General features: G+C 72.2%; 45 protein-coding genes and 1 pseudogene. 19 read left to right on the top strand and 27 right to left on the bottom strand.

The window, feature by feature from the left end:
- Nucleotides 1-12: 12 nt before the first annotated feature.
- The 4 genes from F6X53_RS21055 to F6X53_RS21070 form a co-directional block, all read right to left on the bottom strand.
- Nucleotides 13-1,185 carry a phage portal protein gene (locus F6X53_RS21055; protein ID WP_151002267.1) on the bottom strand — a complete coding sequence of 391 codons (1,173 nt, stop codon included), beginning with the start codon at nt 1,183-1,185 and terminating at the stop codon, nt 13-15.
- A 67-nt stretch (nt 1,186-1,252) separates the two neighbouring features.
- Nucleotides 1,253-2,530, bottom strand: coding sequence for a DNA-packaging protein (locus F6X53_RS21060; protein ID WP_151002269.1), 1,278 nt, complete (start codon nt 2,528-2,530; stop codon nt 1,253-1,255).
- Nucleotides 2,475-3,233 carry an RNA polymerase sigma factor sigma-70 region 4 domain-containing protein gene (locus tag F6X53_RS33260; protein WP_238296062.1) on the bottom strand — a complete coding sequence of 253 codons (759 nt, stop codon included), beginning with the start codon at nt 3,231-3,233 and terminating at the stop codon, nt 2,475-2,477. Before F6X53_RS33260 ends, F6X53_RS21060 begins: the two co-directional genes overlap by 56 nt.
- A 219-nt stretch (nt 3,234-3,452) precedes the next feature.
- Nucleotides 3,453-3,740 (bottom strand): hypothetical protein, encoded by a 288-nt coding sequence (locus F6X53_RS21070; protein ID WP_151002271.1) that lies wholly within the window; start codon nt 3,738-3,740, stop codon nt 3,453-3,455.
- Nucleotides 3,741-3,963: 223 nt separating this feature from the next.
- On the opposite strand from F6X53_RS21070, the gene F6X53_RS21075 reads away from it, so the two are divergent.
- Together F6X53_RS21075 and F6X53_RS21080 are read left to right on the top strand one after the other, a co-directional pair.
- Nucleotides 3,964-5,007, top strand: a complete 1,044-nt coding sequence (locus F6X53_RS21075; RefSeq protein ID WP_151002274.1) for a sensor histidine kinase — start codon at nt 3,964-3,966, stop codon at nt 5,005-5,007.
- 90 nt (nt 5,008-5,097) lie between these two features.
- On the top strand, nt 5,098-5,529 hold the full coding sequence (locus F6X53_RS21080; protein ID WP_151002276.1) for a SufE family protein: 432 nt from the start codon (nt 5,098-5,100) through the stop codon (nt 5,527-5,529).
- 35 nt (nt 5,530-5,564) lie between these two features.
- On the opposite strand, the pseudogene F6X53_RS21085 reads toward F6X53_RS21080, so the two are convergent.
- From F6X53_RS21085 to F6X53_RS21095, 3 genes and pseudogenes are all read right to left on the bottom strand, one after another.
- Nucleotides 5,565-6,429: pseudogene (locus F6X53_RS21085) on the bottom strand (DUF6456 domain-containing protein).
- Between the two features lie 103 nt (nt 6,430-6,532).
- Nucleotides 6,533-6,760: a hypothetical protein gene (locus tag F6X53_RS21090; RefSeq protein WP_151002278.1), complete on the bottom strand. Its 228-nt coding sequence runs from the start codon at nt 6,758-6,760 to the stop codon at nt 6,533-6,535.
- A gap of 161 nt (nt 6,761-6,921) precedes the next feature.
- A complete protein-coding gene (locus F6X53_RS21095; RefSeq protein WP_151002280.1) occupies nt 6,922-7,356 on the bottom strand; it encodes a Ros/MucR family transcriptional regulator in 435 nt (144 codons plus the stop codon).
- Between the two features lie 488 nt (nt 7,357-7,844).
- Here F6X53_RS21095 and F6X53_RS21100 point away from each other — a divergent pair, with 488 nt between their 5' ends.
- Nucleotides 7,845-10,007 carry a S9 family peptidase gene (locus F6X53_RS21100; RefSeq protein ID WP_151002282.1) on the top strand — a complete coding sequence of 721 codons (2,163 nt, stop codon included), beginning with the start codon at nt 7,845-7,847 and terminating at the stop codon, nt 10,005-10,007.
- 52 nt (nt 10,008-10,059) lie between these two features.
- Here F6X53_RS21100 and F6X53_RS21105 read toward each other — a convergent pair whose 3' ends face one another.
- Nucleotides 10,060-13,701: an AsmA family protein gene (locus F6X53_RS21105; RefSeq protein ID WP_151002284.1), complete on the bottom strand. Its 3,642-nt coding sequence runs from the start codon at nt 13,699-13,701 to the stop codon at nt 10,060-10,062.
- Between the two features lie 169 nt (nt 13,702-13,870).
- Complete coding sequence (locus tag F6X53_RS21110) at nt 13,871-14,125, bottom strand: hypothetical protein (RefSeq protein WP_151002286.1); 255 nt, start codon at nt 14,123-14,125, stop codon at nt 13,871-13,873.
- A 157-nt stretch (nt 14,126-14,282) separates the two neighbouring features.
- Here F6X53_RS21110 and F6X53_RS21115 point away from each other — a divergent pair, with 157 nt between their 5' ends.
- From F6X53_RS21115 to F6X53_RS21125, 3 genes are all read left to right on the top strand, one after another.
- Entirely contained in the window at nt 14,283-16,652 is a 2,370-nt protein-coding gene (locus F6X53_RS21115) for an ATP-dependent helicase (RefSeq protein ID WP_238298276.1), read from the top strand.
- A 422-nt stretch (nt 16,653-17,074) separates the two neighbouring features.
- The gene (locus tag F6X53_RS21120; RefSeq protein WP_151002290.1) at nt 17,075-17,791 is read left to right on the top strand and encodes a PhoH family protein; all 717 of its coding nucleotides are present in this window, start codon (nt 17,075-17,077) and stop codon (nt 17,789-17,791) included.
- A 133-nt stretch (nt 17,792-17,924) separates the two neighbouring features.
- Nucleotides 17,925-18,173: a hypothetical protein gene (locus F6X53_RS21125; protein WP_151002292.1), complete on the top strand. Its 249-nt coding sequence runs from the start codon at nt 17,925-17,927 to the stop codon at nt 18,171-18,173.
- 79 nt (nt 18,174-18,252) lie between these two features.
- Here F6X53_RS21125 and F6X53_RS21130 read toward each other — a convergent pair whose 3' ends face one another.
- The 3 genes from F6X53_RS21130 to F6X53_RS21140 all read right to left on the bottom strand — a co-directional run bounded on the left by F6X53_RS21130 (nt 18,253) and on the right by F6X53_RS21140 (nt 21,607).
- The gene (locus tag F6X53_RS21130; RefSeq protein ID WP_151002294.1) at nt 18,253-19,725 is read right to left on the bottom strand and encodes a L,D-transpeptidase family protein; all 1,473 of its coding nucleotides are present in this window, start codon (nt 19,723-19,725) and stop codon (nt 18,253-18,255) included.
- Between the two features lie 143 nt (nt 19,726-19,868).
- On the bottom strand, nt 19,869-20,573 hold the full coding sequence (locus F6X53_RS21135) for a DUF1796 family putative cysteine peptidase (RefSeq protein WP_151002296.1): 705 nt from the start codon (nt 20,571-20,573) through the stop codon (nt 19,869-19,871).
- Nucleotides 20,574-20,653: 80 nt separating this feature from the next.
- Nucleotides 20,654-21,607: an acetyl-CoA carboxylase carboxyltransferase subunit alpha gene (locus tag F6X53_RS21140; protein ID WP_151002298.1), complete on the bottom strand. Its 954-nt coding sequence runs from the start codon at nt 21,605-21,607 to the stop codon at nt 20,654-20,656.
- Nucleotides 21,608-21,931: 324 nt separating this feature from the next.
- Between F6X53_RS21140 and F6X53_RS21145 the strand changes: the two genes are divergently transcribed.
- Entirely contained in the window at nt 21,932-22,717 is a 786-nt protein-coding gene (locus tag F6X53_RS21145; RefSeq protein WP_151002299.1) for a 3-hydroxybutyrate dehydrogenase, read from the top strand.
- 46 nt (nt 22,718-22,763) lie between these two features.
- Here F6X53_RS21145 and F6X53_RS21150 read toward each other — a convergent pair whose 3' ends face one another.
- From F6X53_RS21150 to meaB, 3 genes are all read right to left on the bottom strand, one after another.
- Nucleotides 22,764-23,108, bottom strand: coding sequence for a CsbD family protein (locus F6X53_RS21150; RefSeq protein WP_151002301.1), 345 nt, complete (start codon nt 23,106-23,108; stop codon nt 22,764-22,766).
- Between the two features lie 209 nt (nt 23,109-23,317).
- The gene (locus F6X53_RS21155; RefSeq protein WP_280526048.1) at nt 23,318-23,941 is read right to left on the bottom strand and encodes a pyroglutamyl-peptidase I; all 624 of its coding nucleotides are present in this window, start codon (nt 23,939-23,941) and stop codon (nt 23,318-23,320) included.
- Nucleotides 23,938-24,930, bottom strand: a complete 993-nt coding sequence (gene meaB, locus F6X53_RS21160) for a methylmalonyl Co-A mutase-associated GTPase MeaB (protein ID WP_151002303.1) — start codon at nt 24,928-24,930, stop codon at nt 23,938-23,940. The genes F6X53_RS21155 and meaB overlap by 4 nt, the downstream gene beginning before the upstream one ends.
- A gap of 569 nt (nt 24,931-25,499) precedes the next feature.
- Between meaB and F6X53_RS21165 the strand changes: the two genes are divergently transcribed.
- Nucleotides 25,500-26,543, top strand: a complete 1,044-nt coding sequence (locus F6X53_RS21165; RefSeq protein ID WP_151002363.1) for an alpha/beta hydrolase — start codon at nt 25,500-25,502, stop codon at nt 26,541-26,543.
- Between the two features lie 25 nt (nt 26,544-26,568).
- Here F6X53_RS21165 and F6X53_RS21170 read toward each other — a convergent pair whose 3' ends face one another.
- Nucleotides 26,569-27,447 (bottom strand): transglutaminase-like domain-containing protein, encoded by an 879-nt coding sequence (locus F6X53_RS21170; RefSeq protein WP_151002305.1) that lies wholly within the window; start codon nt 27,445-27,447, stop codon nt 26,569-26,571.
- Nucleotides 27,448-27,627: 180 nt separating this feature from the next.
- On the opposite strand from F6X53_RS21170, the gene F6X53_RS21175 reads away from it, so the two are divergent.
- Entirely contained in the window at nt 27,628-27,969 is a 342-nt protein-coding gene (locus tag F6X53_RS21175) for a hypothetical protein (RefSeq protein ID WP_151002307.1), read from the top strand.
- Between the two features lie 4 nt (nt 27,970-27,973).
- Here F6X53_RS21175 and F6X53_RS21180 read toward each other — a convergent pair whose 3' ends face one another.
- From F6X53_RS21180 to mdcA, 7 genes are all read right to left on the bottom strand, one after another.
- A complete protein-coding gene (locus F6X53_RS21180; RefSeq protein ID WP_151002309.1) occupies nt 27,974-28,894 on the bottom strand; it encodes an acyltransferase domain-containing protein in 921 nt (306 codons plus the stop codon).
- On the bottom strand, nt 28,891-29,820 hold the full coding sequence (gene mdcB, locus F6X53_RS21185) for a triphosphoribosyl-dephospho-CoA synthase MdcB (RefSeq protein ID WP_151002311.1): 930 nt from the start codon (nt 29,818-29,820) through the stop codon (nt 28,891-28,893). Before mdcB ends, F6X53_RS21180 begins: the two co-directional genes overlap by 4 nt.
- On the bottom strand, nt 29,817-30,494 hold the full coding sequence (mdcG, locus tag F6X53_RS21190) for a malonate decarboxylase holo-[acyl-carrier-protein] synthase (protein WP_151002325.1): 678 nt from the start codon (nt 30,492-30,494) through the stop codon (nt 29,817-29,819). The genes mdcB and mdcG overlap by 4 nt, the downstream gene beginning before the upstream one ends.
- Nucleotides 30,487-31,203 carry a biotin-independent malonate decarboxylase subunit gamma gene (gene mdcE / locus F6X53_RS21195; RefSeq protein WP_151002327.1) on the bottom strand — a complete coding sequence of 239 codons (717 nt, stop codon included), beginning with the start codon at nt 31,201-31,203 and terminating at the stop codon, nt 30,487-30,489. Before mdcE ends, mdcG begins: the two co-directional genes overlap by 8 nt.
- The gene (locus F6X53_RS21200; RefSeq protein WP_151002330.1) at nt 31,190-32,110 is read right to left on the bottom strand and encodes a biotin-independent malonate decarboxylase subunit beta; all 921 of its coding nucleotides are present in this window, start codon (nt 32,108-32,110) and stop codon (nt 31,190-31,192) included. The genes mdcE and F6X53_RS21200 overlap by 14 nt, the downstream gene beginning before the upstream one ends.
- Before the next feature lies 1 nt (nt 32,111).
- Complete coding sequence (mdcC, locus tag F6X53_RS21205; RefSeq protein ID WP_151002332.1) at nt 32,112-32,420, bottom strand: malonate decarboxylase acyl carrier protein; 309 nt, start codon at nt 32,418-32,420, stop codon at nt 32,112-32,114.
- A 185-nt stretch (nt 32,421-32,605) separates the two neighbouring features.
- Nucleotides 32,606-34,252 (bottom strand): malonate decarboxylase subunit alpha, encoded by a 1,647-nt coding sequence (gene mdcA, locus F6X53_RS21210; RefSeq protein WP_151002334.1) that lies wholly within the window; start codon nt 34,250-34,252, stop codon nt 32,606-32,608.
- A gap of 247 nt (nt 34,253-34,499) precedes the next feature.
- Between mdcA and madL the strand changes: the two genes are divergently transcribed.
- The 3 genes from madL (at nt 34,500) to F6X53_RS21225 (ending at nt 36,506) form a co-directional block, all read left to right on the top strand.
- On the top strand, nt 34,500-34,973 hold the full coding sequence (madL, locus tag F6X53_RS21215) for a malonate transporter subunit MadL (RefSeq protein ID WP_151002336.1): 474 nt from the start codon (nt 34,500-34,502) through the stop codon (nt 34,971-34,973).
- 5 nt (nt 34,974-34,978) lie between these two features.
- Nucleotides 34,979-35,743 (top strand): malonate transporter subunit MadM, encoded by a 765-nt coding sequence (gene madM / locus F6X53_RS21220; RefSeq protein ID WP_151002338.1) that lies wholly within the window; start codon nt 34,979-34,981, stop codon nt 35,741-35,743.
- A 94-nt stretch (nt 35,744-35,837) separates the two neighbouring features.
- Nucleotides 35,838-36,506, top strand: a complete 669-nt coding sequence (locus tag F6X53_RS21225; RefSeq protein WP_151002339.1) for a GntR family transcriptional regulator — start codon at nt 35,838-35,840, stop codon at nt 36,504-36,506.
- Nucleotides 36,507-36,524: 18 nt separating this feature from the next.
- On the opposite strand, the gene F6X53_RS21230 is transcribed toward F6X53_RS21225, so the two are convergent.
- On the bottom strand, nt 36,525-37,013 hold the full coding sequence (locus tag F6X53_RS21230; protein ID WP_151002340.1) for a MarR family winged helix-turn-helix transcriptional regulator: 489 nt from the start codon (nt 37,011-37,013) through the stop codon (nt 36,525-36,527).
- A 216-nt stretch (nt 37,014-37,229) separates the two neighbouring features.
- Between F6X53_RS21230 and F6X53_RS21235 the strand changes: the two genes are divergently transcribed.
- Nucleotides 37,230-39,095 (top strand): chloride channel protein, encoded by a 1,866-nt coding sequence (locus F6X53_RS21235; RefSeq protein ID WP_151002341.1) that lies wholly within the window; start codon nt 37,230-37,232, stop codon nt 39,093-39,095.
- Here F6X53_RS21235 and F6X53_RS21240 read toward each other — a convergent pair.
- Nucleotides 39,050-39,985, bottom strand: a complete 936-nt coding sequence (locus F6X53_RS21240; protein WP_238296773.1) for a L,D-transpeptidase — start codon at nt 39,983-39,985, stop codon at nt 39,050-39,052. The genes F6X53_RS21235 and F6X53_RS21240 overlap by 46 nt on opposite strands.
- A gap of 362 nt (nt 39,986-40,347) precedes the next feature.
- Between F6X53_RS21240 and F6X53_RS21245 the strand changes: the two genes are divergently transcribed.
- From F6X53_RS21245 to F6X53_RS21255, 3 genes are all read left to right on the top strand, one after another.
- On the top strand, nt 40,348-40,611 hold the full coding sequence (locus F6X53_RS21245; RefSeq protein WP_151002342.1) for a hypothetical protein: 264 nt from the start codon (nt 40,348-40,350) through the stop codon (nt 40,609-40,611).
- 351 nt (nt 40,612-40,962) lie between these two features.
- On the top strand, nt 40,963-42,219 hold the full coding sequence (locus F6X53_RS21250; protein ID WP_151002343.1) for a nitrate/nitrite transporter: 1,257 nt from the start codon (nt 40,963-40,965) through the stop codon (nt 42,217-42,219).
- Between the two features lie 139 nt (nt 42,220-42,358).
- Entirely contained in the window at nt 42,359-43,594 is a 1,236-nt protein-coding gene (locus F6X53_RS21255; RefSeq protein ID WP_151002344.1) for a TetR/AcrR family transcriptional regulator, read from the top strand.
- Nucleotides 43,595-43,621: 27 nt separating this feature from the next.
- Here the strand turns inward: F6X53_RS21255 and F6X53_RS21260 are convergent, their stop codons facing one another.
- Entirely contained in the window at nt 43,622-43,804 is a 183-nt protein-coding gene (locus F6X53_RS21260) for a YegP family protein (RefSeq protein WP_151002345.1), read from the bottom strand.
- Between the two features lie 428 nt (nt 43,805-44,232).
- On the opposite strand from F6X53_RS21260, the gene F6X53_RS21265 reads away from it, so the two are divergent.
- From F6X53_RS21265 to F6X53_RS21275, 3 genes are all read left to right on the top strand, one after another.
- Complete coding sequence (locus F6X53_RS21265) at nt 44,233-45,528, top strand: MFS transporter (protein WP_151002346.1); 1,296 nt, start codon at nt 44,233-44,235, stop codon at nt 45,526-45,528.
- Nucleotides 45,529-45,539: 11 nt separating this feature from the next.
- Complete coding sequence (locus tag F6X53_RS21270) at nt 45,540-46,766, top strand: CaiB/BaiF CoA transferase family protein (RefSeq protein ID WP_151002347.1); 1,227 nt, start codon at nt 45,540-45,542, stop codon at nt 46,764-46,766.
- Nucleotides 46,767-46,834: 68 nt separating this feature from the next.
- Complete coding sequence (locus tag F6X53_RS21275) at nt 46,835-47,629, top strand: enoyl-CoA hydratase/isomerase family protein (RefSeq protein ID WP_151002348.1); 795 nt, start codon at nt 46,835-46,837, stop codon at nt 47,627-47,629.
- Between the two features lie 98 nt (nt 47,630-47,727).
- Here F6X53_RS21275 and F6X53_RS21280 read toward each other — a convergent pair.
- Nucleotides 47,728-48,057, bottom strand: a 330-nt coding sequence (locus F6X53_RS21280; RefSeq protein WP_151002349.1) for a TRAP transporter large permease subunit, incomplete at its 5' end; no start/stop codon positions are given.

Raw genomic sequence — 48,057 nt, forward strand, 5'->3', positions numbered from 1 at the left:
CGGCGCCCGCAATCAGGCCTCCGCGCCCGGCCCGTAGCCCACCGCCGCGCGCTTCTCGGCCCGGCTCAGGAAATCCGCCCCCTCCACCCGGCGCCAGAGGGATTCGCGCTCGGGCGCCAGCGCCTCGATGGCGTCGAGGTCGGGTTCGAGGCTCGCCGGCCCGAAGGCGGGTTCGAGCCAGTGGGCGATGGAATCGGCGGTGCGGCGCACCAGGGGGATCACGGTCTGCCGGTAGAAGGCGCGGTTCGCCTCGGCGTAATTGGCGTGGGTGTTGTCGCCGGCGAGGCCGAGCAGCAGGGGCGGCACCCCGAAGGCGAGGGCGATCTCGCGGGCGGAAGCGGCCTTGGCCTCGACGAAATCCATGTCCTTCGGCGAGAGCGCGAGGGGCTTCCAGTCGAGCCCGCCTTCGAGGAGGAGGGGGCGCCCGGCATTGCCGGCCCCCTGGTAATTCGCCTCGAGCTCGCCCTTCAGCCGGCTGAACTGCGCCTCGCTCAGGGAGGCGCCCGCGGCGTTGGCGAAGACGAGGGCGCCCGAGGGGCGGGCGGCGTTGTCGAGGAGCGCCTTGTTCCAGGCGCCGGCCGCGTTGTGGATGTCGAGGGCCACCGCCGCCGCCTCCAGGGGCGGGAGCCCGGAATGGTCGTCGGTGGGGTGGAACAGGCTCAGATGCAGGATCGGCGGCACGCCCTCGCGGGTCTGGTCGAAGCGCAGGCTGCGATCGCCGACATTGTATTCGTAGGCGGCGGGCCAGCCGTCGGGGCCCGGCACCACCCGCATCCGGTCGGGGCGCAGGCCGTAGAGTTCGCGCGGCTGCCCGTCGAGGCTCACCGCCTCCAGATAGGCGTTGCCGGAGACCATCAGGTGCCCGTAGAGCGCCTCCATCAGCCGCATTCCGCCCTCGCGGGGGTTCGGGCGGGCCAGCAGTGCCGCGAGCGGCCGGGCGGCCTCGGCGGTGGGGCCGGTCAGGAACAGCGGCAGGGAGGCGGCGGCCTCGGCGACGAGGCGCACGCAGCGATGCACCACGGCGTTGCGCTGGAACCCCTCGCGGGCGAGCGCCGTCCCGTCCCGCGCCGTCCACACCGCCCGGCCATCGCCGGTGAACACGAAGGCCGGCCCCGCAAGCGGCGCCGCCTTGACGCGCGGCGCGTAGCCCGCCGCCCGCGCCAGCCGGGTGATGAGGTTCGGCATGGGGTGACCTTTCGCGAGTGAAGACGATGGCGCCTCTCCCGGCCGCGGGCGGCCCCGCGCCGGATCCCTAGAGCCGGCGGATCCGCGGCTCGGCGCCAGGGCGCAGCAGCAGGTGCGTCACAGCCCAGACCAGGGCGTCGAGGCGGTCCGGCGAGGCGCCGGAGGAGAGGCCCTCGGGCCCGAAATCGCACATCTCGTCCTCCAGCTCCGGCAGGGGCCCGACATGGTGGACGCGGCCCTGCGCGTAGAGCACCGAGACCGGCTCGGCGCGCAGGTACTTGCCCCGGGTCGCCCGCACCGGCGTGACCGGCACGCCGGCATCGATCTCGGCCAGCACCGCGCTCGCCATCTCGCCGCCCTGGTTCACCTCGACCACGAGGCTGTCGGCCTGGAGCCGGTGGTAGAGGGCGAGCGCCGCCGAGGCCCAGGCCTGCGGGACGGCGCGCCTCAGGGTCGCGTCGGCCAGGACGTAGGCGTGGCTCCCGTCGCTGCCCACCGCCACGATCCCGCAGGCATCCGCCCGCGGCCCCGAACTCGCCGGGGGATCGATCGCCACGACGATCCTGCCGAGATCCGGCGCCCGGTCGCGGCGCCCGGCCTCGAGGCCCGCGCGGGTCCAGAGGGCGTCGGCCCGGTCCTCGATCAGCTCGCCGTCGAGCTCCTGGCGCCCGAGCCGGGTGCCGGCGTAGCGGCCTACCACCGCCTCCAGGAAGGCGGGGGCGAGGTTTCCCGCGTTGTCGGCGGTGCGGGCCCGGCTCACCACCACCGCGGGGTCGGCGAGGAGGCGCCGGATCAGCGGAATCGGCCGCGGCGTCGTGGTCACGAGGTTGCGCGGATGGCGCCCGAGGCGCAGCCCGAATTGCAGCATGTCGTAGGTGGCCTCCGGGGTGCGCCACTTGGCGACCTCGTCCGACCAGGCCGCCCCGAACTGGGGGCCGCGCAGGGAATCGGGCTCCTCCGCCGAGAAGGCCAGCGCGAGGGCGCCGTTCGCCCACTCGACCCGGCGCCGGGAGGGGGACCAGCGCGGGGCTGAGCCCCGCCGCGGCAGTCCGAGGAGGCCGGACGGCCCCTCGATCATCACGTCGCGCACATCCGCGTAGGTCTCGCCCACGAGGGCGATCCGCCCCACCGGCTCGGCCGTGAAGGCGGGATCGCCCTGCGCCAGGGCGCTGACCCACTCGGCCCCGGTCCGGGTCTTGCCGCAGCCGCGCCCCCCGATCACCGCCCAGGTGGTCCAGTCCGCTTGCGGGCAGGGCGGCAGCTGGTCGGCCCGGGCGAGGTGGAGCCAATCATGGGCGAGCGAGGCCAGGAGCGGGGCCGGCAGGCTCGCCAGGAAGGCCGGCATCCGGCCGCTCGCCTGCGAACGCCGCATAGCGCCGCGCGATCTCCGCGCGCAGGGCGGGCAGATCGCCGGCAGCGGGGCCGCCTGGCGCGGATTCGTGCGCATCGCCATGGCCGCCTCCCGCAACATCGCCCGGCAGGAGGCCGCGCCCCTCGGCCAATTCCAGCTCGTCGAGCAGGCGCTTCAGCCCGCCGAGGTCGCGCAGGACCTTGGCCGAATCCGCCAATCCGGGGCTCTGGCCCTGGAGCGCCGCGTCGAGGCCGGCATCGAAGAGCGCGATCTGCCGGGCGACGTGGCCGCGCAGGGCCGCCCGCAGGCTCGGCCCATCCCGGGTGCGGCCGGGATCGGCGGGCGCGGGCGGCAACCCGGCCTTGCGGCGGCGCGGGGGAAGCCCGCAGGCCTTGAACAGGGAGCGCCCGCCGGACCGCGTCCCCCCGAGCGCCGCGGCCAGGTCGGCGAGGTCGATCGCGGGGTTGTGGTAGAGCCGGGCGAGAGCCGCCCGCCGCGTCTCCGGCCAGAGGGCCGGGTCGGCGGAGCGGGGCTTCGCGTAGATGGGCGGGCGCCAGCCGGCGCGGCGGTTCCAGCTGCTCACGGTGTTGGCCGGCACGCCGGTCTCGGCCGCGATCGACGCCATGGTGCGGTCGGTCCCGCACATCAGCCGCGCCACGGCCTCTTGGCGTTCCGGAGGATGGCCCGCCAGCGCCATGACCGCCTCCGCCGCCCGTCTCGTCACACTTCTGGAGCGTGGGTCATTGATAGCGAAGGAGCGTCGCGCTGTCAACCATAAAAACCTATGATCAGCTTTTATTCTGATGTTTCGCCGACCGTTCGTGCCCGGCGCCAGGGGGCCGAAGCGGTGGCCCGGGCAGGGGCCGCGCCGGCCCGCTCCCCTTCGCGAGCCGGCCGGGTGCGCCGCGCCGTGCCCTCAGGCGGAGGGCTCGGCGAGGCGGTTTCGGTGGCGGGCCACGAGTTCGCGGACCGTCGGCGTCAGGGACGAGCGGACGGGCCAGGAATCGAGGGCGCCGGCGAGGTCCGCCGCCGCCTGGGACTGGGCGCTGAGCCCGTCGAAGCCGGCCAGGTAATCCCAGATGGCCCGGTCCGCCGCCTCGAGCCCGACCGGGTCGTCGGCCGCGATCAGGGCGTCGAGAGTCTGCAAGATGGTGTCGAGGGATGTCATGCGGCCGATATGGGGCGGGACGTCCGGGCCTTCCATGGGCGCGCCGCGTCGCGGACCGGACCCGCACGCATCGTCCGCAGGTCGTAACGATGGCGAAAGATACAACCTTGGATTTTTCCCGGGATCCCGGTTTTCGCTGCGCCGCGGCACTCTCATGAGCGGGTGCGGACGGCCCGCCGGAACGGCGTCCCACGCGGCACGTTGACCGGCGCCTGCATTGCGCACATCAGCCAGGGTCAAAGGGCGAATCGGGAGCACCATGGCAGCGGACACACCATCGACCGGGACGACGCCGGGCCGCTTCGAGGTCGGAGATGCCTTCCGGCGCTTCGCCGATTTCGTCCCGCTGATGATGTGGCGTGCCGATCAGAGCGGTCAGGTGGTCCATCACAACGAGTGCTGGCTCGCCTTCACCGGCCGCACCGCCGATGAGGAGATCGGCGAGGGCTGGCGACGGGGCCTGCACCCGGATGATTTCGAGCGCCACGCCGCCCTGGTCGCCGACGCCTACGCGAGCCGCGCGCCCTTCGTGGTCGAGTTCCGCCTGCGTCGCCACGACGGCTCCTATCGCTGGCTCCTCGAGACCGGGCGCCCCCTCGAGGACGAGGGCGCGTTCCAGGGCTATCTCGGATCCTGCTTCGACATCACCGACCGCAAGCACGCCGAGGAGAATATCGAGAAGGCCCTGGTCGAGAAGGAGACCCTGCTCGCCGAGGTCTATCACCGGGTCCGCAACAACCTCCAGGTGATGGTGAGCCTGATCGGCCTCTACGGCCGGGCCGCCCCCGAGCTCTGCCGGGGCAGCTTCGAGGCTTTGGGCCAGCGGGTGCGGGCGATCGCCCTGGTGCAGCAGCACCTGCACGAGGCGCCCCACATCGCCTCGATCGACCTGCGCGACTACCTCCACCGCCTCGCCTCGGGCCTCGGCCAGCTGCGCCGGGCCGGCCGCATCGGCGTCACGGTGGGCGGGCGCGGCACCAGCTTCGTCGAGCCGCGCACCGCCAACGCCCTCGGCATGATCGTGGCCGAGATCGTGGCCGAATGCCTCGACGCCACCGCCGAGAGCGTGGCCTGCACCATCGCGATCGACATCGACGCGACGGCGGGCGGGCCGGTGCGCCTCAGCATCGTGTCGGGCGCGGGCGACGCGCCCGAATCGGGGCGCCCCAACGTGCCCAAGCTCGGGCCGCGTCTCATCGCCGCCTATGCGGCCCAGGCCGAGATCGCGGTGCGGGGCACGGCCACCCATGCCGACCCGCTCGAACTGCAATTGCCCGAGACCCGGGGCGCCGCCGAAGGCTGAGCCGAGCCCGGGCACGCGCGCCGATTCGCATCGCGGCCCGCGCGCCCCTATATCCTGTCCCGACACTCCTTCGATCCTCACCGGCTGCCGATGCTCCCTCCGATCGCGACCATCATCGAGAACTTCGAACTGATCGAGGACTGGGAAGAGCGCTACAGCTACGTGATGGAGCTCGGCCGCGCGATGGCGCCCCTGCCCGCCGACCGGCACAGCGAGGAGAACCGGGTGCATGGCTGCGAGAGCCAGGTCTGGCTCGATTCGCGCTTCGAGACCGGCGGCGAGCGGCCGCGGGTCCGCTTCCTCGGCGACAGCGATTCCAGCATCACCCGCGGCCTCGTGGCGATCATGATCGCGATCTATGACGGGAAGGCCCCGGACGAGATCGTGGCGACCAACGGCCTCGACGTCTTCAAGCAGCTCGATTTCGGCAACCACATCAGCTCCAAGCGGGCGGGCGGCCTGCGCGCCATGAACGAGCGCATCCAGCGCGAGGCGCTGAGGCTCGCCGCCCCGGCGCAGTAGGGGCGGGCGCACCCGCCGCCGGCTTCCGCGCGGCCTCAGGCCCGCACCCGCCACAGCCGCGTGCGGGCGCGCTCCGGCCCCACCGCCTCGCGTTCCAGGCCGTAATGCTCGGCGAGGCGCCCCAGGGCGATGCGGGCCACGACCTTGGCGGAGCGGGCCGGCCAGCGCCGCTCCAGCTCGATCCGCTCCAGCCCCTTGAGGTGGCCGCAGAGGTCGAGGAGCAGGCTCGACAGGTCGCTGCCGACGGCATCGAGGGCGGCGCGCACCCGCTGGCGGGCGGACAGGATCGCGTCCGAGGCCGAGGCCGGATCGCGCGGGCCCGACCCGTCGACCCGCGGCGCCCCCCAATCCGTGCCCATCCGGGGCAGCATCATGGCGCTCGTCATGTCCCGCCGCAGCCGCTCGCCGGCCTCGTAGGCGGCGGCGTCGAGGAGCGGCGCGCCGTCGCGGCCCCGCCGCCGCGCCATCCAGGCGAGCGGGCTCTCGGCGGCGTCGCGCAGGCGCCCCGGGGCGCCGGGCTCCTCCGCATCCGGCACGAGGTCGAGATGCTGGGCCAGGAACGCCGCCTCCGGGCCGAACGCGCGCGCGCCGCAGCCGGGCCTGCCCGGCGGCGCTGAGGGTGAGCCGGCCCCGCGGGCCCGGCTCGCGCAGGGCGAGGTCGGCCGCCACCAGGCTGTCGCCGCAGGAGGCCGGGAAGCGGCCGCCGCCGACCGAGACCCCGCCGCCGCCGCTGCGCAGCAGCAGGGTGTCGCCCTCGATCGGGTCCGGAAAGGCGTAGGCGCCCGAGGCGGCGAGGGCCGCGAGCAGGCGCAGGGCCTCGCGGGGCAAGGTCTCGCGGGGCAAAGTGGTCTCGGCAACCGAGGCGGGGAGGCGGGAACCGGATCTGGACTGTTTGTTCATGATTTGTTCCGCAACGCAGACGCAACGGAGGTTGCGCCACGGAACCTGAGGTACCGGAAATCTATCCTAGATCAAGACTTGACGCCGTTTCCCCAGTGGAGCGTCACGCTGCTGCGGGTTGCGTCGGCGGGTGCTTCAGCACCTCGGAGATCTCCTCCTCCGACTTGCCCCGGACCGCGTAGCCCATGCGCTCCAGCCGGGCGATCAGCGGCGCGCTCTCCACGGCCGACCGCGCCGCCCACTCGGCCAGGATCGCGTTGGTCTCGGCGAGGCCCTGCGTCGGCTCCTGAGGTTGGTTCTCCTGGGACTCGTTCTCCTGGCGTTGCTTCATGGCGGCCTCCGGATCAGCCGGGTTGCCCGCTCCGAGCCGCGGCCCAAAGCGGAGCGGTCACCTCCAGAGCATAATGAGGCAGGGCGCGGCCCGTTCCCCGGCGCAATGCGGCCCGGAGCCCGCCTTGCGGAGGCGCCCCGGGGCGATGCCGTTAGTCGGGATCAGGCGGCTTCGTCGTAATCGCCGCTGCGGGTCTGGCCGAGACCGATCGCCTTGGCGAGGTCCGAGCGCGCCTTGGCGTAGTTCGGGGCGACCATCGGGTAATCCGGCGGCAGGCCCCACTTGGCCCGGTACTGCTCGGGGCTGAGATCGTACTTGGCGCGCAGGTGGCGCTTCAGCGACTTGAAGGTGCGCCCATCCTCGAGGCAGATGATGTGGTCGGCCGTCACCGACTTCTTCACCGGCACCGCGGGCTGCTGCGGGGCGGCCGCGGCCTTGGCCTCCGATTGCCCGCTGGCGATCTGCACGAGGGCCGCGTGGATGCGGCCGATCAGCTGCGCGAGCTCAGACGGGGGGACGGGATTGTTGCTGACATAGGCCGAGACAATGTCAGCCGCGAGTTCGATGTAATCGACCGCTTGGTCCGTATCGTTCATGATTGGAAAGATTCCCTTGGCGCGGCGCAGGCATCGCGTTCCGAGCGTCAGGTACGGATCGTACCGCGGTCACTCTTTGTCCAGCGGACAGCCCCTGTAGCTTCCGCCTGCCTACCCGCAAGTGATATTCGAAGGGTGATGGCCCCTCCCACCACGACATCTCTCTAGGATATTCAGAATGCGCTCGCAAGACAGACCGGCTATGCATGGATACGTGAATTCAACTTTTCTGCACAATATTTCAATTTGACAAAAATGGACGGGCCACGCTTGCGGCCTGATTTGTCCAGTAGAGGCACTCTTAGGTTGTGCCGCCGGGTCGCGCCCTGTCCGCGCCAGGAGGGCCGGCGCGCGGATCTCTCCCGGGCGGGGATCGTCCGCGAAACCTCGGCGATCCGGCCGGGTGCCTTGCTCATTGGCCGCCCGCACGGCACATGCAGCCGACGGCGGCCCCGCGCCGCCCCCCGCTTCTCGAATGGAATCCGGCGATGGCGTCTGACCGCTCCACCTTGACCGCTCGAACCGACGCGCCGGTCGCCGAGGCCCGTCCCCACAGCTACACGGTGCACGGCCGCACGCTCACCGACGATTACGCCTGGCTCAAGGCGGAGAATTGGCGCGACGTCCTGAAGGATCCCGCCGCGCTCCCGGCCGACATCCTGGCCCATCTCGAGGCCGAGAACGCCTACGCGGAGGCGGCCCTCGCGGAGGTCTCGGCGCTGCGCACGCGCCTCGTCGCCGAGATGCGCGGACGCATCCGCGAGGACGAGAGCGGCGTGCCCGAGCCCGACGGGCCCTTCGCGTATTACACGCGCCACCGCGAGGGCGGGCAGCATCCCCTGATCTGCCGGCGCCCCCGCAACCTGATGGTGCTCACGGGCCGCGACACCGAGACCATCGCGGAGGAGGGGGCGGAGGCCGGGGAGACGATCCTCCTCGACGGCGACCAGGAAGGCGAGGGCCGGCCCTTCTTCGAGCTCGCCGCGGCGGTCCATTCCGACGACCATGCCCGGCTCGCCTGGAGCGCGGACACCAAGGGCTCGGAGCTCTACGCGATCTGGGTCCGCGACCTCGCGACGGGCCAGGATCTCGACGATCTCGTCGAGGCGACGTCGGGCGAGGCGGTCTGGAGCGCCGACGCCTCGGCCTTCTACTACGTGGCGGTCGATGCCAATCACCGGCCGGCCCGCGTCATGCGCCACCTGCTCGGCACGCCCCAGGACGCGGACACGACGATCTACGAGGAGGGCGATTCCGGCTTCTTCGTGCATCTCGGCACCACCCAGTCGAAGACCTTCCTGACCATCACGGCGAGCGACCACGAGACCTCGGAGGTCTTCCTCCTCGACCGCACGGCGCCGCGCGCGGAGCTCCAGGTGGTCGAGCCGCGCACGCCGCTGCTGATCTACTCGGTCGAGCATTGGGGCGAGCACCTGTTCATCCTGACGAACGCGGACGGGGCCGAGGATTTCAAGATCGTCACCACGCGGCGCGACGCGCCGGGCCGCGCGCATTGGCGCGACCTGATCCCGCATCGCGCCGGCGTGATGATCCGCCACCAGCACGTCATTGGCGGGCACCTGGTTCGGCTCGAGATCGAGAATGCCCGGCCGCGCATCATCGTCCGCGACATGCAGGGCGAGGAGCACGCGGTGGCCTTCGCGGAGGAGGCCTATTCCCTCGGTCTCCAGCCCGGCCACGAGTTCGAGACGGCGCTGATCCGCTTCACCTACTCGTCGATGACGACGCCGGCCGAGACCTACGATTACGATTGCGTCACCCGCGCCCGGCAGCTGCGCAAGCGCCAGAGCGTGCCGAGCGGGCACGATCCGGCGGCCTACGTCACCCGGCGCCTGTTCGCGACCGCCCCCGACGGCGAGAGCGTGCCGATCTCGCTCCTGCACCGGCGCGACCTGCCGCTGGACGGCTCGGCCCCGCTCCTCCTCTACGGCTACGGGTCCTACGGCACCCTGATGCCGGCCGCCTTCCGGACGAACCTGCTCTCCCTCGTCGATCGCGGCTTCGTCTACGCCATCGCGCATGTCCGCGGCGGCACCGAGAAGGGCTGGCGCTGGTATCTCGACGGCAAGCGCGAGAAGAAGCCCAACACCTTCACGGATTTCGTCGCCTGCGCGCGCGCCCTGATCGACGCGGGCTACACCGGCGAGGGGCGCATCGTGGCCCATGGCGGCAGCGCCGGCGGCATGCTGATGGGGGCGGTCGCCAACCTCGCGCCGGAGCTCTTCGCCGGCATCATCGCGGACGTGCCCTTCGTCGACGTGCTCAACACCATGCTGGACGGCGAGCTGCCCCTGACCCCGCCCGAATGGCCCGAATGGGGCAATCCCGGCGAGAGCCCGCAGGCCTTCGAGACCATCCTGTCCTACTCGCCCTACGACAACGTGGCGGCCAAGGCCTACCCGCCGATCCTGGCGCTCGGCGGCCTCACCGACCCACGGGTGACCTATTGGGAGCCGGCCAAGTGGGTGGCGAAGCTGCGCGCCACCATGACGGGGGGCGGCCCGATCCTGATGCGGATCAACATGGAGGCGGGCCATGGCGGCGCCGCCGGGCGCTTCGACCGCCTGGAGGAAGTCGGGCTGATCTACGCCTTCGCGCTGCTGGCGGTCGGCCGAACGTCGAACAGCTGAGCGTCGCGCCACCCGGCGTCCAGGGGCGTTGCCTCCGGAAGCCGGGCCTGAATCAGGGCTGTGCCGCGGGGGGGCGGATCTCGATCGGCTGGCCCTCCGGCGGGGGCGGGCTCTCGGCATCGCTGCGGGCGCGGCGGGCCGCGTCCTCGGCCTCGCGGGCGCGGCTCTGTTCGGCCTCGCGGGCGCGGCTCTGGCGGGCGTTCTCCTCGGCGGCGGCCTGCTGGGCCCTCTGGCGCGCCTGACGCGCCGCCTCCTCGGCGGCCTTCTCCGCCGCGGCCTTCTCGGCGGCCGCCTTCTCGGCCGCGGCCTTGATCGCGGCGGCGCGGGCCTTGTCCATCTCGACCCGGGCGCGGCGGCGCTGGCGCTCCACCTGATCGGCCTCCAGGATCTCGATCTTCTCCAGCTCCCGCTGGAGCACCAGGGCGGCGAGGCCGTTCGTCAGCGCTCCCGCATCCAGGCTGCGCGCCGGGTGGGCGAGGGGCCCCGCGATGCCGAGCTGCACCGAGGGGGTGCCGCCGCTCCAATCCTTCGGGCCGGCGCCGCCGCTTAAGGTTCCGCGCGCGTCGAGCCGCCCGGTCCGGAAATCGTAGCCGAGGGTGCCGCTCCAGCGCGCAGCCCCGAGATCGAGGTCGAGGGGAGCGGCGCGCAGGGTTCCGCCGACGATCGTGGCGGGGGCCGCGGCCGGCGCCGTGGCCTTGGCGGGGGCCGCCGCGAGTTCCTCTCCGACGATGGCCTGCAGGCGGCCCTCGCGCAGGGGATCGTCCTCCCCGAGAGAGCGGGTCAGGGCCCGGCCGAGGCCCGAGGGATCGGCGCCCGGAACGATCAGGTCCGCGAGCGTGACCTCGCCGCTGCCGGCGAGGTTGCCGATCAGGGCCGCCGGGCTCTCGCCGGTGCTGCCGAAGCGCAGGACAGCGCTCAGGCGCCCCTGGATCGGGCCGCCATCGGCCAGAAGCGGGATCGAGGCGTTCGTGAGCGTGCCCTCGCCCGAGAGGCCCGCGGCGGCGCCCTGGCGCGAGAGGGTGGCGGAGCCCGAGAGCCGCCCCTCCGCGAGATTGCCCACGAGCCCGCGCAGGGCGAGCCCGTCCTCGTCCAGCCCGAGCTTGAACGCCGTCGCGGTCGCGGTGAGCCCGCGCCCGAGCTCGAAGGTGGCGACCCGCAGGTCGAGGTCGAGCCGCGCCCGGCCCGGCGGCGGGGGAGCGAAGCGCGTGCCCGACCAGTTCGCGGCCGCCTCCGGTGCGCGCCCGGCTGCCGGCACCACGAGGGCGGCGGCGAGCTGCGGCAGGGAGAGCCGGTCGAGGCTGCCGGTGCCGGTCACCGCGCCGTCCGGCGCCCGGACGAGCGCGGCCGACAGGCGGCCGCCCGCGACCGTCCCGGAGAGGTCGGCCCGGGCATCCGCCCCGGCGCGCGACAGGTCGAGCGTGAGATCCGCCGGCCAGGGTCCGGGCAGCGGGCCCGCGCCGAGGAGGGGCAGGAAGGGGCCGAGATCCGCGCCCTCCGCCCGCAGCGTGCCGGACAGGGGCGGGCCGGCCTCCGGCGCGAGGGCGAAGGGCCTCGCGGTCGCGAGCGTCACCCCGGCGACGAGGCCCCCGACGGTGAGGTCGAGGCCCGCGCCCGAGGCCGCGCGCTTGCCCGAGAGGACCAGCCGGGCGGGCTGGCGCAGGCCCGCGAGGTCGTCGCGCCCGAACCAGGTCCCGGCCCGCGGCGTCGCGATCGTCAGGTCGAGGCTGTCCACGTGGCCGGCGCGGCTCAGGAGCGAGACGTCGAGGCTGCCCCCCGCCGCCGTGCCGGTGGCGGTGCTGCGCAGGGCCTCCGCCTCGCCCGCGCCCCGCTCCACGCTGATCCCAAGATCGAGGGCGCCCGCCCGCAGGAAGCCCGGGATCAGGCGCGCCTCCGCCACCCAGACCTTGTCGAGGAGGGCCAGAAGCGGCGCCGCGACGGGGGCGGAAACGCGGCCGGTGATCCGCCCGGCGCCGTCCGGGTCGATCCGGCCCGACAACTTGGCGTTGGCGCCCGCGAGATCCGTCACGTCGAGGCTGTCGACGACGAGGCTGCTGCCGTCCGACTGGATGCTCGCCGCGATGGTGCCGTTGCCGGAATTCGCGCCCGAGGGCCCGTAGCGCACGTCCCGCGCCTTGATGGTCAGGCCGATGTCGCGGCCGTGCAGGCTCGCGAGCGCGTTGCTGAAGGAGGGCAGCGCCGCGATGTCGATCCCGCGCGCCGCGATCTGGGCGTCGAAGCGCCCGCGTGCGGCCGCCGTCCCGGTGGCGTAGCGGGCATTGCCCGTGACGCTCGCCTCGCCGAGCCGGAGGCGCAGGTTGCGCAGGGAGAAGTCGGGGGCCGCCGCCGAGAGATCGCTGCTGGCCTCCACGGGGCGCCCGTCGAGCAGGCTCACGAGGGGCCCCTCGAAGCCGAGCTTGCGCAGGTAGCGGCCGATTCCGTCCGAGGCGGGGGGCTTGAGGGAGACCTGGCCGGTGAAGCGCGGGCCGGGCTCCGTGTCGATCTCGCCGCTGCCCGCGAGCGCCGCCGCCCCCGGCGCCAGCGCCTGGAAGCGGCGAAGCAGGAAGCCGCCAGTGCGGTCGAGGGTGCCGGCGAGCTTGAGGGTCTGCCAATCCTCGAGGCCGAGCGCCAGGCTCTCCACCGTGAGGTCGAGGTCGAGCATCATCGGGATCCCGGTGACGCCGCGCGGCATCCCGCGGGCGATCAGGGCCTGGCCGGCGGTCGAGATCAGGAAGGCGTCGAGATCGACCCGGCGCGCCTCCAGGCTCAGCCCGGCGCGCCAGTTGCGCAGGTCGATCTGGCCGGAGCCCGCGAGGCGCATCGCCTGGCCGCCGGGATCGATCTCGGCATTGACGCCCTCGAAGCGGGCGAGCGGCCCCCGCGCCTTGAACTTGCCGCCGAGGGAGAAGGGCAGGTAGGCGCCGGCGGCCTGGGTCGGCGGCCCGACCACGAGGCGGGCCGAGCCCTCGGATTCCGGAACCACGGCGCGGGGCTGGCCCGGACGGGGCTCGGCGGCGGGGTCGAGGGGCACGAGGGTGATGCGGGCATCGGCCTCGAAGCGCGGCTGCGTGTCGCCGCCGCCCGAGACCTTCACGGTGACGCTGCCATCCGGGGCCGGCTCGCCGCTGGCGAGGCGGAACGGTACCCCGCCGCTCGCGCCCTCGACCCGCCAGGGCCCGGCCAGGGACGGGGTCTGCACCCGAAGGTTCTCGGCGCCGACCTGATCGGTGCGCCCGGTGGCGGGCACCAGGGTCGTCAGGAGGAATTGCTGGATGCGCAGGTCCTCGATGGCGAGATCGCGCCCGCGCAGGGCGGCGTCGAGGTCCGGCGGCAGCAGGATCGCGTCGCCCTCGGTCACCGGCAGCTTCACCTCGGCCCGGCCGATCCGGGTCTCGGTGAAGCGGATCTCGCCCTTGAGCAGCGGCGTCAGGGCGATCTCGGCCTTGACGAAGCGGGCGTCCAGCGCGGGCTTGCCCGGCTCGGCCCCGAGATGCAGCCGGTCGAGGCGCAGGCGCGGCGAGGGCAGGAGCCGCACCTCGATGCGGCCCTCGCTGCGGGCCTGCAGGTTGAGGGAGCGGCCGATCGCGCGGTCGACGCTCGCCCGCAATCCCTGCCAGTCGATGACGGGCGGGACGGCGAGCGCCGCGACGAGGATCAGGATGACGGCGCCCGCGAGCGCGGTCAGGATGTCACGCACCGTGTTCGTTCCGCCTCGTGTCCCGCGCCCCAGGGCGGGTTCCATGGGACCACGATGCCGCCTCCGGCGCCCGACAGGGCTGGCCGGCCCCGTGCCCCCGGAGCCGACATAGCATACCGAAGCCGGTCCTCGCGCCCAATCCGCCGCCAGGGTGAACCCGGGGGCGGGATCAGCGCCGCGGCACGATGACCGGGGCGGGGCCTGGGAGCGGCCGGAGCATCTCGTTGCGCTGGATCTGCATTCGCAGCTGGTTCGTCTGCGTGGTCTGCTGCTGGCGCAGCGCCCGCGCCTCGCTCTGCTGGGCGAGCGCGTCGTTGATGCGGTTGAGGTTCCGGCTCGGCAGCCCCTGGGCGAGGGCCGGGGTGCCCGCGAGCCCGGCGAGGGCCGAGAGACCTGAGAGGGCGGCGAGATGCGGCGCGCGCATGGCGTGTCCCGTGATGCGAGGGGTGATCGGACGCGATGTGACGCCGCCGCCCCGCCCGATCAAGGTCCGGCCGCCGGTGTTCCGGGCCCGCCGGACCCTCGACGCCGTTCGCGTTTTGGTCCAGTGAAGGCCGATGCAGAAGCCCCCTGATGCGGCGATGACGCCTCGACCCGACGACGGCGCGCCCCGCGCCCCGACCTCGATCGCCGCCCGCGCCATGGCGGGCCTGAAGCCCGCCGCCGCCGCCTATCTGGAGGGGCTGAACGCCGAGCAGCGCCGGGCCGTGGAGACCACGGACGGGCCCGTCCTCGTCCTCGCGGGCGCGGGCACCGGCAAGACGCGGGTCTTGACGACCCGGATCGCCCATCTCATCGCCACGGCCAGGGCCCGGCCCTTCGATATCCTGGCCGTGACCTTCACCAACAAGGCCGCCCGCGAGATGAAGGCGCGCATCGGCGCGCTGGTGGGTCCGGCCGGCGAGGGCATGCCCTGGCTCGGCACCTTCCACGCCATCGGCACCAAGATCCTGCGCCGCCACGCCGAGCTCGTCGGGCTCAAATCTGATTTCACCATCCTGGGCACCGACGACCAGATCCGGCTGATGAAGCAGGTCCTCGCCGACCAGAACATCGACGAGAAGCGCTGGCCCGCCCGCGCCCTCGGCCACGCCATCGACGGCTGGAAGAACCGGGGCCTCGGCCCCGAGCAGGTGCCGCCCGGCGAGTCCGGGGCCTTCGCGTTCGGCAAGGGCGGCGCCCTTTACACCGCCTACCAGGCCCGGCTCGCGACCCTCAACGCCGTCGATTTCGGCGACCTGCTGCTCCTCTGCCTGAAGCTCTGGCGCGAGAACCCGGACGTCTTGGAGAACTACCAGCAACGCTTCCGCTACATCCTGGTCGACGAGTACCAGGACACCAACGTGGCGCAGTACCTCTGGCTGCGCCTGCTGGCGCAGGGGCACCGCAACGTCGCCTGCGTCGGCGACGACGACCAGTCGATCTATGGCTGGCGCGGGGCCGAGGTCGACAACATCCTGCGCTTCGAGCACGATTTCCCCGGGGCCGCCGTGGTGCGGCTGGAGCGCAATTACCGCTCGACCGGCCATATCCTGGCCGCCGCCTCCGGGCTGATCGCCAAGAACGAGGGCCGCCTCGGCAAGACCCTGCGCACCGAGGACGAGCCGGGCGAGCGCGTGACGATCAGCGGCGCTTGGGATTCGGAGGAGGAGGCGCGGCTGCTCGCCGAATCGATCGAATCCCTCCAGGCCAAGAAGCACCCGCTCTCCGAGATCGCCGTGCTGGTGCGCATCTCCGCCCAGATGCGCGAGATCGAGGATCGCTTCGTCCAGCTGGGATTGCCCTACCGCGTCATCGGCGGCCCGCGCTTCTACGAGCGAGCCGAGATCCGCGACGCGCTGGCCTATCTGCGCATCACCGCCAACCCCGCCGACGACCTCGCCTTCGAGCGCATCATCAACACGCCCAAGCGCGGCCTCGGCGACGCGACGCTGCAGCAGCTCCACGGCTACGCGCGGGCCGAGCGGATCCCGCTGCTGCTGGCCGCCTGCCGGCTCGTCGAGACGGACGAGCTGAAGCCCCGCGTGCGCTCGACCTTGCGCGCCCTCGTGGAGAGCTTCTCCCGCTGGGCCCGGGCCGTCGAGAAGATGCCCCATTCCGAGGTCGCCCAGACGATCCTGGAGGAATCCGGCTACACCGAGATGTGGCAGAAGGACCGGTCGGCGGATGCGGCCGGGCGCCTCGAGAACCTCAAGGAATTCGTGCGCTCGATGGAGGAGTTCCCGGATCTCGCGGGCTTCCTCGAACACGTCGCCCTGGTGATGGATGCGAGCGAGGCGGAGGGGGCCGAGCGCGTCAGCCTGATGACGCTGCACGCCGCCAAGGGCCTGGAATTCGACACCGTGTTCCTGCCCGGCTGGGAGGACGGCCTGTTCCCGAACCAGCGGGCGCTGGACGAGAGCGGGCGCGCCGGGCTCGAGGAGGAGCGCCGCCTCGCCCATGTGGGCCTGACCCGGGCGCGCAAGCGCGCCAAGCTGTCCTTCGCGGTCAACCGGCGCATCCACGGCCTGTGGTCCTCGACGATCCCCTCCCGCTTCATCGACGAATTGCCGGAGGCGAGCGTCGACGTGATCGAGGCGCCCGCTCATTTCTCGGCCGGCGCCTCGCGCTTCGACCGCAACCCGCAGCCCTTCGGCTCGTCCTACGGGACGCCGGGCTGGCAGCGGGCCCAGGCCAACACGAATGCCAGCAACGCGGCCGGGGGCGGCCGGGGCTTCGGCTCCGCGCCCGGCGGGCGGGCGGGCGCCCGCTCCGGCGGCCCGCGCCAGATCGAGGGCGAGCTGATCGCCAAATCGACGGGCAGCGCCTCGGCCTTCTTGGGAGGAATGCGGGTCTTCCACACCAAGTTCGGCCCCGGAACCGTGGCGGGGGTCGACGGCAACAAGCTCACCGTTGACTTCGATAAGGCGGGTCGCAAGATGGTTCTCGACAGCTTCCTCCAGCCGGGGTGAGGCGTCCCGCCGGCCAAGCCCGGACTTCGGGGGCGGCAGGGTCGGCCGGTATCGCCTGAACCAGGCGAGCAAGGGCTGAGGTCGTGTCGGGTGCACCGTCATCCCGCCTGTCCCGCGCGCTCCCTGGGCGCCCGACCCGTCGCTCTCCTGTTTCTCCCTTTGTTGCCGATTTGACGCAGCTTTGCCCGCGCGGAGTCACGCGCCCGTCGTGGCCGGCCGCGCATGGTGCGGGCATTGCATGCGTCGAATCAGCCCGCGCGTCCGGACGGTCGCGCGCTCTCCACAGGCTTTGCGCGGCGCGGTGGAACCTGCGTGCCCGCTTGCGATTGGCTCAGAGTTAGAGGAGCGACGCAGTTAGACAGGTTTCGTGATACGGCGCATTGGCAAGTCCAGGTTGGCAAGTCCAGTTGGAGTGTTGATCGATGAAAAGACGGCGCGCACGACTTGAGCTGGTGGAAGATCGCCCGGTCCGCATGCATCGGACCCGCTTCGACGACGAGCGAAACTTAAACCCCATCCAACCCCTGACGGAACGTCAAGCCGAGTACCTCGACGCCCTCGCCCTCAACGCCCAAGTCATCGTGCTCGGCCCGGCCGGCACTGGAAAGACCTTCATCGCCGGCACCCGCGCGGCGGACCTGCTCCGGCAGCGCCGGATCGCCAAGGTCGTGATCACCCGGCCCAACGTCCCCTCGGGCCGCTCCCTCGGCTTCTTCCCCGGAACCCTCGAGGAGAAGATCGCCCCCTGGGTCGCCCCCCTGACCGAGGCCATGAAGGAGCGGATGGGCCAGGCCGCCTTCGAGATCGCCCTCAAGACCGGCGACATCGAGATCGTGCCCTTCGAGGTGATGCGCGGGCGCACCTTCAAGAACTGCCTCGTCATCCTCGACGAGGCGCAGAATACCACCACGGCCGAGATCAAGATGTTCCTGACCCGCATCGGCGACGATTGCCAGGTCATCATCAACGGCGATGTGTCGCAGACGGACCTGCGCGAGACCTCGGGCCTGCGCACGGTCATCCACCTCATCAAGAGCCGCATGATGCCCGTCCCCGTGGTGGAGTTCACCCGCGACGACATCGTCCGATCCGGCATCTGCGCCGAATGGGTGAAGGCTTTTGAGGAAACGAATCTCTAATCCGAAAGTTGTAGCGGGCGGGCCCCTGCGGAGGCCCGCCGCGCCGCAAAGCGCGAAACCCTTCTCCGGGACCTCGTTCCCGGAGGCACAACCGGGTGCCGCGCTCGGATTTCAGAGACCAGGAGTCTTCCCCGTGAGGAAACTGTCCTTCGCCTTCGCCGTTCTCGCAACCCTTGGTGGCGCAAGCCTCGCGACCTCCGCTTCGGCCGCTCCGGGCGCGCCCATGGGCGTCGCCGCCCCCGACGCGATCACCCATGTCTACATGACCCCGATGGAGCGCCGGATGATGCACCGTCGCATGGAGCGTCGCATGATGCACCGTCACATGGAGCGCCGCATGATGCGCCACGAGATGCGTCGGGACATGCGCCGCGGCATGTAATCGCCCGGTACGCCGGCAACGGAAAAAGGGGTCCCTCACGGGACCCCTTCTTTTTTGGTCTCATCCCCGGGGCCGGCGCTCAGTTCTTCGCTGGCGCCGCCGCGCCCTTCTCCGCTGCCTTGGCGTCGGGCTTGGTCTCGACCTTGGCCTCGACCTTGGCCGACTTCACGACCGAAGCCGGGGCCTTGCGCGCCGGATGGGCTGCCGCGTGAGCGCTCTTCACGGCCTGGACCGGGGCAGGCTCGGCCGGAAGCGCGGCATCGACCGCCGGGGTCGCGGGGGCGGGCGCGGGCGCCTTGCCGAACAGGTTGCCGAAGACCTTGCCGTAGGCGGAGGGATCACTGTCCGCATCCGCCACCGTCACGCGGGCCGGGGCGGCGGGCTTGGCGGGCTCGGCCTGCTTCGCCATCAGGGTCGGGCTTGCGCCCGCCTTGCCGTCCTTGGCCCCGTCCTTCCGGGCGAGCGCGGCAGCCGCGGCCTTGGTGGGGATCGGCGCCTCGGCGGCCGCCAGCGTCACGGGCCGGCCCTTGGCATCGACCTCGACCTCGCGCGGACCCGCGGCCAGGCTCTCGGGCCGGCTGACGTCGCCGAGGGCGTGACGTGCGTAATCCTTGGGCGCGTAGGCCGGGTCCTGCTCGGATTGTGAGCCGAGGCTCGCGAGGGCGCTCGTCGGCTGCTTGCGGAAGACCGGGTTCTGGTCGCCGTCGTCATAGACCACGCGCGTCGCCGCCGTACCCTTGGCGATGAGCGCGGCGATCTCCTGGTTGTCCCGGTCGCGCTTCTCGGCGACCAGCGTCTCGACCTTCGGGTTGCACGAGCCCGCCGCCGCGTCGGCCCCGCCGAAGACGTAGCGGTTGCCGCACAGGCCGACCTTCGGCTCCTCGTGCAGGGCCTCGAAATAATCCGAGCCTTCCTTGAGGTTCTTCCAGAACGGGGCGTTCGGGTCGTTGCGGAATTTCGTGACGTTCTGCGCCGTCATCCGGAACGGGTAGGACTGGAACTGGAAGGCGCGCTGACCGCCCGCGAAGGCCTCCCGGGCGATCGCGTAGATCTCGGCGATCGACTCGTCCGTCATGGCAAAGCACCCGGCCGACGAGCAGGTGCCGTGGACCATGATGTAGTTGCCGGTGCGGCCGTTCGCCCGGTCGAAGGCATTCGGGTAGCCGGTGTCGAAGGACAGGTAATAGGCCGAGTTCGGGTTCATCTGGCCCGGCGCGATCGAGTAGAAGCCCTCCGGCGCCTGGCGGTCGCCCTGCTTGGTCTTGGGGCCGAGCTGGCCCGACCAGCGGCAGATCGGGAAGGTCTTCAGGAGCGCGTACTGGCCGGACGAGCCGCGCTTCCACACCTCCATCTCCGCTTCCTTCTTGTAGGCGCGGATCAGGATGGGATCGCCCTGCGCCATCCCCTTCGTCTGCATCAGCGAGAGGGTCTTGGGCGGAATCGGCGTGAGATGGCGGGTGGACCCGCCGCCGCCGAACGTGCCGTCCTGGCAGGCGCCGAGCGTGAGCGCGAACGCGATGAGACTCGCAGCCGCGAGCGGACGCAAAGCCATGGGGAACCCCGTCCTCGAAACCAACCGTCCGCGGGGGATTCACCCGTCGAACGTCACTCCCCAACCCATTAGCCCCGTTAAACTTACCCAGGCCTTACCGCAATGATCCGGAAGACACGCCGGCGCCTTCCTGTGAAGACCGGTCATGACGCGTCGGCACGTGCGGTTTCACGCTCGACGAGGGCCGCGAGGGCATGGTCGTCGGCCGGATCGGCGAAGCGCAGCCCGATGGAGGGCGAGACGGTCTCCAAGGTCAGCCAGCGCAGGTTCGGGCCCGCCTCGCGCAGGGTCGCGCCCGGCTGCGGCGCCCCGGCCGCGACCTGAATCAGGGTTAAGCGGTTCTTCCCGCCGGCCCGCGCCAAAACGTCGCAGATACCCGCCGGGACGCCGTCCTCGATGGGGAGCGCCGTCATCAACCAGAAATGGTTGCGGGCCGCGGGGTTGCCCAAGGCCGCCCGGAACCGGCGCACGCCCTCCGTCAGGAATGCGTAATCGGCCTCGCTGGAGGCCGGATCGTGATGGTTGAAGACGCAAGGGTGGTGGTAGCGCGCCCGGTAGAGATTGTGCCGGCAACGGCCGATATCGGGCTCCGGCCGCTCGGCCAGCGGGATCGTCTCGAGCTCGGACCGGTCGGTGAGCGCCGCGAAATCGTCCGCCAGACAGTCGCGGACCATGCCGGGCGTCGAGAAAATCCAGTCGAAGGGCCCCGACCAGGTGCGCAGGCCGAGATCCTTGAGCACCTGCGCCATGTGGCAATGGGTGCCGAGCGAGATGTGGTTGGCGAGCCCCGGCTCGCGCTGCGTCCGGCCGCCGAGGCGGCGCAACGAGCGCAGGAGGCCGGCGGCCAAGGGGACGGAAGCGAAGGGAACGGACGCGAAGGGAGCAAGGGAGATGGGGCGGGTCCCGGACGGACCGTCCCCGCTCCGGTTCACAGCTTGCGCCCGATCTCGAGGAACTTGGCGGCCCGCCGGTCGCGGATCTCGGCGGCCCCCATCCCGTCGAACTCCGCGAGCGCCGCCGCGAGTGCACCGCCCGCCGCCGCGATCGCGCCATCCCGGTCGCGATGCGCGCCGCCGGTGGCCTCCGGCACGATTGTGTCGATGATGCCCAGGCGCAGTAGGTCCTGCGCGGTGATCTTCATGGCGGTGGCCGCGTCGTGGGCCCGGCCCTGGTCGCGCCACAGGATCGAGGCGGCGCCCTCGGGGGAGATCACCCCGTAGATCGCGTGTTCCAGCATCAGGACGCGGTTGGCGGTCGCGAGCGCGATGGCGCCGCCCGACCCGCCCTCGCCGATCACGAGGGCGACGTTCGGCACGCCGAGCGCCAGGCAGGCCTCGGTGGAGCGGGCGATGGCCTCGGCCTGGCCGCGCTCCTCGGCCTCGATGCCCGGGAAGGCGCCGGCCGTGTCGACGAAGGCCAGCACCGGCAGGCCGAAACGGTCGGCGAGCTCCATCAGGCGCGCGGCCTTGCGGTAGCCCTCCGGCTTGGCCATGCCGAAATTATGCCGGAGCCGCGTCTCGGTGGTGGAGCCCTTCTCCTGGCCCAGCACGCAGACCGGCCGGCCCTGGAAGCGCCCGAAGCCGCCCACGATCGCCTCGTCCTCGCCGAAGCTGCGGTCGCCGGCGAGCGGGGTGAACTCGGCGATCAGCCCGGCGCAGTAATCGACGAAATGCGGCCGCTGCGGGTGGCGGGCGACCTGCGTCTTCTGCCAGGGGGTGAGGTTGGCGTAGATCTCCGCGAGCGCCTGGGCCGCCTTGACCTCGAGGCGCCCGACCTCCTCGCTGATCGAGACGGCGCCGTCGCGCGCGCCCATGGCGCGCAGCTCCTCGAGCTTCGCCTCCAGCTCCGCGACGGGCTTTTCGAAGTCCAGATAGGAGCGCATCACACCGTCGTCGGAGATCGAATCGGGAAAGAGGGTCCGGCCCACCGCGCGTGTCCGAGCCGAGAAGAGGCCGTCCGGGGGCCGTCTCGCAGGCGCATATGGCAACGATACGGCGCCGCCGCGAGAAGCCCAGCCTTCGAGCGCCGCGGAAACTGGCGAAGCGGGGCCGGCCTGTCAACGGCGCCGGGGCGTCCCGACCGGGGCGGCGACAGCTTCGCGCGAGCGTCACGCCCCGGGCGGGTGACCGGGCCGCCCGCCTGCCGCTACAACACGGGACCGCCGCCGCGGCCGCCTCGCGGCAGGGCCGCCAAGCTTGAGGACACCATGAGTCTCACATCCAAGGCCGCCGTGGTCACCGGCTCCACGAGCGGCATCGGGCTCGCCATCGCCAAGGCGCTCGCGCGCGAGGGCGCCGACGTCATGCTCAACGGCTTCGGCGAGGCCGACGCGATCGAGGCGACCCGCGCCGGCATCGAGGCCGAGTTCGGGGTGCGGGCCCTCTATTCCGGCGCCGACATGACGAAGCCCGCGGAGATCGCCGGGATGATCGCTGAGGCCGAGGGTGCGTTCGGGCGCGTCGACATCCTCGTCAACAATGCCGGCATCCAGTTCGTCTCCCCGGTCGAGGAATTCCCGCCGGAGCGGTGGGATGCCATCATCGCCATCAACCTGTCCTCGGCCTTCCACACCGTGCGGGCGGCGGTGCCGGGCATGAAGGCGCGGGGCTTCGGGCGGATCATCAACGTGGCCTCGGCCCATTCCCTCGTGGCCTCGCCCTTCAAGTCGGCCTATGTCGCGGCCAAGCACGGCATCGCGGGCTTCACGAAGTCGGTGGCCCTCGAGCTCGCCACCCACGGCATCACGGCGAACTGCATCTCGCCGGGCTATGTCTGGACGCCGCTCGTCGAGAGCCAGATCCCCGACACCATGAAGGCGCGCGGGCTGACCAAGGAGCAGGTGATCGAGGACGTGCTCCTCAAGGCGCAGCCGACGAAAGAATTCGTCACGGTCGACCAGGTGGCGGCGATCGCGGTCTTCCTGTGCTCGTCCGCCGCGACCCAGATGACGGGCGCCAACCTCTCGGTCGATGGCGGCTGGACCGCGCAGTAGCGGGGCCCGCCCTCCGGCCGTCGCGGCCGGAGGGCGGGCCGGAGCCTCAGCGGCGCCCGTGCAGCAGCAGGGCGAGGCCGTAGCCGACCGCGCCGGCGATCAGCAGCGCGATGAGGGGATTCTCCTCGACGCGGGAGCCGACGACGCGGCTGCCGTCGCGCAGGTAGGCGCTGCCCCGGTCATAGGCGTCGCCGGCATAGTCGGCGGCGTCGTCGGCGACGTCGCGCAGGGTGTCCTTGGCCTGGCCGTAGGCGTCCTGGGCCTTGCCCTGCGCCTCGCGGAAGCGCCCCTCGACGGAATCGCGCGACGATCCGACGAAGTCGCCCGCGGTGCCCTGAACCTTGCCGCCGAGTTCCTTGGCGGTGCCGGCGATGCGATCCGTATCAACCATGGTTGGTCTCCTCTCTCGGTCTCCGTGCGGCTGCGCGGGGGGCGCGGCCGCCGGTATCCGTCGGTCACCAAACGCCCGAGGAGGCATTTGTGCACCGCCACGCCGCGGTTTTTCCCGAGAAGCCCCGCGTGAGTACGGGCACGTCCCCTCCCACGCCAAGGCAGGGTAAACCCCCGCATGGATCGCCGCGACTCTCCGGCCGGATTCGCTCAGCGGCCGGTGCGGCCCCGCCGCGCCAGCATCGCGGCGATCTCGGCGAGCGCCCACAGGACCCGCTGCGGATCGATCCGGAGGCGCTGATGCTGCGGCCGCCGCGTCCGCCCTCGGGGCGGGATGTGCAGGAACAGCACCGGGCAATCCTCCGCGAGCGCCCGGTAATAGCTCGCGTTGCAGAGATATCGCCCGGCATCCCGCGAGGCGGTGGCCGGCACGCCGTGCCGGCGCAGGATGACGCCCGCCGCCGCCGCCGCCGGGCTGCGCCGTTCCGCCGGGCCGTCGGCCGCGAGGGTCAGGCGCGCGGGCCGGGTGCCGGAGGCGTCCGGGAACAGGCGGCTCGCCCGGTTGCGGCCCCGCATCTCCACCCGCAGCCGCTTGGCGCCGCCGGCGACGCCGAACATCAGCACGGCCGACGGGCCCTCCGCGAGGGCGGGCGCGAAGGTCTCCGGAATGGCGTCGTAGCGGGTGCGCAGCACCAGCACGCGCGGCCGCTGCCCGAGCGCGAGGCGCAGCCGCGGCAGGCTGCCGAGGCGGCGGGCGAGCGCCGCGCTCGGGTTCTCGGGCATCCGCGGGAAAGGGCCGAACCCGGTGATCAGGAGGGGGCCGGCTCTCCTCACAGGCCGATCAGGGTCGCGATGGCCTCCGCGCCCGCGGCCGGGGAATGCGCGCCGCCCGCCACCGCCGCCTCCGCCTCGGCGGTCGCCCGGCGCACCTCGGCGGAGCCGACGAGGCGCTGGTGCAGGCGCTCGTGCACGAGGGCCCACATCCACTTCACATCCTGCTCGCGGCGGCGCTTGGCGATCTCGCCCGTGGCCGTCAGCTTCTCGCGGTGATCGACGACCTTCTGCCACATCGCGTCGAGGCGCGTGTTGTTGAGGCCAGAGATCGTCACCACGGGCGGCGTCCAGGTGGCCGAGGGCGGCGTCAGGATGTGCAGGGCCGCGCGGTATTCCGAGGCCGCCGCGTTGGCGCGGCGCTCGCCCTCGCCCGCGTCGGCCTTGTTGACCGCGATCATGTCGGCGAGTTCGAGGATGCCCTTCTTGATGCCCTGCAGCTCGTCGCCGGCGCCCGGCAGCATCAGGACGAGGAAGAAGTCCGTGAGGTCGGCCACCGCCGTCTCGGACTGGCCGACGCCGACCGTCTCGACGAGGATCACGTCGAACCCCGCCGCCTCGCAGAGCAGCATGGTCTCGCGGGTCTTGGCCGCGACGCCCCCGAGGGTGCCGGAGGAGGGGGAGGGGCGGATGAAGGCGTTCGGGTCCACGGCGAGGCGCGCCATGCGGGTCTTGTCGCCGAGGATCGAGCCGCCGGTCCGCGACGAGGAGGGATCGACGGCGAGCACCGCGACCTTGTGGCCGGCCGCTGTGAGGTTCGCCCCGAGCGCGTCGATCGTGGTGGATTTCCCCACCCCGGGGACGCCCGTGATGCCGACCCGGATCGCCCGGCCGGTCTGGGGAAGCACCGCGTCGATCAGGTCGCGGGCCGCCGCCCGGTGATCCGCGCGCTTCGATTCGGCCAGCGTGATCGCGCGCGCGAGGGCGGCGCGGTTGCCGGCCAGCAGGCGTTCGCGGAGCGTGTCGAGGTCGAGGGCGGGAGGAGGGGCCATGCGCCCTTCATGGCGGGAGCGCGGCCGTTCGTCGAGGGGCGGCGCGAAATTGAAACAGGCCGGGTTTCGGGCTATGTTTCAGCCATCGCCTGAGCCGATGGCGGACGCCGCAAGAGTTGCAGTCTCGCGGCGTCCTGTTCAGGCGACGGATGACGTGATCCCTAGATCAGCGCCAGCGTGATGGTCAGCGACCACGCGCTGGCGTTTCTCGTCACCGTGATGGTGATGATCGGGAATCCGATCACATCGTTCACCCCCTCTCCGATCTGCCCACTCGAACGGCGGCGCCGGGCTAGCTCGCCGCAAGCCCGTCTGCCCACGGGCCGTCGCGATCGGAAAGGAGCCGCCTGAATCCCGGGACTATCCGATCCGCCCGGGCCCGCGGCAAGCAACCCAGGGGTGAGCCGCCAACCCTGTGCCGCCCGCGCAACAGCCCGGGGCCTGCCCGCAATTCACATGCGGCCCCGTCAGGCCCGTGCCCTGTCATGGCCAAGATTGTGAGCCAGGGGCTAGGGAAGACCGGACCGGGCGCATCGGCGTCCGGCCATCCGCGCGGGGCCATCAGCATCATGAAGCGCCAGACAGATCGGCTGACTCGACGGGCCTTCGTCCGCTTCGGCGCCCTGGTGGGGGCGGCGGGCCTCGCGCCGAGCCTCGGGGCCTGCGTGGCGGACGGCCTCGTCACCGGCGCGGTGGTGACGCCCGAGCGCCAATCGGCCCTCGACGTGATGCCGGTCCTGCTCGTCGCCACGACCCGCAAGCCCGTCGGCAGCCCGCCGAGATCGCCCTATTTCAACTCCGAGCGCGGCCGCGGCCTGAGCTTCGCCGAGGTGCGCCTGTCGCCCCCCGACCGCTCGCTCCTCGGCAAGGTCTCGGCCGTCGTCACGGGCGACTGGACCATCGGGGCGGTGCCCAAGGTCGAGTCCGGCGCCTCGGCGGCGGATGCCTTCGCGCAGGCGGCCCTCGGGCGCGACGTGCTGATCTACGTCCATGGCTACCGCGAGAGCTTCGAATCGGCGGCTGTCAGCGCGGCGCGCCTCTCGGACGGCATTCGCTTCCGCGGGGTCTCGGGCCTGTTCACCTGGCCCTCCGCGGCGGCGACCTTCGATTACGGCTATGACCGCGAGAGCGCGCTCTGGTCCCGCGACGCCTTCGAGGATCTGCTCAAGGCCCTGGCCAATTCGCCGAGCGGCGGGCGCATCAACATCGTAGCCCATTCCATGGGCACGCTGCTGACGCTGGAGACCCTGCGCATGCTGCGTGCGGAGGCCGGCGAGGCCGCGATGGCGCGCATCGGCGCGGTCGTGCTCGCGGCTCCCGACATCGACATCGACCTGTTCACCAAGGGGGTCGAGCGCCTCGGGCCCGACGTCCACAAGATCACGGTGATCTCCTCGACGAACGACCGGGCCCTCGAATTGTCGAGCACCATCGCGGGCGGGATCGTCCGGGCCGGCGCCGCCGACCGGGAGCGCCTGGAGGCCCTCGGCGTGCGCGTGGCCGATGCCTCCGATTACGGCGGCGGCCTGATCAACCACGACCTGTTCCTCTCGAATCCCGAGGTCCAGGGCGTGGTCAAGCGCGCGATCGCGCGGGGCGGCGGCGGCGCCTGAGGCGCCGCCCGGACCGGGGCGCGGCTCAGGCCGTGCGGGTCGTCATGGTCTGCGGCGGCTCGACCGCGCCCGGCAGCGCATCGGGAAGCGCCGCGAGCGCCGCGACTTCGTCGGCCCAGACCCGGAAGCCGACCAGGGCGTTCGGCCCGAAGGTGTGGGTGAGCGGCACGTCGGCGGCGTCGCGCCCGAAGGCCACCATCACGCGCCCGATCCGCGGCTGGTTGTTGCGCGGGTCGAAGACGTGCCAGCGCCCCCCGAGGAACACCTCCATCCAGGCCGCGAAATCGCCCGTCGCGTGCGGCTCCGGCTCGCCGATGAAGCTGACATAGCCGGTGCAGTAGCGCGTCGGCACGTTGAGGGCGCGGCAGAACGCGACGGCGAGGTGGGCGAAGTCCCGGCACACCCCGCGCCCGCCCGCATAGGCGTCCATCGCGGTCCGGTCCCGGTGCGAGAACGCGTACCCGAAGGTCACGTGCGCGTGTACGAAGTCGCAGACCGCTTGCACCCGCGACCAGCCGGGCGTGAGATGCCCGAAGAGCCGCCACGCCTCGTTCGAGAGGAGGTCCGATTCGCAGTAGCGGCTCGGCAGCAGGTAGAGCAGCGTCTCGGCCGGCAGGGCCTCGATGGCGTGCTGCTCGGCCTCGGGCTCGCCCGGGTCCGGCAGCCCGCCGTCCCGAATCACCACGTCGGTCCCGATCGTGAAGTTGCCCGCCGGCGCGACGAGGCGGCCGCACAGATTGCCGAAGCTGTCGCGGTAGGTCTCCACCAGGACCGGCGGCTCGGTCCTGAGCGCGTCGTCGCCCTCCAGGGCGGGCACCCGCGACGGATGCACGTTGAGCATGACGATCATCGGCGTCGGGTCGGGGAAGGCATAGCTCAGTTCGCACCCGAGCCTGATCCGCATGGGCTGTGGTCCTTCGTTGGTGAGGGGTGATCGCGCCCGCGGGCTCCTGCAAGGATTCCGCCGTTTCAGACGATGCGGGGATGACGAGCGCGTGACGATATCGGGCGCGGCCCGAGGGTTGGCGGGCCGTGCGTTCACCCCTACAGGGTCAGCGCGACAAACGCAGAGGGATTTCGACCGATGTTCACCCTTGAGATCGACGGCACGGCGGTGGCGGTCATCAACGGGACCGAGGAGGTCGCGCGCGACCTCTTCACCTGCGACGGCTTCAAGGAGGACATCCAGGCGATGACCACCGAGGGCCGTCCGCTCTGGAACGGCACCTCCGAGCTGAAGATCCGCCCGGCCACCGAGGACGAGGTCGAGATCTTCGAGGACGCGCTGGCCGAGGACGATGCGGACGCGGATTTCGAATCCGACCCGCGCCACGCGGATTCGAGCGACACGCAGGAGGACGAGGACGAGGCCGATATCGTCTTCCTGCTCGACATCGACGAGGACGACGACACCCTCGATTCCTGAGGGCTCAGCGCCCGCGGAGCCAGTCCGTCACCCCCGCGACCGAGCGGAAATCCTCGATCGCGTGGACCCGCGCGTCCGGGAGGGCGCTGCGCGCCATGGTGGCCAGCGCATGGCCCGGCCCGAGTTCCAGGACGGCGTCCGCGCCGTCCTCCCGGGCCGCCTCCAGGCAGGCGGCCCAATCGATCGTCCGCGAGATCTGCAGGGCGAGCTTCTCCAGCCCCGCCGCCGCGTCGAAGACCGGCGCGCCGTCGAGGCCGCTGAGCAGGCGCGGTCCCTCCCGCGGGCGCAGCCCGGGCGCCTCCGCCAGATTCTCGCGAAACCGCCCTGTCGCCGCCGCGATGAGCGGCGTGTGCGAGGGCGTATGCACGGGCAGCAAGACCGCGCGCTGGGCCCCGGCCGCCAGCGCCTCGGCGCAGAGGGCCTCGAGGGCCCCGCGCTCGCCCCCCACCACGACGCTGTCCTGCGCATTCCGGATCGCGAGGTGGCAGCCCCGCGCGCGCGCCATCGCGTCGATCCGTGCGACGGGAAGGCCCCGGATGCCCGCGAGCCCGTGGCCGGGCGCGGCCGCCGCGTCCATCGCCTCGGCCCGGGCGGCGGCGAGGCGCAGGACCGTCCCGGGCGCGAACCGCCCGGCGCAGCCCCAGGCGGCGAGATCGCCGATGCTGTAGCCCGCGACCACGACCCGCGCGGGCCGGGCCGCCGCCACGATCGTCCAGGCCGCGAGGCCCGCCGCGCAGACGAGGATCTGCCCGGTCCGGTTCTCGTGCAGGCGCGGGCCGCCGCTGCGGACGAGGTCGCGCGGATCCGCGCCGAGGAGCGGCGTCGCCTCGGCGAAGACCGTCTGCGCGGCCGGATGATCGGCGGTGAGGTCGAACATGCCCGCGTGCTGGCCGCCCTGGCCCGAGAGCAGCACCGCGAGCGTCACGCCGCGCCTCCCTCGACCGCGGCGACGAACAGCACCATCGCCAGAAGGTCCGCCGCGCCGCCCGGGCTGAGGTTCCGGGCCACGAAGGCGCGGTGGAGACGCTCCGTCCGCGCCCGCCAATCCGCCCGGGCGACGCCCCCCTCGGCGAGGAGGCGGCGGGCCTGCATCCGCGCGAAGGCGTAGCCCTCCGGGCCGCCCCGGTGCAGCAGGTTGGTGTCCTCCAGATGCGCGATCAGGGCGAGGCAGGCCTCGACCCGCGCGGCTTCCGGATCCTCCGGGCGCAGCGCCCGCCCGCGGCGATAGGCCGGCAGGCCGATCCCGTAGAGGGTCGGGAAGCCGGCGGCGGCCTCCGCCGGCGCCCCCCCGATCCCGTGGCGCCGCCGCGCCCGCGCCCCGGGCGCGTGCAGCAGCACCGGCCCGTCGAGGATGCCCGTTGCGTAGCGGGCCCGGACCAGGGCGCCGAGGGGGCCGATGGCGCGAGCGCGCGCCGGTTCCCCGGCGCTCCGGTCCGCGCTCGCCCGCGCCAGCCCCGTCGCCCCGGCGGCGGCGCAGAGAAGGCCGAGCCCGAAGATGGCGCCGCGATGGGTGTTCACGCCCCCGGTCGCCTCCCGCATGGCGGCCTCGGCCGTGAGGCCGATACGGCGGAGCCCCGGCATCGGCACCCCGGCCGCCCCGGCTTGGGCGAGGTCGGCGAAGAAGGGTTCGAGGGAAGCGGCGCTGGCCCGGAAGGTGCCCGCATCCATGTCGGCATGGCTGCCGCTGTCGATGTGGGAGACGAGGCCGGGCTTGGGATAGGTCTCGAGCTCGCCGCGTAGGCAGGAGACGGCCAGCCGGGCGATGGAATCGGCTTGGCCGGGCTCGATGGAACCGGGCGCGATGAGCGCGGAGCCCGCGAGGGCCGGCCGGGCCGGGGCCGTCGCACTCATGCGGCCTCTCCGGCGTAGCCCAGCGCGCGGGCCGCGCAGAGGGCGAGGCCGTCGCGGTGCTTGGTCAGCACCGTGTCGTCCGGGGAGGCGGCGTGCAATTCGCGCCAGTTCACCCCCCGCCCGTCCGGCAGGACGATCTCGCCGTCGAGGCGCATCGGCGCCGCCTGCTCGATCGCCGCGAGGGCATCGAGCAGGCGGCGGTCGATCGCGCCGGCGACGGGCCAGAGCAGGTCGAGGTCGGAGGTGTCGGAGAGATAGGCGAGGCCGGTGAGGTGCTGCCAGAGCAGGCCGCCGAACACGCGCGGCGCGACGCCGTGGCGGCGCCCGAGGGCGTCGAGGGCCGCGAGCGTCGGGCGCCAGGCTTCCGGTGCCGTCCCGCTGGCCTGCGCCAGGGCGACGGGCGGGCGCGGCCGCACCGCCGCGGCGGGCAGGCCGAGGCCGATGCGGCGCTTGCCCTCCGCGGGCGGCAGGGGCAGGCCGACCGGAACGGCGCCGGCCGCCTCGCCCGGGTTGCGCCGGCGCAGGATCACCGGCCAGCCCCGCTGGGCCCAATCCGCCACGCGCGGCACCCCCGCGAGGTCGGGCCGCGCCGCGAGCGCGGCGGCCCAGGCGTCCGGCTCCAGGTCGAGCAGGTCGTGGCGCCGGCGGGGCTCGGGCCGGAGCGGGTCAGGCAAGGCTTGCGTCCCGCACCACCTGCGCGGCGATCTCCTGCGCCACCGGGCGGCCGGCCCGCGACCGCCCGAGGGCGTCGCGGGTGTCGCTCTCCGGCATCGCGTCGATCAGGGCCGTGATCTGGGGGCCGAGCGGTTGCCCTGGGTCGAGCACGGCCTGCACGGCGCCGGTCTGCACCATGTTGTCGAGGCCGGGCGCGAAGACCGGCGTGTCCTTGGCCATGGCTTCGAGCCGCTCGAGGGGCAGCTTGGTGACCCGGGCGACCGAGGGCAGGTCCATCACGCTCGGATGCGCGCCGGGGAGCCCCACGAGGACCCGGGTGGCGAGCGCGGTGGCGATGAAGGCGCCGGCCGCCGTGTGGCCGTAGACGAGGCCCACCGTCGGGTGCCCGCTGGCATCGGCCAGCAGCAGCGCCTTGGCGAGATGGGCCAGGTACTCGTTGAGGCCGAGGAGCTCGTCGCGCCGGCTCATGCGCTGGCTGTCGGAATCGATGGCCACGAGGATCGGCGTGCCGCCGCCCCGGCGCAGCACGTCGAGGACGTGACGGCTGAGCCGGGCCGCCCCCTCGACCCCGAGGGGCGTGTTGGCGTCGATGCCGATCACCGCGAGGCGGCCGGTCCCGAACGGGCCGTCGCCGCTCACGAGCCCGTCCGCCACCGAGACCGCGTGGCCGTCGGGGAAGAGCGAGGCCAGGATCTCAGCGAGCGTCATGGGTGGTCTCCCCGAGTTGGGTCAGCAGGGCGTCGAACTCCGCCGTGGTCATGGCCGGGATCGCGGCCGGGTCGTTGGCCCCGAGCCTCGCCCAGATCTCCGTGCCGTCGCGGCAATCGCCGAAGCGCGCGATCCGGGTTTCCAGGCGGGCCTGCTCGGCCTCGAGCGTCGCGAGGTCGAAGGCCGGCGCGGTCCCGATCAACCGGAGCGCCGCCGCCCGGAAGGCCGCCACCGTGTCGTCCACGAAGGCGTCCGCCCCGCCCGTGAGGCGGCGGTGCTTGCCCCCCATGGTGCGCCAGACGAGGGCCCGGTCGCGCGAATCGAATTCCTCCGCGCCCTTGTTGGTCTCGATCACCTCCGGGCCCGAGACGCTGATGCGCCCGCCCTCCGACACCGCGAGCCGCGAGCAGGTGCCGGCGATGAGGCCGCCGCCGCCGTAGCAGCCGGCGCGCCCGCCGATCAGGCCGATCACCGGCACGCCCGCCGCGCGCACCTGCGCGATCGCCCGCATCACCTCGGCGATGGCGGTCTCGCCGGCATTGGCCTCCTGCAGGCGCACGCCGCCGGTGTCGAACAGGATCAGGACGGCGGCGGGCTTGCGGGCCAGGGCCGCGCGCAAGAGCCCCACGAGCTTGGCGCCGTGCACCTCGCCGAAGGCGCCGCCCATGAAGCGGCCCTCCTGCGCGGCCACGAGCACGGCCTGCCCGTCGAGCCGGCCGGCGCCCACGATCATCCCGTCGTCGAAGGCGCGCGGCAGGTCGAACAGGGGCAGGTGCGGGCTCATCCGGCGCTGCTCGGGGCCGATGAACTCGCGGAAAGTCCCGGCATCGAGAAGCCCGTCGAGGCGGGCGCGGGCGCTCGCCTCGTACCAGCTCGCCGCGCCGGGGTCGGTCATCCGGTCGCTCACGTCAGACCTCCATCAGCCGGGCGCCCTGCAGGAGGCGCAGGGACACGGTGTCGGGGCGGGCCCCCCCGTCATTGACCGTGATGCGGATCCCGCCGGGCTGGGCACGCGCCACGAAATCCGCCACCACCGCCTCCCAGACGTCGCCGTAGCCGTTGATCGGCGTCTCGATCTCGACCGTGCAGGCATCGGGCGCGAGCGTGCGCTCGAGCAGCACTTCGAGGTTGCCGGAGGCCACCACACCGGTGATCGCCTGGGCCTTCGCGCCGGCGAGCGGCGCCTTGGTGGTGTGCCGGAAGGTCAGCTTTTCCATAGCTCAGGACTCCTGGGTTCCGGTCCGCGCCGGGACACCATCATGCGCCTCCCTGCGGGAGGCGTGCGCCCCGTGTGGGAGACATGCGCGCCCGTGCGGAAGACGTGCGCGCCCGTGCGGGAGAGCGGATGCGCGCCGGGGCGGACGCGCCGCGTTTCGGCGGTGAGCGGCATCGCCCGCGATCCTCACCAGTTGCGGAACTTCGCCGGCGGCTCGTAGAGGCCGCCCGACCAGTGCACGAGGTCCTTGATCGACCGCGCCGCGAGCAGCGAGCGGTCGGCGTCGAGGGGCTCGATGCCGAGATCCTCCGGGCGGCGCACGATGCCCCGCGCGCGCAGCCGCTCCACCATGGCGCGGTCGCGCCCGCGCCCGACCTCGGTGTAGCCCGCCACGCCGCGGATCGCCTGCTCGCGCTCGTCGGCGCTGCGGCAGAGGAGGAGGTTCGCGATGCCCTCCTCCGTGACGATGTGGGTGACGTCGTCGGCGTAGACCATCACGGGGGCGAGTTCGAGCTTGAGCGTCTTGGCGAGTTCGAGGGCGTCGAGCTTCTCCACGAAGGCCGGGACCAGCTTCTCCCCGAAGGTCTCGACGATCTGCACCACGAGCTTGCGCCCGCGCATCAGGGCCGGATCGCCGGTGATCTGCGCCTCGCGGCCCGCCTTCATCCAGGTGTCGGAGGGGTGGCGGCGCCCGTGCGGGTCCGAGCCCATGTTGGGCGCGCCGCCGAAGCCCGCCACCCGCGCCTGGGTGACGGTCGAGGAATGGCCCATCAGGTCGATCTGCAGCGTCGAGCCGATGAAGAGGTCGCAGGCGTAGAGCCCGGCCGTCTGGCAGAAGGCCCGGTTCGAGCGGAGCGACCCGTCCGCGCCGGTGAAGAACACGTCCGGCCGCTCGCGGATGTAGCGGTCCATGCCGACTTCCGAGCCGAAGCAATGGACCTGCTGCACCCAGCCCGACTCGATCGCCGGGATCAGGGTCGGGTGCGGGTTGAGCGCCCAGTGGGTGGCGATCTTGCCCTTCAGCCCGAGCCGCTCGGCATAGGTCGGCAGCAGCAACTCGATCGCGGCCGTGCCGAAGCCGATGCCGTGGTTGAGGCGGCGGATGCCGTACTCGGCATAGATCCCCTTGATCGCCATCATGGCCATCAGGATCTGCGTCTCCGTCATGGCGGCCGGGTCGCGGGTGAAGAGCGGCTCCACGTAGAAGGGCTTGTCGGCCTCGACCACGAAGTCGATCCGGTCGCCCGGGATGTCGACCCGGGGGACGCGCTCGACGATCTCGTTGACCTGCGCCACCACGACGCCGTTCTTGAAGGCGGTGGCCTCGACGACGGTCGGCGTGTCCTCGGTGTTCGGCCCCGTATAGAGGTTGCCCTCCCGGTCCGCCGAGACGCCCGCGATCAGCGCCACGTTCGGCGTCAGGTCGACGAAGTAGCGGGCGAACAGCTCCAGGTAGGTGTGCACCGCCCCGAGCTCGATCTGGCCGCCATAGAGCATCCGGGCGATGCGGGCGCCCTGCGGTCCCGAATACGAGTAGTCGAGCCGCTTCGCGATGCCCTGCTCGAAGATGTCGAGATGCTCGGGCAGCACGATGCCGGACTGGACCATGTGCAGGTCGTGCACGCGGGCCGGATCGCACTGGCTCAGGCCCCTGGCGAGGCAATCGGCCTGTTTCTGGTTGTCGCCCTCGAGGCAGACCCGGTCGCCGGGGCGCAGGACCGCCTCCAGGAGGTCGACCACGGCGGAGGCCGCCACGACCTTGCCGGCCGCGTGCGCCCGCCCCGCCTCGATCCGCGCGTCGCGGGCTGCCCGCTCCTGACGCCAGCCGGTCATCCGATCCGCTCCCTGGTTGGGCTCCGCATATGCGGGACGGCTCTCGAGAGCCCCCGCCGCATACGGAATGTGCGCTTCTTCACGAAGTTGTATATCGGCTTGCCGAAAAGTCAACACCAAGTATACTCAAAGCCAATAAAAACGAATCAAGGGATACAGGAAGGAAGCGCCTCATGCCGTACGCATACACAACGCGCGCCGGAGCCGTATGGGTTCTCGCCGCAAACCCGCGCATCGGGGGCGGACGATGACCATCTTCGGCGTCGCGCTCCTCGCCCTCTGCACCCTGGTCGGGGTCTATCTCGGCGATCTCCTCGGGGTCGCCCTCGGCGTGAAGGCCAATGTCGGCGGCGTCGGCCTCGCCATGATCCTGCTGATCGCCGCCCGCGTCTGGATGCTCCGGACCGGCCGGCTCGGCCACGGCACCAAGCTCGGCGTCGAGTTCTGGGCGACGATGTACATCCCCATCGTGGTCGCGATGGCGGCCCAGCAGAACGTGGTGGCGGCGGTGAGCGGCGGCCCGATCGTCATCATCGCGGCCACCGGCTCGCTGCTGATCTGCTTCGCCTTCGTGGCCCTCCTCGGCCGGATCGGCCGGCGCAGCGATGCGACGAGCCCCGAGGTCGAGCATGGCGGCTCGGTCATCGGCGGAGACACCGACGGCGAGCCGGTGCGGCCCATCACCGCCACCACGCCCGCCCTCGCGACGGACCGGAGGTGAGCGCGATGCTGCACATGATCGAGCACGTCTTCGTCGAGCAGAGCCTCGTCACCGCCTTCGCGGCGGTCGGCGCGCTGATGCTGATCTCGAACTTCGTCGGAAAGCGCCTGACCCGCGGGCGCGTCCACGGCTCCGCCATCGCCATCGTGCTCGGGCTCGTCCTCGCCTATGTGGGCGGGCGCGTCACGGGCGGGCAGAAGGGCGTCGCCGACATTCCGGCGCTCGCCGGAATCGGCCTGATGGGCGGCGCCATGCTGCGGGACTTCGCCATCGTGGCCACCGCCTTCGAGGTGGACGTGATCGAGGCGCGCCGGGCCGGCATCCTCGGCGTGGTGGCGCTGGCGCTCGGCACCGTGCTGCCCTTCATCGTCGGGGCGCTGACCGCGATGGCCTTCGGCTACCACGACGCGGTCTCGATCACGACAATCGGGGCGGGCGCCGTCACCTACATCGTCGGCCCCGTGACGGGGGCGGCCCTGGGGGCCGATTCCACCGTCATGGCCCTGTCGATCGCCACCGGGGTGACCAAGGCCGTGATGGTGATGGTGGGCACGCCCCTGGTGGCGCGGCTGATCGGCCTCGACAACCCGCGCTCGGCCATGGCCTTCGGCGGCCTGATGGGGACGGTGAGCGGCGTCGCGGGCGGGCTCGCCGCCACCGACCCCAAGCTCGTGCCCTACGGCGCATTGACGGCGACCTTCCACACCGGCATCGGCTGCCTGGTCGGCCCGTCGCTGTTCTTCCTGATCGTGCGGGCCCTGGTGGGATGAGGTGAGCCCCGCCGCACGTTCTCTGACGGGGAGGCGGGCCTGCGCGCCGCGGCTCCCCCGGCGGGACGGCGGCGCGGGATGTCGGGGGGACACCATGGATGGGATTGTCGAGGGGCGCGGCCTCCTCTCGGACCAGATCCGCAACGCGCTGACGGACGAGATCGCGGCCGGCACGCTCGCGGCCGGCATCGCCCTCGACGAGCAGGAGCTCGCCGACCGCTTCGGCGCCTCGCGCACCCCCGTCCGCGAGGCCCTGCGCCAGCTCGCCTTCAGCGGCCTCGTGGAGGTGCGCCCCCGGCGCGGCGTCGTCGTCACCCGGATGACGCCCGAGCGCATCATGGACATGTTCGAGACCACCGCCGAGGTCGAGGCCATGTGCGTGCGCCTCGCCACCTACCGGATGACCCCGCTGGAGCGCAGCGCGCTCCTGGACCTGCACGAGCGCTCGGGCAGCCTCGTCCAGGCGGGTGATTTCGACGCCTACGACGCCCTCAACCGCAGTTTCCACGAGGCCCTGTACCGGGCGACCCATAACGGCTTCATGGCCGAGCAGGCGCTCGCGATCCGCACCCGCCTCTCGGCCTTCCGCCGCACGCAGCTGCGCCAGGGCGAGCGCATCCGCCGCTCCCGCGCCGAGCACGGGGAGATCCTGGCCGCCATCGCGGAGGGGGACGGCGAGGCGGCGGCCCGGCGCATGCGCGCCCACATGCTCAACGCCGCGAGCGCGCTCGGCCGCTACGTCGCCGAGCATACCGGGGATTGATCGCCGCGCGCCGCCCGCTCAAGATACATCCTGCACTTGTGGCGCATCCTGCGCTTGCGGCGCGCCTTGAGCGCGCGACGCGCCGGGATCCCCGCTCTCGATCGTGCCCAGAAGCTCGCGCAGGAGCGGCCCGACCGCGCGCAGCTCGGTGCGGTGGGCCGCGCTGAGGCCCCGCAGCACCGCCTCCGCCTTTCCGGTGAGCGCCAGTTCGAGCCGGCGGCGGTCGACGGCCGAGGGCGCGCGGGTGACGAGGTCCGCCGCGGCGAGACGGTCCGCCAGCTCGGCCGCCGTATGGGGGGCGATGAGCAGGCTCTCGGCCAACTGCCCGACGCTGACGGGCGGCTCCGCGCCCTTGATCGCCAGCAGCGCCTGGTGCTGCTGCGGCGGCAGGCCGGCCTGCTGCGCCGCCGCCTTGCTGAAGGCGAGGAAGCGCCGCAGCGCCTGGCGGAAGGCCGCGAGCGCCGCGTAATCGGCCTGCGTCAGCGCCTCGTCCTGGCTCGCGGCCATCGTGGGACCCCTCCTGCCTGACATCCCGGTCGCGGCCGGGTCCTGTCGCAACGCCCCGCCGGGGGCGGCGGCTCCGCTGCGTCGAGCCGCGTCCACGGCCCTCGTATCACCGAAACGCCCCGCCCTTGATTGTATCGTAATACGATATAAATCCGGCGTCTGAGGCGCCGCGTTCCGCGATGAAGCCTGGGCGACGAACGGGAGCAGAGGAACGACATGACGATGGGAACGGGGGCGGATCGCGGGGCGGCCTCGCCGCGCGGGGCGCTCGGCGACTTCACGGCCGACCGGCGCGTCCTGATCCTCGCCGCCATGGCGGTGGTGATCGGGTCCGGGGGTGCGCTCGCGGCCTACGGGCTCGTGAAGCTCATCGCCCTCGTGTCGAATCTCGTCTGGCTCGGCCGCCTCGGCACGCAGCCGGTCGATTTCGCGAGCGTCGCGCGCTCACCCTGGATGGTGGCAGCCCCGGTGCTCGGCGGCCTCGCCATCGGCCTGATGGCGCGCTTCGGCTCGGAGAAGATCCGCGGCCACGGCATTCCGGAGGCGATCGAGGCGATCCTGATCGGGCGCAGCCGCATGTCCCCGAAGGTCGCGGTGCTCAAGCCCGTCTCCTCCGCGATCTCGATCGGCACCGGCGGCCCGTTCGGCGCCGAGGGGCCGATCATCATGACGGGGGGCGCCATCGGCTCGCTCTTCGCGCAGTTCTTCCATCTCAGCGCGGCGGAGCGGAAGACGCTCCTCGTCGCGGGCGCGGCCGCCGGCATGACGGCGATCTTCGGGACGCCGGTGGCCGCCGTTCTCCTGGCGGTCGAGTTGCTGCTCTTCGAGTGGAAGCCGCGCAGCTTCATTCCGGTCGCGGTGGCCTGCACCCTCGCCACCGCGTGGCGGCCCTTCCTGTTCGAGGCCGGCCCGCTCTTCCCCTTCGCGGCGAACCTGTCCCTGTCGCCGCAGCTCTTCGGGCTCGCGATCCTGGTCGGCATCGTGGCGGGCCTGCAATCGGGCCTCCTGACGATGCTGCTCTATCGGGCCGAGGACGCGTTCGAGCGGCTGCCCCTCCACTGGATGTGGTGGCCGGCGCTGGGCGGCCTCGTCGTGGGCCTCGGCGGCCTGATCGAGCCGCGGGCGCTCGGCGTCGGCTACGACGTGATCGGCGATCTCCTGAACGGGCACCTCGTCCTCGGCGCGGCCGCCGCGATCCTGATCGTGAAGGCCGCGATCTGGCTCGTGGCGCTGGCCTCCGGTACCTCGGGCGGCGTGCTGGCGCCGCTCCTGATCCTCGGCGGCACGCTCGGCTATGTCGAGGGCGCCGTGCTTCCGGGCACGCCGGGCTTCTGGGCCTTGATCGGCATGGCGGCGATGATGGGCGGCACCATGCGGGCGCCGCTCACCGGCGCCCTCTTCGCGGTGGAGCTGACCGGCGACATCCACGCCCTCGCCCCCCTCGTCGCGGCGACGACCGCGGCCTACGCCGTGACGGTGCTCCTCCTCAAGCGCTCGATCCTGACCGAGAAGATCGCCCGGCGGGGTGTCCACATCACCCGCGAATACGCGATCGACCCGTTCGAGCTGACCCGGGTCTCGGCCATCATGGTCCGGGAGGTCGAGACCCTGCGGGCGGAGATGCCGGTGGAGGAGGCTCTGCGCTTCTTCTCGACCAATGCCCCGCGCCACCGGGCCTATCCGGTCGTGGACCAGGATCGCGTGCCGGTGGGCCTCGTCACGCTGCGGGATCTGATGGGCTGGCAGCGGGCGGGCGGCGCGATCGCCGGAAGCCTCGCGGAGCTCGTCTCCGACGCGGCCCTGCCGCTCGTGCATCCGGACGACACCGTGGGCCACCTCGCCGACCTGATGGTCACGGGCGACCACGGGCGCGTCCCGGTGGTCGAGCCCGGGAGCCGGCGCCTCGTCGGGCTCGTGGCGCGCAAGGACCTGCTGCGCGTGCGCGAGGCGAGCGGGCATCTGGAGCGGCGCCGCGAGCGCTTCTACCGCCGCCGGGTCCGGACGCGCCGCGGCCTCGGTGCCGCGGCGCCCGAGGCTCAGCTCAGCACGACAACCTTGGTGCCGACCGCGACGCGGCCGTAGAGGTCGATCACGTCCTGGTTGATCATCCGGATGCAGCCCGACGAGACGCTGTGGCCGATCGAGGTCGGCTCCAGCGTCCCGTGGATGCGGTAGAGCGTGTCCTTGTTGTCCTGCCACAGGTAGAGCGCGCGGGCGCCGAGCGGGTTGCGGGTGCCGCCCTCGACGCCGACGCCGCTCTGGAGCTTGGTCACCTCGCGGGCGAGCTTCGGGGTGCGGGCGATCATCTCTTTGGGCGGATACCAGTCCGGCCAGGCCTGCTTCGAGTTGATGGTCGAGATGCCCGACCAGGAGAAGCCCTGCTTGCCGACGCCGACGCCGTAGCGGCGGGCCCGGCCGCCCGGCTGCACCAGGAAGAGGTGGTGGGCGCGCGGATCGATCACGATCGTGCCGGGCTCGTGACGGCCCGGATAGGACACCTCCTGGCGCAGGAAGACCGGGTTGGCCTTCTTCCAGTTGAACGCCTGGACCGGGAAGGGATCGTCGGTGACCGCCGCATAGGCGCGGGCGTAGTCGATCGGGCCGTCATCGACGGGCCGCTCGACCACCGGGCGCTGCGCCGGCCGGCCCGGCTGGCTGTCCGGGGGCAGGGTCTCGTCGAGGGCGCGCCGGCGCGGCGGCTCGGTCTCGGTGCCGGGCACCGGGCGCCCGTAGGATTCGCGGCCCGAATACGGGACGTACTGCCCGCCCCGGCGGCGATAGAGGGCGCCGTTCTCGTCGCGGTAGAGCCGGTCGTCGTCGTAGCCGCCGAACCCGTCGATCGCGTCGGGCGGGAGCGGCCCGCCCTGCTGCGCGAGGCCGGAGAGCGTGGATCTGAGGAGCGCGAGGCCGGTCATCGAGCCGGTGAGGACCGTGCGGCGCGTCAGTCTGGAGATGGGATTCGAGCTGGACATGGGTTTCGAGACGTCCCTTCGAGCCCTGCCAGTCATCGGATGGAACAGGCCGGGGCTTGATCTTCGGCCGGACCGCCCAGGGGCGGCCAAGCTCGCGTTGAACACGCTCCTAGCAAAGTTGAGGGCTCCGCGTCACGTCTCGGGATCTGCATAGCGGGGTCGCAGGATCACGCGCGGCCCCGCCTTCGAAAGATGGTCGACGAAGTGTCAACGCGGCCGGGGCCCGGTGCCTCAGCTTTCGCCGGGCGCCTCTTCACCATTCCGGGGGAGATCGTGGGAAAACCGCGTTCCGCCGATTGCCGAATGCTGGGACCGGGCGCATATCGCCGGGGCTGCGCCCCCTCGATTCTCGGATTTTTACCGTGCCGGTTCTCCTGTCTCGGCCCTTCCGCGCGCTCGGACTCGCGTCCGCGGCGTTCTGCCTGCTGGCGATTCCCGCCGAGGCGCGCCGGGCCACGCCGGCGGCCTCCGAGACCGAGCCGGCCGGGGCCCAGGCGGGCGCCGCGCCGCCCGGGGTCGCCTGGACCTCCGGCGAGGCCCAGGCCCCGAACTGCACCCGCTTCCGGCGCAAGCTCTGGCAATCGGGCGAGGGCTGGGTGGTCAAGACTGTCTCGACCTGCCGCTGAGCCGCGAGGCTCCGAGCCGGGGACGGCACCCGCCGCGTTGCGCGGCGATCTCACCGCATCGCCTGATTCCTGGGCAATCGTGCCTTGCGCTGCAGCAAGGGCCGGGTCGCGGCCCGGCGCGGCATCCGCCATTCTGATCCGCCTGGCCCGGTCGCCCCCCGGTCCCGAGGGCGACCCCGGCCCGCAGGGCGAGCGAAGCCGCGCGAAGGCTGGCACGCTTGCTGCAAGGCACAAGGCGTCGCCCCTGGGCGGCGCGCGGGGCAACGGCGCTCCGCATGCGGACGGTGTGAGTCCGGACCCCCGGAACGAGCGGTCGCCGAGAGGCCGGCCGCGCACGAGACGAGCACCCCCATGGCCAGTTTCAAGACCGTGATGAAGTCGGGGCACCCCCCGACCCTGTTCTCCGCCTTCCTGTACTTCGATTTCTGCTTCGCGATCTGGGTCCTGAACGGCGCGATGGGCCCGTTCATCACCGAGACCTACGGGCTCACCCCGGCCCAGACCGGCTTCATGATCTCGCTGCCGATCCTGGCCGGCGCGATCATGCGCTTCCCCCTCGGCGTCCTCGCCCAGTATATCGGCCGCAAGAACGCGGCGATCACCGAGATGAGCCTCATCATCGCCGCGATGGCCTTCGGGTTCTTCCTGGTGCACTCGTTCAACGACGTGCTCGCCATGGGCGTGCTGCTCGGCATCGCGGGCGCCTCCTTCGGCGTCGCCCTGTCGCTCGGCTCCGGCTGGTTTCCGCCCGAGCACAAGGGCCTCGCCATGGGCATCGCGGGTGCCGGCAATTCCGGCACGGTGCTGGCCGTCCTGTTCGCGCCCCCGCTCGCCCAGGCCTATGGCTGGCAGGCGGTCTACGGGTTTGCCGGGATCGTGATGCTGATCCCCCTCGTGGTGATGATCGTCTTCGCCAAGGAGCCGCCGGACCGCGAGCACCAATCCTTCAAGCAGCACGTCGCCTGCCTGTTCGAGAAGGACGGCTGGGCCTTCAGCCTCGTCTACATCATCACTTTCGGGGGCTTCATCGGCCTGTCGAACTTCCTGCCGACCTTCTTCTACGAGCAATTCGCCGTCACCAAGGTCGAGGCCGGGCGCCTCACCATGCTGGCGGCCATCATGGGCTCGGGCATCCGCATCCTCGGCGGCTACTTCGCCGACCGGGTCGGCGGCATCCTGGTCCTGTCGGTGGTACTGCTCGCCGCGATCGGCTCCTTCCTGCTCCTGACGGCGGCGCCCTCCCTCGCGCTCACCACGATCCTGTTCATGCTCTGCTTCGCAGCCCTCGGGGCCGGCAACGGGGCCCTGTTCCAGCTCGTGCCCCTGCGCTGGCCCTCCAACACGGCGGTGGCCGGCTCGATGATCGGCGAGGTCGGGGCGCTCGGCGGCGCCATCCTGCCGAACGTGATGGGCCTCTCGAAGCAGTATACGGGCTCCTTCGCGGTCGGCTTCGTCGCCTACGCGGTCATCGCCGCATTGGTGCTCGGCTGCCTCTTCGTCTGGCAGCGCAAATGGGTCGGCACTTGGGTCGGCCCCCGGGGCAAGGTTCTCGATCCCGCGGCCAGCGCGCTCGCCCCGCAGGGCCGGCTCGAGCCCGCCCCGGTCTGAGCGCCCGGACGTGAGCCGCGCGGGGGCCTGGGTCCCCGCGCGCGATGCATGACCCGCGGGCACGCGCGGCCGGCGCCCTTGCCAGCCGCCCTTGTCAGCCGCGCTTGTCAGCCCGCCGCGCCCATGCTCAATCCGCCCCATGTCCGATCCGAGCAGCCCGGCCCCGCGCCAGACCAAGCGCTTCGAGCAGAAGCGCGGAGCGATCCTCGACGCCGCCGCCAAGCGCTTCAACGAGCGGGGCATCCGCGGCACCTCGCTCGCCGACGTCTCGGGCAGCGTCGGATTGATGACGAACTCGATCACCTATTACTACCGCCGCAAGGAGGACCTCGCGGCGGCCTGTTTCCTGGCCAAGATCGCGTGGCTCGACGCGCTGATCGCCGAGGCCGAGGCGGCGCCCGATCCGGAGGCGCGCCTGCGCCTGTTCCTCGACCGCTATTGCCGCGGGCTCGCCGCCATGGCGACGGGGGAGCGCCCGGCCCTGATCCGCTTCCACGACGTGCGGGCCCTGCCGAGCCCGCAGGCCGAGACGGTGTTCTCGGCCTACAACGCCTTCTTCCGCCGCATGCGCGCGCTCTGCCTGGAGGCGGATGCGGTCGCGGGCCTCGACCGGAACGCGCGCAACACCCGCACGCATCTCCTGGTCTCCGTGGTGCAGACCATGCGGGTCTGGATCGACCGCTACGAGCCGGCCGATTACCCCCGCGTCGGCGCCCGCGTGGCCGACCTCGTCCTCAACGGGCTCGCGGCCCCCGGCAGCGCCTGGCCGCCGCGGCTCGACCTCGCCCTGCCGGCCTCCGAATGGGCGCCGACGGACGCGTTCCTGCGCGCCGCCACCATCCTGATCAACGAGCAGGGCTATCGCGGCGCCTCGGTCGAGAAGATCTCGGCGCATCTGCGCGTCACCAAGGGCTCGTTCTACCACCACAACGACAACAAGGACGACCTCGTCGCCAATTGCTTCGCCCGCACCTTCGAGCGGATCCGGCGCACCCAGGATGCCGCCGAGGCCGCCGGCGGCACCGGCTGGGAGCGGCTGGGGGCCGCCACCGCCACCCTGGTGGCCCACCAGCTCTCCGAGGCCGGCCCGCTCCTGCGCTGGATCGCGGTCGGCGCCTTGCCGGACGGGCTGCGGGCGGACGTGACCCGCACGATGCACCAGCTCTGGGAGCGCGTCGCGTTCCCGATCGCCGACGGCATCGCGGACGGCTCGATCCGCCCCTGCGATCCCTCCATCGCCGCGCAGGTGGTCAACAGCACGATCGACGCCGCCTCGGAGCTCGACCGCTGGTCCAAGGACATCGACGCGGCCGGCGCGCAGGCGAACTACGTCTATCCCCTGCTCGCCGGCCTCTACGCGCCGCCCCCGGGCTGAGGCGCGGACGCGCCAGCGCCTCGGGCGTCAGATCGGGTTGCAGCCCATGCCGTTCCGGCGCGCGTTCTCGATGCAGTGCGTCTTGCCCTCGTAGGGTTCCGTCGACGCGCCGACGATCCGGCTATTGGAGGCTGTCCGGCGCCAGCGCCAGCCGTCACGATTCTTATAGATCTCCCATGTGTCGCCGTTGGTGTCCTTACAGGTGCCCATCGTGCCCCCCTACGCTCGATTGCAAACTCTAGGTTTGCAAAGACAACTTAGTGAGTGTTTTCTCGCGATCAATCACCTGCATTCGCCTATCCCCAGCGCCGACAGCCTCCGTCCGCAGGGGCGCCCGCAACATCCGTGCTGCGGGACGATCCGAACTGCACCTGCGGAGCGCCGTGGCGTGCACCGCGCCCCCGTCTCCAAGCGCTGACCCCATGCATCGGCGGGGGATTGCGCAGGGGCCGAAAGCCTGAAAACACGCGTCCTTCGGTTGCAATCGCCTTCGATGTCCAGATAATGAATTCAATATACGAGAGGCGGCCGGCCGTGACGGCGCCGCCCTCGCCCGGCGAGCATCCCGAACGGGAGCGGCCGAGGCGCGATAAGCCGGGACAAACCGGCGTGATGGTTGGAAACGAAAGGGAAGGCTCATGATGAAGCGCCTGAGCGCGACGAACAGCGTGCTGTTCCTGCTCTGCCTGATGTACTTCATTACCTATCTGGACCGGGTGAACATCGCGACGGCGGGCTCGGTGATCAGCCAGGATCTCGGCCTCTCGAACACGCAGTTCGGCCTGATCCTCTCGGCCTTCGCCTACCCGTACGCGATCTTCCAGGTCATCGGCGGCTCGGTCGGCGACCGGTTCGGGGCGCGCCGCACGCTCCTCGTCTGCGGCATGATCTGGGCGGCGGCGACCATCCTGACCGGCCTCGTCGGCGGCCTCGTCAGCCTGTTCCTGGCCCGCGTCCTCCTGGGCTTCGGCGAGGGCGCCACCTTCCCGACCGCGACCCGCGCCATGCAGAACTGGACGGAGCCGGGCAAGCGCGGCTTCGCGCAGGGCATCACCCACGCCTTCGCGCGCCTCGGCAACGCCGTCGCGCCGCCGATCGTCGCCTTCCTGATCTACCATGTGGGCTGGCGCTACAGCTTCGTCGTGCTCGGAGCCCTGAGCTTCATCTGGGTGGTGGTCTGGTACCTCTATTTCCGGGACGATCCGTCCGACCACAAGCGCATCACCCAGGCCGAGCTCGACGTGCTGCCCCCGCCCCGCAAGGTCGGCGCCAAGCAATCCGTGCCGTGGGGCCGCCTGACGAAGCGCATCCTGCCCGTGACGGTGACCTATTTCTGCTACGGCTGGACCCTGTGGCTGTTCCTCGGCTGGCTGCCGACCTTCTTCAAGCAGAGCTACGGCCTCGATTTGAAGAACTCGGCGCTGTTCGCCTCGGGCGTGTTCTTCGCGGGCGTCATCGGCGACACCCTGGGCGGCGTCCTCAGCGACGGCATCCTCAAGCGCACCGGCAGCATCAAGCTCGCCCGGCTCTCCGTCATCGTGGTGGGCTTCCTCGGCGCGGCCGCGAGCCTCACGGGCGTGTTCTTCACCCACGACCTCACCGCGGTGGCGCTGCTCCTGTCCTCCGGCTTCTTCTTCGCGGAGCTCGTGATCGGCCCGATCTGGTCGGTGCCGATGGACATCGCGCCGAAATATGCCGGCACGGCGAGCGGCCTGATGAACACGGGCTCGGCGGTGGCCGCGATCGTGTCGCCGATCGTGTTCGGCCTCGTGGTCGACATGACGGGCGACTGGACGCTGCCCTTCGCGGGCTCGATCGGCCTCTGCCTCCTGGGCGCCGGGCTCGCCTTCACCATGCATCCCGAGCACCCCTTCCTGGAGGAGGGCGGCGAGGTGATGCCGCCCCTGCCCGGGGCGGCGGCGGCGACCCGCTGAGGGCCCGGCCGATGCGGGACAACGCTCAGAAGCGCGGCGGCCCCCTGGCGGGCGTGCGGGTCATCGAGCTCGCCCACATCATGGCGGGCCCGGTCTGCGGGCTGATGCTCGGCGACATGGGCGCCGAGGTCATCAAGGTGGAGAAGATCGACGGCGGCGACGACACCCGCCGCTCGGTCCCCCCGGCGCTCGAGGGCGAGAGCGCCGCCTACCTGATGATGAACCGCGGCAAAGAGGGCATCGCCCTCGATCTCAAGGCGCCCGAGGGCAAGGCGGTCCTGCGCCGCCTCCTCGGCGGGGCCGACATCCTGATCGAGAACTACCGGGCCGGCACGATGGAGCGCCTCGGCCTCGGCTACGACAGCCTCAAGGCCGAGTTCCCGGGCCTGATCTACGCCTCGCTCTCGGGCTTCGGCCGCTCCGGCCCCTACGCGGACCGGGCCGGGTTCGACCTCGTGGCGCAGGGCATGAGCGGGCTCATGAGCGTCACCGGCGAGGGGCCGGGCCGGCCGCCGATGAAGTGCGGCCCCCCCGTCACCGACATCACGGCCGGCATCCTGGCGGCCATGGGGGTGCTCGCCGCCTACACGCACCGGCTGAAGACCGGCGAGGGGCAGGTGGTCGACACCTCCCTGTTCGAGGCCGGCATCACCCTGACCTACTGGCAATCGGCGATCAGCATGGCGACCGGGCTGCCGCCGGGGCCGATGGGCTCGGCCCACCCGCTAAACGCCCCCTACGAGGCCTTCGAGACCGCCGACGGCTGGATCACCATCGGGGCGGCGAACCAGACGAACTGGCTGCGCCTCCTCGAGGTCCTGGGCGCCGAGGATCTGGCGAGCGACCCCCGCTTCGGCCAGAACCGCGACCGCATGGCCAACCGCGAGGCCCTGGCGGCCGCGCTCAGCCCCCATTTCCGGAGCGCGCCTTCGGCCGATTGGCTGGCCCGCCTCGAGGCCGGCGGCGTGCCGGCCGGGCCCGTCCTCGACGTGGCCGCCATGCACGCGGATCCGCAGGCGCTCGCCCGCGAGATGGTGGTGGAGGTCGACCACACCCGCATCGGCCCGATGCGGACGCTCGGCCTGCCGGTCAAGTTCTCCCAGACCCCGGGCCGGGTCCATGGGCCGGCGCCGCTCCTGGGCGAGCACAGCCGCGCCATCCTGCGCGGCGCCGGCTACGCGGAGGACGCCATCGACGACCTGATCGCGCGCGGCGTCGTGCGCGAGACCCTGGCGTGATAGGGCTCGGCCCGACCCTTCCCGGCCCGCGGGAGAGCCTTGCGAGCCGCACAGCGAAAGATCCCGCGATGAGCGCCGACCCCGCCACCGACGAGCTTCTGTTCACCCAGGACGCGGCCGGCATCGCCCGCATCGTCCTGAACCGGCCGCAGGCGCGCAACGCCCTCACCTTCGCGATGTACGAGGGCCTGATCACCCTCGCGGGCAAGATCGAGGCGGATGCCGGGATCAAGGCGGTGATCATCACGGGGGCGGGCGAGAAGGCCTTCGCGGCCGGCACCGACATCGCCCAGTTCCGCAGCTTCACGACGCCCGAGGACGCGCTGGGCTACGAGCGCTTCATGGACCGGGTGCTCGGGAGCCTGGAGCGCCTGCGCGTGCCGACCATCGCGGCGATCGCGGGCGCCTGCACGGGCGGCGGCGCGGCGATCGCGGCGGCCTGCGACCTGCGGATCGCCACGCGCGACGCCCGCTTCGGCTTCCCCATCGCCCGCACCCTCGGCAATTGCCTGTCGCAGGGCAACCTGAACCGGCTCTCGGGCCTGATCGGCCCCGCCCGCGTCAAGGACATCCTGTTCACCGCCCGCCTCGTCGGCGCCGAGGAGGCCCTCGCCATCGGCCTCGCCAGCGAGGTGGTGGCGGACGCCCCCGCCCTCGAGGCCCGCGCCACCGAACTCGCGACGCTTCTGGCCGGCCACGCCCCGCTCACCCTCCAGGCCACCAAGGAGGGCCTGCGCCGCCTGCAGGAGGGCGACGCGGGCGCGGGCGAGGACCTCATCCTGCAATGCTACATGAGCCAGGATTTCCGCGAGGGCATGGAGGCGTTCCTGGCCAAGCGCCCGCCGCGCTGGACGGGGCGCTGAGGCGCCGCGGTTCCTGCTCCGCACGCTTGCTCCTGACCTGAAACGCGAGGCGGCCCGGACCGCCTTGGTCCGGGCCGCCTCGCGCACATCGGGGCGTGCTACCGGGTCGTCGGCAGCAGCACGTTCGGCAGCCACATGGCGATGCCGGGGACGAGGCAGAGGATCAGGATCGCCACCGCCATCAGGATCACGAAGGGAAGCGTGCCCCAGATGATGTCCGAGAGCGGGATGTCGGGGGCGATGTTCTTGATCACGAAGATGTTGAGGCCCACCGGCGGGTGGATCAGGCCCATCTCCATGGTGATGGTCATCACGACGCCGAACCAGACGAGGTCGAAGCCGGCGGCCTTGAGCGGCGGCAGGATGATGGGTGCCGTCATCAGGATGATCGAGACCGGCGGCAGGAAGAAGCCCAGCACGATCACCAT

Origin of the sequence: Methylobacterium soli (assembly GCF_008806385.1) — a bacterium.
GTDB classification, from domain to species: domain Bacteria; phylum Pseudomonadota; class Alphaproteobacteria; order Rhizobiales; family Beijerinckiaceae; genus Methylobacterium; species Methylobacterium soli.

Excerpts from the sequence above, each read along its gene's own strand:
- F6X53_RS21055 (WP_151002267.1), bottom strand. The coding sequence starts at position 1,185 with ATGCCGAACCTCATCACCCGGCTGGCGCGGGCGGCGGGCTACGCGCCG.
- F6X53_RS21060 (WP_151002269.1), bottom strand. The coding sequence starts at position 2,530 with ATGCCGGCCTTCCTGGCGAGCCTGCCGGCCCCGCTCCTGGCCTCGCTC.
- F6X53_RS33260 (WP_238296062.1), bottom strand. The coding sequence starts at position 3,233 with ATGGCGCTGGCGGGCCATCCTCCGGAACGCCAAGAGGCCGTGGCGCGG.
- F6X53_RS21070 (WP_151002271.1), bottom strand. The coding sequence starts at position 3,740 with ATGGAAGGCCCGGACGTCCCGCCCCATATCGGCCGCATGACATCCCTC.
- F6X53_RS21075 (WP_151002274.1), top strand. The coding sequence starts at position 3,964 with ATGGCAGCGGACACACCATCGACCGGGACGACGCCGGGCCGCTTCGAG.
- F6X53_RS21080 (WP_151002276.1), top strand. The coding sequence starts at position 5,098 with ATGCTCCCTCCGATCGCGACCATCATCGAGAACTTCGAACTGATCGAG.
- F6X53_RS21090 (WP_151002278.1), bottom strand. The coding sequence starts at position 6,760 with ATGAAGCAACGCCAGGAGAACGAGTCCCAGGAGAACCAACCTCAGGAG.
- F6X53_RS21095 (WP_151002280.1), bottom strand. The coding sequence starts at position 7,356 with ATGAACGATACGGACCAAGCGGTCGATTACATCGAACTCGCGGCTGAC.
- F6X53_RS21100 (WP_151002282.1), top strand. The coding sequence starts at position 7,845 with ATGGCGTCTGACCGCTCCACCTTGACCGCTCGAACCGACGCGCCGGTC.
- F6X53_RS21110 (WP_151002286.1), bottom strand. The coding sequence starts at position 14,125 with ATGCGCGCGCCGCATCTCGCCGCCCTCTCAGGTCTCTCGGCCCTCGCC.
- F6X53_RS21115 (WP_238298276.1), top strand. The coding sequence starts at position 14,283 with ATGACGCCTCGACCCGACGACGGCGCGCCCCGCGCCCCGACCTCGATC.
- F6X53_RS21120 (WP_151002290.1), top strand. The coding sequence starts at position 17,075 with ATGAAAAGACGGCGCGCACGACTTGAGCTGGTGGAAGATCGCCCGGTC.
- F6X53_RS21130 (WP_151002294.1), bottom strand. The coding sequence starts at position 19,725 with ATGGCTTTGCGTCCGCTCGCGGCTGCGAGTCTCATCGCGTTCGCGCTC.
- F6X53_RS21140 (WP_151002298.1), bottom strand. The coding sequence starts at position 21,607 with ATGCGCTCCTATCTGGACTTCGAAAAGCCCGTCGCGGAGCTGGAGGCG.
- F6X53_RS21145 (WP_151002299.1), top strand. The coding sequence starts at position 21,932 with ATGAGTCTCACATCCAAGGCCGCCGTGGTCACCGGCTCCACGAGCGGC.
- F6X53_RS21150 (WP_151002301.1), bottom strand. The coding sequence starts at position 23,108 with ATGGTTGATACGGATCGCATCGCCGGCACCGCCAAGGAACTCGGCGGC.
- meaB (WP_151002303.1), bottom strand. The coding sequence starts at position 24,930 with ATGGCCCCTCCTCCCGCCCTCGACCTCGACACGCTCCGCGAACGCCTG.
- F6X53_RS21165 (WP_151002363.1), top strand. The coding sequence starts at position 25,500 with ATGAAGCGCCAGACAGATCGGCTGACTCGACGGGCCTTCGTCCGCTTC.
- F6X53_RS21170 (WP_151002305.1), bottom strand. The coding sequence starts at position 27,447 with ATGCGGATCAGGCTCGGGTGCGAACTGAGCTATGCCTTCCCCGACCCG.
- F6X53_RS21175 (WP_151002307.1), top strand. The coding sequence starts at position 27,628 with ATGTTCACCCTTGAGATCGACGGCACGGCGGTGGCGGTCATCAACGGG.
- mdcB (WP_151002311.1), bottom strand. The coding sequence starts at position 29,820 with ATGAGTGCGACGGCCCCGGCCCGGCCGGCCCTCGCGGGCTCCGCGCTC.
- mdcE (WP_151002327.1), bottom strand. The coding sequence starts at position 31,203 with ATGACGCTCGCTGAGATCCTGGCCTCGCTCTTCCCCGACGGCCACGCG.
- mdcC (WP_151002332.1), bottom strand. The coding sequence starts at position 32,420 with ATGGAAAAGCTGACCTTCCGGCACACCACCAAGGCGCCGCTCGCCGGC.
- mdcA (WP_151002334.1), bottom strand. The coding sequence starts at position 34,252 with ATGACCGGCTGGCGTCAGGAGCGGGCAGCCCGCGACGCGCGGATCGAG.
- madL (WP_151002336.1), top strand. The coding sequence starts at position 34,500 with ATGACCATCTTCGGCGTCGCGCTCCTCGCCCTCTGCACCCTGGTCGGG.
- madM (WP_151002338.1), top strand. The coding sequence starts at position 34,979 with ATGCTGCACATGATCGAGCACGTCTTCGTCGAGCAGAGCCTCGTCACC.
- F6X53_RS21225 (WP_151002339.1), top strand. The coding sequence starts at position 35,838 with ATGGATGGGATTGTCGAGGGGCGCGGCCTCCTCTCGGACCAGATCCGC.
- F6X53_RS21230 (WP_151002340.1), bottom strand. The coding sequence starts at position 37,013 with ATGGCCGCGAGCCAGGACGAGGCGCTGACGCAGGCCGATTACGCGGCG.
- F6X53_RS21235 (WP_151002341.1), top strand. The coding sequence starts at position 37,230 with ATGACGATGGGAACGGGGGCGGATCGCGGGGCGGCCTCGCCGCGCGGG.
- F6X53_RS21240 (WP_238296773.1), bottom strand. The coding sequence starts at position 39,985 with ATGTCCAGCTCGAATCCCATCTCCAGACTGACGCGCCGCACGGTCCTC.
- F6X53_RS21250 (WP_151002343.1), top strand. The coding sequence starts at position 40,963 with ATGGCCAGTTTCAAGACCGTGATGAAGTCGGGGCACCCCCCGACCCTG.
- F6X53_RS21255 (WP_151002344.1), top strand. The coding sequence starts at position 42,359 with ATGTCCGATCCGAGCAGCCCGGCCCCGCGCCAGACCAAGCGCTTCGAG.
- F6X53_RS21260 (WP_151002345.1), bottom strand. The coding sequence starts at position 43,804 with ATGGGCACCTGTAAGGACACCAACGGCGACACATGGGAGATCTATAAG.
- F6X53_RS21265 (WP_151002346.1), top strand. The coding sequence starts at position 44,233 with ATGATGAAGCGCCTGAGCGCGACGAACAGCGTGCTGTTCCTGCTCTGC.
- F6X53_RS21270 (WP_151002347.1), top strand. The coding sequence starts at position 45,540 with ATGCGGGACAACGCTCAGAAGCGCGGCGGCCCCCTGGCGGGCGTGCGG.
- F6X53_RS21275 (WP_151002348.1), top strand. The coding sequence starts at position 46,835 with ATGAGCGCCGACCCCGCCACCGACGAGCTTCTGTTCACCCAGGACGCG.